This window comes from Pectobacterium polonicum, assembly GCF_005497185.1.
GTDB lineage: Bacteria > Pseudomonadota > Gammaproteobacteria > Enterobacterales > Enterobacteriaceae > Pectobacterium > Pectobacterium polonicum.
Genome location: NZ_RJTN01000023.1, coordinates 1 through 57,671 on the forward strand (window position 1 = coordinate 1; position 57,671 = coordinate 57,671).

Below are 57,671 nucleotides of genomic sequence, written 5' to 3' on the forward strand. Positions count from 1 at the left end.
ATTTTTCCGCCCTCAGAAATGATCATTGTTCGTTAATGACAATGCCTTTTGGGATAGGCTCTAAGCAGAGTCGATGAAAGAAAGGCTATTCACTACAATAATAAAGGCTATGTATTCATGCTATTGGTTCATTACACGACATATTTGTTGCAAGCGCAGCTAATGCCAATAAAAGTGAATAAAGATATCTCGTGATGCTAAAAACCACCTTACGCCAAGGTGGTTTTTAGCATCACGAGATATCGACAAAGTTCACGCTAATAGCTGCCCCCCGCCGTTTTATCTTGCTCCCAGCGCCAAATAGCTACCCGCAGATTCATCTACACGAAATTGTTCGACGGTGCGCGACAGTTCTTGAGCCTGTTCGCTCAGAGAGTGTGCCGCAGCCAATGCTTCTTCAACTAAGGCCGCATTCTGTTCGGTGCTCTGATCCATCTGCGATATCGCAAGATTAACCTGCTCAATGCCCGAGCGCTGTTCTGCACTCGCCACGCTGATTTCGCCCATCATAGAGGTTACACGGTGCACACTTTCAACCACTTCACTCATGGTATCGCCTGCCTGCTTCACGAAATCTGTGCCTTCCCCAACCTTGGCAACAGAATCATCAATCAAGCCTTTAATTTCTCTGGCTGCGGATGCCGAGCGCTGTGCCAGCGTGCGCACCTCACTCGCGACCACGGCGAAACCACGCCCTTGCTCACCGGCACGTGCGGCTTCCACCGCCGCATTCAACGCCAGAATATTCGTCTGGAAAGCAATGCTGTCAATCACACCGATGATATCCACAATTTTACGCGATGAGAGACTGATCGAATCCATCGTCACGACAACCCGGCTGACAACATCACCGCCGCGAACGGCCACATCCGATGCCGATACAGCGAGTTCATTCGCATAACGCGCATTATCCGCGTTCTGTTTCACCGTTGCGGTCAGCTGTTCCATGGCCGCCGCCGTCTGTTCTAAGGCGCTGGCTTGCGATTCGGTACGCGCAGACAAATCGCCGTTACCCGATGCAATCTGCGTCGACGCCGTGGCAATGGAGTTTGTGCTGCTGCGAACCTGATTCACCAGATGCGACAGGTTGTCACGCATTGCGCGGATAGCGTAAAGGATACTGGTTTGATCGCCCGGCTTCGTTTCAACATCCACGCGTAAATTGCCTTCCGCGATTTCGCGTACCACATCCACCGCGTACTGTGGCTCACCGCCAAGCTGGCGCATCAGCGTGCGCAACATATTCCATGCAAACGCGGAAATAATTAGCAGCAGAACCAATCCTAAAGACAGTAAAATCAGCGCATTGCGCCAGAATGTTTGCTGGATATCGTCAATGTAATCACCGTAGCCAATCGTCCAGTCCCAAGGCTCGAATTTGATGACGGCATAGAGTTTCTCAACCTTATTCTGCTGCCCTGGGCGCGTCCCTTCCGCAATCACAGTGCCAATTCGCTTGCCTTGAAGCGAAGCGCGGTAGCGCTCTCCGGCTTCTTTACCGCCGCTGGCATCGACGATACCAACGCGCTTAGGGTTAGGGTGCACATAATTCACATCGTTCGTGTAACCGCGCACGAAGAAATAGCGATCCCCTTGATGGAAACTGGCTATCGCCCGTTTGGCTTCTTTCTCTGCTTCGTCGCGCGACAGTTGACCACTTTTCTCCAGGTCATACGCTTTCTGCGCCGCCGAATGAGCCAGTTCCACCAGCGTAGAGAGTTGGCCAGTGCGCTCGCTCATCATCGTGCTATAAAGCGTATTCAGCGCCACGGCAGATAAAATTAGCATCCCTAACAAGGTCGTACCGCATAGCAGTGCAATTCTGGTTCGTAGTTTCACTCTATTTTCTCTCTAATCTCTAAATTCTTTTCAGAAAATTCCGAAGAAAAAGTTACACTACATTGCCGCCTTGAGCCATACCATTCAGGTAGTAATGATAGATTTTTTAACAATAAATAATGAAAAATAACCCTATTCGCTCAAATAAAAACCACAATCGAGCAATAACGACTAAAAAAAGAAAAAAAATGATCGAAATCGAAATAAATTCGTAAGCGAGGTTACAAAAGTGACAGGGCACCAGATCGTTATCCGAACCCCATGTATCGGTAAATCGCGTTGGTTGATTGATCTCTGTATCGATTGAACAGAGAGAGACAAAATCAGGATATTTGCCCCTTAAATACAAAAGCCTCCGCGAAAGCGGAGGCGTTCCCTCTAGTGACAAGGCGCGCTAAGCGGTAACAGCCCTGTCCTCCATGGCTTTTCGCCAGCCTCCCAACCAGTAAGACCGGGCATTAATTGATTGATAAGGACAAAATTCTTTTGGTCTACCGACAATACCGGCTTGATAACCACGTGAATGAGCCCGTTCAAGGCGATCGCGTTTCTGTCTCTTCATGCCTTATTTCCCTCATTATTTATCTGGTGGAAAGAAAACAATGATTACTTTATAAGCAACCACAGACTATCAATACCGATTCTGCCGCCAAAGGTCAAGGCGCAAAATTCACGCCAGTGTCATATTTGTGATCCAAAATAGGAATTTTCCCCATTAAATAACGAAAAAACATAACCATTTGAAAAAAATAAAAAACCTCTAAAAACGCAATGCAATCACAGCATTACACCTTTAGAGGTCCGATTTTTAGAACCTTGGTTTTCGCGTTGTCGTTGTTTCAAACAACGATCAGAGAATGCCAAACCTCGGTAACGCTTAGTTAAGCGTACTTGCCTGCTGGGCAATCGACTGAGAAACCTGCTGCCAGCCTTGTGCCAACGTCCTTACCAGCGCGTCATAGCCATCTTCCGTTTGTGGCAGCACCACGCTAAAGGGGCGTTTAAGCACTTTTCCCTGATGGGTCAGCATCCATTCTCCACGGACGATAACATTGCCATCATAACGGCCATGAAAGCCTGTGACAGAAACATTCAGCACAGCCTGTTCACTTCCCTGCGGCTGCGTGGTGACGATCCAACCAGGCAATTTATGCCCCAGATTAGCCACCAACGCCTGTTGCAATTGCTGATCTAACGGGCTGGCCCACAGGTTATTACTGGCGATGACATACTGCACATCGTTAGTCTGGTAGACCAAACCCGCATTGACGAGATAATCCGCCACGCTGACATGTTCAACCCATAACGAATGCCCCTGAGTCATAGCCGTCTGCACCGTGCTGGTATCCGCGACTGTCGGCAACTGATAGTACGTTTTCTGCGTATTGCTACTGCTGCAAGCGCTCAATACCAGCACCAGAGCTAGCGTCCAGACTTTCATCATTATTTTGCCCTCTTCGGCTGAGGATCTTGACTACCCGAAGCCTCAAACACCAACGCATTGCTTTTCTCGTTCAGGGTACGCAGCACAGGCTGTAATTCCCGCAAGACCTGATCCAGGCGTTGCATATCCGCCACCATCTTATTATACGCCGGTGAGCCAGGCTGGAAGCCTTTCATACTGCGATTCAGTTCAAGCAGCGTTTTTTGCATATCTTCCGGCAGATCCTGCATCGCTTTGCTAGATGTCAGTTTGTTCAACGTCGCCAACGTTTTTTGCATTTCGCGCAGCGTGGCCTGACTTTCCGCCAGCGTCTTCGTCGCTTCATTGACCATCGGGTTCAGCGGCAGATTATTCACTTTATCCAGCACTGCCATCAGCTTCTGCTGAATTTGAGACAGGCCACCGTCAATCGTCGGTAGGATCGGGTAACCATCAAAAACATAGAGCTGTTTATCAACCTTCTCTTTCGGATAAAAATCAAGATCGATATAAAGTGCGCCAGTGATCAGATTTGCCGACTTCAGTGACGCACGTAACCCCTGTGATGGTGCCTGTTTCAGGTGCTGTTCTATGTCGAATGAGCCTCCAATCCTTTTCGCAAAACGCTCTGGTTCAATGCGTATCAGCACCGGAATGCGGTAGTCGTCATCCAGATCCTGCTGCATATTGCGCGGGAAAAATGGCGCTTCAGCAACCGTTCCTAGTCGAATGCCGCGGAATTCAACTGGTGCCCCCGCCTGCAAACCACGGATCGATTCACTGAAGAACAGCAGATACTCTTTGTATTCAGTGTATAGCGAGTCCTGAATATTGCGTTGACTATCAAAAAGCCGATATTGCGCCATTGCCTTGGCTGCATCACCCAGTTCCCATCCCGACGGTACATCAAAGCTCACGCCACCGCTAAACAGCGTCGTCAGCGAGCCCATTTCGACACGCATTCCCTGTGCCGACATATCAAATGCGACGCCACTGTCTTTCCAGAAACGAACATTGGTCGTCACCAGACCGTCATACGGCGCAGAGATAAACAGCTGATAGCGCATCTTACGTGCTTTCGGATCGAACTCGCTGGTTTCCACTGACCCCACCCGATAGCCACGGAACAGAACCGGATCGCCCGCATTCAACTGGCCGGATTGTTCACTGTCCAGTATCACCCTGATACCTTTCGCATCCGGCGAGGCCAGCGGCGGCGCATCCAGCAGGGTAAACTCGCGTTTATCATCCTTATGGGCACCGGGCTGTAGCTCAATGTAAGCACCGGATAATAACGTCCCCAGACCGGACACCCCTTCCCGACCAATTTGCGGCTTTACCACCCAAAAAGCAGAGTCCTGTTTTAATAATTTATCCATGCCATCATGCAGACGCGCTTTGATCTCCACCCGGTGAAGATCGTCGCTCAACACCACGCTCTCTACCACGCCAACATCTACGCTACGGCTTTTGATAGCAGTTTTGCCTGCTTCAATGCCTTCGGCGTTGCTGGTAATCAGCGTAATTTGCGGTCCCTGGTGGCTGAAATGGTAAAACAGTATCCAGGCACCGATTAGCACCGTGACAATCGGCACAATCCAGACCGGCGACCAGCGTTTAATCGTTTCTACATCCGCAACGGCATGATTATCTTTCGCCAACGGAAGACTCCTTATGAAGAACATCATCGCGACGATCCCACAGCAACCGGGGATCAAACATCATCGCAGCAAACATGGTCAGAATCACCACAGCCGCGAACAGTACCGCCCCTATGGCGGGATAAATACTCATCAGACGACCAATGCGCACCATCGCAGACAGTACAGCAATAACGAACACATCAATCATCGACCAACGTCCAACAAACTCAACCATCTCATAGATGACGTGCATTCGCTCGCTGTCTTCCGTTTTTTTAGTTTTGCCATTGGCCTGCCAGCATAGCCAACCTAACGCCAGCATTTTTAGCGTCGGCACCATCACGCTGGCGATAAAAATCACTAGGGCGACAGGGTAAGATCCCATTCCCCACAGCAGGATAACACCTGACATGATCGTCGATCCCATTCGATCGCCGAAAGCTTCCGTCACCATAATCGGCATCAGATTCGAGGGGATATAGAGCATCACCGAGGTGATCAGCAACGCCAGCGTCCATTGCAGACTATGTTTCTTACGGACATGTCCACGTGAGTGACAACGCGGACATAGTAACTGGTTGGCTGGCAGAATAGCGGTGCAACATGAGCACGAGCGTAGCCCTTGCGATAGCCCGCTTTTCCCCAACATCGGGGGAGCGGGTAATGCGGGTGGCGGTACAATGTCATTCCACAACCAACGGCGATCGAGGCTTTGGAAGGCCAGCAGTTGCAACAGACAGAACAGGACAAAAGGCATAAAGCTGGTGCCGATGCCAATGTCACCATAGGCCATCAGTTTGACAAAGCTGACCAACACGCCGGCCAGAAAAATCTCCGCCATGCCCCAGCTTTTAAGATGAAACAGCATCTTGCCCATGCCCTTTTTCAGTGCCAACGGCAGCGATGCATGCAGGCAAAGCAAAATAAGGGTCGCCATACTGAAAGCAGGGACGAGTTGAACAAAAAGCATAAATAGAGTTGCGACGCTGGCGTAGTTTTCCGCCACCATCACTTTAGGAATCTGCATCAGGGTAATTTCGCTGGTGATTCCCGCCACGCGCATAGAAACGAAGGGGAAGAGGTTTGCCAGCAATAGCATGAACAGCGCGCTCACCGCGTAGCCAACCGGTCGTTTACGTGGTTCCGTCTGACGGCTGGTTAGTGCGGTTTTACAACGTGGGCAGGTCGCTTTCTGGCCGTGTAACAGCTCAGGTAACTCCACCAGCAGATCACACTGCGGACAAAGCATATAGTCATCATGGTGATGATGTTCGTGTTCAAGGCCATGTTCACCGTGTAGGCCATGCTCACGCTGAAGATTACAGTCATGCCGATCGTGATGGGAACACATACGTCCTCTCCTTCAAAACTCGTCAGCTTCTGACTGAAAACATCTTCTATCAATACGGGAGTTAACCTCCCGTATTGATGACACAACACAAACAGCGCAGATTAGCCGTTTTTCTGTGCTTCCAGCACTTCCCAGCGTTCAAAGCTAGTTTCCAGTTCGCTTTCCGCCTTTGCCAGAGCGGTCAACACCTGTTGCGTCTCTTCATGCGGACGGCTAAAGAAACCGCCGTCACTCATCTGCGCCTGTAATGATTCAATTTCCTGTTCCAGTTGCTCAAGACGCAGCGGTAACTGCTCTAATTCGCGCTGCTGGTTATAACTTAATTTCCCGGCACTTCGTTTAGCGGGCGGTGCGGTATTCGGTGTCGTCGCCGATGCGGTTACCGTCGGGGCCGCTGTCGTTCGCAGTGGTGTTGTCGTGGCACGCTGCTGTTGCGCATCGAAATAACCGCCGACAAAACGGGAAATCTTGCCATCGCCTTCAAAGATCCAGCATTCAGTGACCGAATTATCCACGAACTGACGATCGTGGCTGACTAGCAGAACGGTTCCCTGATAGCTTTCGATTAATTCTTCCAGCAGTTCCAGCGTTTCCACGTCCAGATCGTTGGTCGGTTCGTCCAGAATCAACAGGTTGCTAGGCTTGAGAAACAAACGTGCCAGCAGCAGACGGTTACGTTCCCCACCTGACAGCGCTTTTACCGGCGTCATCGCACGTTTCGGATGGAATAAGAAGTCCTGCAAGTAGCCCAGCACGTGACGTGAGCGGCCGTTAACCATCACTTCCTGCTTGCCTTCCGCCAGATTGTCCATCACCGTACGTTCTGGATCGAGTTCAGCACGATGTTGATCGAAATAGGCAACTTCCAGCTTCGTGCCACAGTGCACACGTCCGCTGACAGGCTCTAACCCACCCAGCATCAATTTTAGCAGCGTAGTTTTACCGCAGCCATTCGGCCCTACCAACGCAATCTTGTCACCGCGCTGTACCTGAGCAGAGAAATTACGTGTCAGTATCTTATTGTCAATCTGGTAGCTGACGTCTTCCAACTCGAACACAATCTTGCCAGAGCGGGCAGCCTCTTCAACCTGCATTTTTGCAGAGCCCATGACTTCTCGACGCTGCGCACGATCCTGACGCATTGCCTTCAGCGCCCGCACGCGCCCTTCATTACGTGTACGTCGAGCCTTAATGCCCTGACGTATCCACACTTCTTCCTGCGCCAGTTTGCGATCGAACTCTGCATTTTGCAGATCCTCAACCCGCAGCGCTTCTTCTTTCCCTTCCAGATATTTCTCGTAATTGCCCGGCCAGGAAACCAGTTTGCCACGGTCAAGATCGACAATGCGGGTCGCCATATTGCGAATAAATGAACGGTCATGGGAGATAAAGACGATGCTGCCCTGGAACGTTTTCAGGAAGGTTTCCAGCCAGTCGATCGTCTCGATATCCAGATGGTTAGTCGGTTCATCCAGCAGCAGCACGCGCGGCGAACTCACCAGCGCTCTGCCAAGTGCCGCTTTACGCAGCCAGCCACCGGAAAGCGACGCCAGCGGTGCATCCGCGGACAGGCCTAGCTGTTCCAATACTTCATGAATGCGGCTTTCCAGTTGCCACAATCCCTGATGCTCTAGAACATCTTGCAACTTAGCTAACTGATTCAGGTTCTTTTCACTAGGGTCACTCTCTACCAGACGCAGCATGGCATGGTAATCCTTCAGGTAACCCGCCTGTGCTGCGACCCCTTCAGCAACAAAATCGAACACGCTACCGGCAACATCGCGCGGCGGGTCCTGTTGCAAACGGGCGACAATCAGATCCTGTTCATAGATGATGCGACCATCATCCAGCGGAATGTCTTTAGCCAGAATTTTCAGTAGCGTCGATTTACCCGCGCCGTTACGCCCAACCAGACAAACGCGCTCATTTTCTTCGATATGGAGTTCGGTGTTATCCAACAGCGGCGCATCGCTAAACGACAGCCATGCACCTGAAACACTAATTAAAGACATCGGTTACTTTTCCTCACCGGCATGCGTTAGCAGCCAGCAGTTATGAATCTGACGATTACGAGCAAAATCTTGTGATTGGGTCTGCGCGGTGATTTCTTTGGCGTTCAGCCCCAGCGCGGTCAGGCCAGCAACATCCATCTGGAAGCCACGTTTATTATTCGAGAACATGATGGTGCCGCCACGGCGCAGCAGACGTTTGAGATCTTTCATCAGCGCCAGATGGTCGCGCTGGACATCAAACGACTCTTCCATCCGTTTTGAGTTCGAGAAGGTCGGCGGGTCAATGAAGATCACATCAAATTGTTCATGACCGTTATGCAGCCATGACAAACAGTCTGCCTGAATCAAACGATGCTGACGCCCGGTCAGGCCGTTCACCCGCAGGTTTTTCTCTGCCCATTCCAGATAGGTGCGCGACATGTCAACGGTGGTCGTTGAACGTGCCCCGCCCAATCCGGCGTGAACACTCGCCGTGCCGGTGTAGGCAAACAGGTTGAGGAAATCTTTGCCACGGCTCATCTCACCCAGCATTTTACGGGCGATGCGGTGGTCGAGGAATAAACCGGTATCAAGATAGTCGGTCAGATTTACCCACAGTTTGGCACCAAATTCTTCCATCAGCAGGAAGTCGCCTTTCTGTGCCAGTTTCTCATACTGGTTTTTACCTTTCTGACGTTCGCGCGTTTTCAGTACCAGACGATTCGACGGTAATTCCAGCACGCTCAGCGTCGCGTTAATCACATCAAACAATCGCTGGCGGGCTTTTTGTGCATCAATGGTTTTCGGCGGGGCATACTCTTGTACCACGACCCAACTGCCGTAGCGATCGACGGCTACATTATATTCAGGCAGATCGGCATCATAGAGGCGATAGCATTCAATCCCCTGCTGCTTGGCCCATTTTTCCAGCTTGCGCAGATTCTTACGCAGGCGGTTGGCAAAATCTTCCGCGATTTGCCCCGCAGATTCCCCCTGCGTGTCTGCCAGTTGATAATTCTTCTGTACACAGTCCAGCGGGCCGTTTTTTGCCTTAAATTGACGTTCAGCACGCAGTTGCAGGCAACTGAGCAGCTCCGGCGACGCACTGAACAGCGATAGCTGCCAGCCGCCAAAATCGCTTTTCATCTTACGACCCAGCATATTATGCAAGGCGATCAGCGCCGGTTCGCTTTCCAGACGCTCGCCGTAAGGCGGGTTGCTGACAACCGTACCTTTCGGGCCTTCCGGCAGTGGATTTTTTAGCTGTGCTGCATCCCTCACGTCAAAAGAAATCAGTTCGGCAACGCCTGCACGACGCGCATTGGCTTTAGCGATCTCAATCACTCGGCGGTCGTTATCCGATCCGAAGAAGCGTGACGCGGTCGCCTGCAACCCCTGGCGGGCGCGCACCTGTGCTTCAGCAATCACTTCGCGCCACAGTTCGGCATCGTGCTTTAACCAGGCGTTAAATCCCCAGTGGGTACGGTGCAAACCGGGTGCACGATCGGATGCAATCATTGCCGCTTCGATCAGCAACGTACCGGAACCACACATCGGATCGACCATCGGCGTACCGTTTTGCCAGCCGGAGCGTAAAACAATCGCCGCCGCCAGATTTTCTTTTAACGGCGCGAGTCCGGCCAGATCGCGATATCCACGCTGATGTAAGCCCTCACCGCTTAAGTCCAGCGAAACGCTAGCGGTATCGCGCTGCAAAAAGACGTTAACGCGAATATCCGGCTGCTGTTTAGCCACGTCCGGTCGCTGCCCGGTTTTGCGCGTAAAGCTATCTACAATCGCATCTTTTACTTTTAACGCGCCGTACTGACTGTTGCGGATATCTTCATTAGTTCCCGTAAAATGCACGGCAAAAGTTTTATCGATGCTAAAGATCGCTGACCAGTCAATCGCCTGCACGCCCAGATACAAATCCAGATCGCTGTGTACCTTGAATTCATTCAGCGGCAGCAGAATGCGCGACGCCAGACGGCTCCACAGCAGGCTCTGGTACAGCAGGCGGTTGTCACCCTCAAAATGGACACCGCCCTGCACAACCGCACAAGACTGCGCACCCAATGATTCGAGTTCGCTTTTTAATAACTCTTCCAGTCCCCGCGCCGTGCTGGCAAACAAAGCATTCATGTCGTCACTATCACCAAAAAGAAATACATTAAAGAAAGAAATTGAGGCGCATTATAGCTAATCCGAGACGCTTGTCATAAAGTTGCCGCTTTACTTCTGCAAGGAACAGGTCAGTGATCGGCGTAACGCGGCTTTATATACACCCAGTAAAATCGATGCGAGGGCTACAACTGTCCCACGCGATGGCATCTGTCAGCGGTTTGGCAAACGATCGTGCATTCATGATTACCGAGCCTGATGGTACATTTATTACTGCTCGCCAATATCCGCAGATGGTGTTATTTACCCCCGCCTTGTTACCCGATGGACTGTTTATTGCCGCACCGGATGGTCAAACGGCCACTATTCGTTTTGCCGACTTCACCGAGGCGCCTCAACCAACTGAAGTCTGGGGAACACACTTCACCGCGAGCGTTGCACCCAATGCTATCAATCGTTGGCTAAGCCATTATTTTCAGCGCGACGTGCAGTTGCGTTGGGTGGGCAATGCGCCGTCACGGCGGGTAAAGCATTATCCCGATGTTCCTCTGGCTTTTGCCGATGGTTATCCGTTTCTGTTAATCAATGATGCGTCATTTCAGGCGCTACGCCAGCGCTGCTCGGCCGGTATTAAAATTGAACAATTTCGCCCTAATCTGGTGGTGACGGGCGCAGAGGCATTTGCCGAAGACAGCTGGAAGACCATTCGTATTGGCGAGATTATTTTTGATGTTGTCAAACCCTGTAGTCGCTGCATTTTGACCACCGTCAGCATCGAACGCGGGCGCAAACACCCGTCAGCAGAGCCTTTGGCAACGCTGCAATCTTTCCGTACTGCCGACAACGGCGACGTTGATTTTGGGCAAAATCTGGTCGCCAGAAATACAGGTATCATTCGCGTAGGCGATACATTGGAAGTTCTAGCAACCAAACCGCCGCGTCCTTATGGTGCAGGTCAGGTCGTCGAAAGTCTTGCCGTTCCCGAAAAAAGTAAACAAGCCGTTACCATCCACTATCAGGGAAAATTGTTGCAAGGGAATAATCAGCAAATTTTGCTGGAACAATTGGAGCAACAGGGCATTCGCGTCCCCTATTCTTGTCGGGCTGGACTGTGCGGTTGCTGTAAATTGACGTTAGTCAGCGGAGAGGTTTCTGCACTGAAGCAAAGTGCCATCAGAGCAAACGGTGAGATTCTTAGCTGTAGCTGTATTCCGCAGAGTGACCTTCATTTGCAATAAAAAAGCATCTGCAATAGTCGAAGAAAAGCCAGCACGTATGCAGCTTAAAGTATGACGGGATTTAGACGACCTTGGCGTACTCAAATGCCGACGTGCCGTCACCCAACGCGGTTTCCCACTCAGCTCTGTTCTGAACGACGGCAGGCATTAGCCTGTCGTGCATGATTTTTATGGCGTCACCCAGCCCCATCATTTTCCCATTCAATGGCAGCTGTTCTTGCGCCAGCAGGCAAAGACAAGCTTTATCCCCCGCTTCCGCCACCAGAAAACAGGCTGTTTCATGCGTTTCGGTAAGTTGCACCTGCACAATATCCCCCGCCTGCGGTGAATAGGCCACGGCATCCGGCTGCTGGATGAAATGCCAGCTTTTTGGCATGAGCGGCTTAAGGAATCGGCTTGCCACCAGCGCATTCAAAACTAACTCACCCTGAAGGTCGCGGTGTAGGGCCACTTTCTGGCATTTGTCATTATAGGTAAAAAATAGTGCGGCATCGTCAACGCAAAATGCACATTCATTAAATGCATCCGGCGTTAGCATTTTAGACGGAAAGCGAGAACGGAATAACATGCCGTTAGCCAGATCCAACATCAGGCGATCGTGTTCGGTATCAAAATACCAGCGCCAGTTATCGTCAGGTTTTAACTTCATATTATTTACCCTTCGCCTTCACAGTAGAAATATCAGAAATGGCTGATTGTGTTTTCTTACATCGCAATAATCGTTCAGCGAATAAACGCCGCAGCAAGAAGATCAGACATCGATTGATAGATTATTTACGCAAACGGATAAAATATAGACTAGCTGGGGGGATAAATAAACCCCCAGCTAGAAATGAAAGGACTTTCGGATTAAATATGTGTAACGATATCTTTAATCAGGCGAGGACCGTGGAAAATAAAGCCTGAATATATCTGTACCAGCGACGCGCCAGCCGCCATTTTTTCACGCGCGGCGACCAGAGAGTCAATTCCGCCAACGCCAATAATCGGTAAACGTCCCGCTAATTCCTGTGACAAACGACGGATAATTTCCGTGCTGCTCGTCTGCAATGGGCGCCCACTTAATCCTCCCGTTTGTCCGCAATGATTTAATCCCTGAATCAATTTCCTATCGAGCGTCGTGTTAGTGGCAATCACACCGTCGATGTTATGGCGAACCAGGCTATCGGCAATTTGGATCAATTCCTCTTCAGAAAGATCCGGGGCGATCTTCACCGCCACAGGGACATATTTCTGATGCTTCTCTTTTAATTCTGTCTGCTTATTCTTTATCGCTAGCAAAAGATCGTCCAGCGCTTCGCCATATTGCAGGCTGCGCAATCCCGGCGTATTGGGCGACGAAATGTTGATCGCGATATAGCCCGCGTGAGGATAAACCTTATCCATACAGATCAAATAATCGTCTTTGCCTTGCTCAACCGGCGTATCTTTATTCTTGCCAATATTGATCCCTAATACACCGCCAAAACGTGTTTTCTTTACATTCTCGACAAGGTAATCCACGCCTTTATTATTGAACCCCATCCGGTTGATCAACCCTTCCGCTTCCACTACGCGGAATAATCTTGGTTTATCATTACCGGCTTGTGGACGCGGCGTCACCGTACCCACTTCAATAAAACCAAATCCCATTGCGCCTAAAGCATCGATGCATTCGCCATCTTTATCTAATCCCGCAGCCAAACCCAGTGGGTTTTTAAAAGATAGCCCCATGCAGGTAACAGGTTTAGTCGGAACGGATTGACGGACGAGAAATTCAAAAGGCGTGTTGGTAATACGGCGTAATTGTTGGAAGGTCAGCTCATGTGCACGCTCTGGATCGAGCTGAAACAGGGCTTTTTTGATAACGGGATAGAACATATTGTCTCCTGAGATCCCTATCACAAAGGTATCTTGCTTACGCAGAAAGTAAGCAATAGTGGATTACGGTTTAACTCACGGTCGGTGATGGTAGTGCCATCTCTGCGGAAAGTAAAACGTTTGCGGAAGTAAGAAATTAGCGTGGGGGAAATATCACACGCGGCAGGCTACCGCGTGTGATAGAGGAATGGCCGTGACGGAATTAGTCTTGCAGTGCTTTGCTGATTTTCTCGAACAGATCGCCAGACAGATTTTCCAACGTCTTCAGTTGCTCCAGCGCCTGACGCATTTGCGCCCGACGTTTAGCATCATAGCGTTTCAGGCGGATTAGCGGTTCGATCATCCGGGCCGCAACCTGCGGATTGCGGGTATTGAGATCGGTTAGAATCTCCGTCAGGAAGCGATAACCGCTGCCGTCTTCTGCGTGGAAAGCCGACGGGTTCGATGCCGCAAATGCCCCCACCAACGAACGTAGACGGTTAGGGTTGTTCAGGCTGAATGAACGGTGTTGCAACAATTCACGCACGCGGGTTAGCACATTATCTGCTGGGCTAGAGGCTTGCAGCGCGAACCATTTGTCCATGACCAACCCATCCTGATGCCAGCGGTCATCAAACTGTGTCAGCAGTTCATCACGCACTGGCAGTTGAGCGTCAACTGCCGCCGCCAGCGCCGCCAGCGAGTCGGTCATGTTATCTGCCTGACGGAACTGTGTTTGCACCAGTTTATCCGCCTGAATCGCATCGCTGAATGCCAGATAATGCAGGCAGGTATTGCGCAGCGCACGCTTGCCCATATCTGCATGTTCGATACGATATTGCGGCGCGTGATTCGCGTGGTACACCGCCAACCACTCATCCGCCATCTCCTGCGCCATTGTGTGCGTCATGCTGTCACGCACGGCAGCGATTGCGGTGGGGTCGATGATATCAAACAGTTCGGCAATCTCGTTTTCACTCGGCAATGTCAGAATCTGAGAAGCCAACATTGGGTCCAGTTTGTCATCCAGCAATACGCCACGGAAAGCATCAACAACATGCATTGGCACTGAAAGCGGCTGTTTTTGCTGATAGCGGGAAACGTTCAGACGGATATAGTTAGCCAACAGGCTCTGTGCCGCATCCCAACGCGAGAACGCATTGCTCGCATGACGCATCAGGAACGTCAGTTGTTCGTCACTCCAGGCATAGTTCAGTTTTACCGGTGCAGAAAACTCACGTAATAAAGAAGGAATCGGGCGGCAAGGTACTTGATCGAAAATGAACGTTTGCTCAGATTCAGTCACATTAAGTACTGACGACAGCAGTTGACCGTCTTTCTGAAGCGGAATCACCTTCCCTTGCAGATCGTACAGCTCAATATCCAACGGAATATGTAGCGGCAACTTCTGCTGCTTGTCGGCACCGACTGGCGTCATCTGGCTCACGCTCAGCAGATATTGCTGCGTCTGCGGATCGTAATCATCGCGCACGGTCAATACCGGCGTTCCCGATTGGCTGTACCAGCGGCGGAACTGCGTGAGATCGACGCCAGAAGCTTCTTCCATCGCCAGCACAAAGTCATCACAGGTCGCTGCGCTGCCGTCATGACGCTCAAAATACAGACGAATGCCCGCCTGGAAGCCTTCTTCACCTAATAAGGTGTGCATCATGCGGATCACTTCCGATCCCTTTTCATAGACCGTCAGCGTATAGAAGTTATTCATCTCGATCACCTGATCGGGACGAATCGGATGCGACATCGGGCTGGCATCTTCAGCAAATTGCGCACCGCGCATCACACGCACATTATCGATACGATTAACCGGGCGCGATCCCAAATCGGAACTGAACTCCTGATCGCGAAACACCGTTAGCCCTTCTTTCAGACTAAGCTGGAACCAGTCGCGGCAGGTGACACGGTTACCCGTCCAGTTGTGGAAATATTCATGGCCGATCACCGCTTCAATGTTCAGATAGTCTTTATCCGTCGCGGTTTCCGCTTTGGCCAGCACGTATTTGGAATTAAATACGTTCAGCCCTTTGTTTTCCATCGCCCCCATGTTGAAGAAATCAACGGCGACGATCATATAGATGTCGAGATCGTATTCCAGACCGAAACGGTCCTCATCCCACTTCATCGAATTCTTCAGCGAGGTCATCGCCCAATCTGCGCGATCGAGGTTGCCGCGGTCAACGTACAGCTCCAACGCCACATTACGACCAGAACGCGTCGTGAAGCGATCCTCAAGAACATCAAAATCACCGGCAACCAATGCAAACAAATAAGCCGGTTTCGGGAACGGGTCCTGCCACTCAATCCAATGGCGACCACCTTCCAGCTCCCCTTGCGCCATACGGTTGCCGTTAGAGAGTAAATAAGGATAGCGAGCTTTATCTGCGGTGATGCGCGTCGTGAATTTCGCCAGTACATCCGGGCGGTCGAGATAATAGGTAATGTGGCGGAATCCTTCGGCCTCACACTGCGTACAGAGCGCGTCGCCAGAAAGGTATAACCCTTCCAGAGCGCTATTGGCGGAAGGATTGATGTCCGTCTCAATGCTGAGCGTAAAAGTCGCTGGCAATTGCGTCAGAATCAAACCATCAGCTTGCTGCTGATAATGCGCCCATGGCTGACCATCAACGCTCAGGCTAATCAGCGTCAGCCCTTCCCCATCCAGCTTCAACGGCGCGCCAGCGTCCCCTTGCAACACCACCTGGCTAACGGCTTTTACGCGAGTTTTTTCAGCATGGAGATCGAACTCCAATGCAATGTCGGTAATGGTGTAATCCGGCGCACGGTAGTCATGGCGATATTTTATTTGCGGCTGTTGGTTCATCTAAAGTTTCCACCTCGTCATAAGCATCAAAGATCAAGTCTAAGCCTGTTATCTTAATGTTACCATGACAAAATAATGAGGATAATCATCGTATCGTGGTTCCCCCCTGCACGTCTCGCTATGTTGTCGTAATGTAATAAATAGATAATCAAGGTATACTGACCGGACATTGCTGATTGTCCCGATGGTGGATAGGCATCTTACAAGGATGCTGTAACGCATTATGACTTTGCACACTTCCCCGATTTTGCGCTCATTGCTGGATACCGATGCCTACAAGCTGCACATGCAACAGGCGGTGTATCATCATTATTATCATGTTGATGTTGCGGCTGAATTTCGCTGCCGTGGCGATGAGTTATTAGGCATTTATGCCGACGAGATAGCCCATCAGGTTGATCTGATGCGTTTCCTGTCATTGAGTGACGATGAGTTCACCTATCTTTCTTCTTTGCCATTCTTCCAACAGGATTATCTTAACTGGCTGCGGGACTTCCGTTTTAATCCGCAGCAGGTTTCGATTAAGAATAACGCTGGCAAACTGGATATCCGCATCACCGGGCCATGGCGCGAAGTGATTCTGTGGGAAGTTCCCCTGCTGGCGGCGATCAGTGAAGTCGTGCATCGGCATCGTTCGCCCAACGTCACGGCCGAACACGCGCTTGTCCAACTGTCTGCCTCACTGGAGAGCTTCCGCCAGAGCAGTGCGGATGTGGATCTCAGCCAATTTAAGCTGATGGATTTTGGAACACGTCGCCGCTTCTCACACCACGTTCAGCAGACGATTGTTACGGCGCTGCAAGCCGATTTTCCTTATCTTATCGGCACCAGTAATTACGATCTGGCACGCCGGTTGGGCATCACCCCCGTCGGTACGCAAGCGCACGAGTGGTTTCAAGCGCATCAGCAGATTAGTCCGACGCTGGCCAACAGCCAGCGCGCGGCACTCCAGATGTGGCTACATGAATATCCCACACATTTGGGCATTGCGTTGACCGATTGCATCACCATGGATGCTTTCCTACGCGATTTCGATTTACCGTTCGCCGAAGCCTATCAGGGGCTACGCCATGATTCTGGCGATCCGGTCGATTGGGGCGAGAAAGCTATTGCGCATTATCAACGCTTGAACATCGATCCGATGAGCAAAACGCTGGTCTTCTCCGACAACCTGAATCTGGATAAAGCACTGGCGCTGTATCGTCATTTTTACCAACGCGTGAATCTGGTATTTGGCATGGGTACACGTCTGACGTGTGATATCCCTGACGTGAAACCGCTGAATATCGTCATCAAGCTGGTGGAATGCAACGGCAAGCCAGTGGCAAAACTCTCCGATAGTCCAGGTAAAACCATCTGTCAGGATCAGAACTTCGTGTGTGAGTTACGCAAAGCGTTTGACTTACCCCGCGTGAGAAAGGCCAGTTAAGGCTTTTCCGTATACCCTGAATCATTCGAGTTTCGGGGCAAAACGTTAACGTTTTGAACAACGCCACGCGTTGCCCCTTCAGAACGGGGTCGACGACGGATCGAGTATTGCAGCGCAGCGAACGCACAGGCAACGTGAAGAGTGACGGGTATTGACCAACTTTGCAGCAGATTCACCGACATGGGCGAAAACTTCGCGCCATTCCGGTGATTTCTGCTTGTGTCCTGTTGCATCGCAAGTAACATAGCAAATGGCTCGGATTGGGCCATTTAGCGTTTTAACCACGATCTATTTCTTAAACACGATTAATTAAAGAGAGAATTTTATGAGCGTAGTGCCTGTAGTCGATGTACTGCAAGGCCGTGTCGCCGTTGACAGCGAAGTCACCGTGCGCGGCTGGGTACGTACCCGGAGAGATTCTAAAGCCGGTATCTCCTTTATCGCCGTTTATGACGGCTCCTGCTTTAATCCATTACAGGCTGTCGTTAATAATAATCTCTCGAATTATCAGGATGACGTGCTGCGTTTGACCACCGGCTGCTCCGTTGAAATCACCGGTAACGTCGTTGCTTCTCCAGGTGAAGGCCAAAGCTTCGAGCTGCAAGCGACCAACGTCAACGTTGTCGGCTGGGTTGACGATCCCGATACCTATCCGATGGCGGCAAAGCGTCACAGCATCGAATACCTGCGTGAAGTGGCGCACCTGCGTCCGCGTACCAACCTGATCGGTGCCGTGGCACGCGTTCGTCATACGCTGGCACAGGCGATCCATCGCTTCTTCCATGAGAATGGTTACTTCTGGGTGTCTACCCCGCTGATTACCGCATCCGATACCGAAGGTGCGGGTGAAATGTTCCGCGTTTCCACACTCGATCTGGAAAATCTGCCGCGTACCGAGCAAGGTAAAGTCGATTTCAGCGAAGATTTCTTTGGCAAAGAAGCGTTCCTAACCGTATCCGGCCAGTTGAATGGCGAAACCTACGCCTGTGCACTGTCCAACGTCTATACCTTTGGTCCGACTTTCCGCGCAGAAAATTCTAACACCAGTCGCCATCTGGCCGAGTTTTGGATGATCGAACCGGAAGTTGCTTTCGCTTCTCTGGATGACGTTGCGGGTCTGGCTGAAAACCTGCTGAAATATGTTTTCCAGGCCGTACTGAACGAGCGAGCAGATGATATGGCATTCTTTGCCGAGCGTGTCGATAAAGAAGCGATCACTCGACTGGAGAAATTCGTCAGTTCCGATTTCGCCCAGGTCGATTACACCGATGCGGTCGATATCCTGCTGAACTGCGGGCAGCAATTCGAAAACCCCGTTTACTGGGGCGTAGATCTCTCCTCCGAACACGAGCGTTATCTGGCTGAGCAACACTTCAAAGCACCCGTTGTGGTTAAAAATTACCCTAAAGACATCAAAGCCTTCTACATGCGTATGAATGACGACGGTAAAACCGTTGCCGCGATGGATGTTCTTGCACCAGGCATCGGTGAAATCATCGGTGGCTCTCAGCGTGAAGAACGTTTGGCGCAGTTGGATAGCCGTCTGGAAGAGATGGGGCTGAATAAAGAAGACTACTGGTGGTATCGTGATTTACGTCGTTACGGCACCATTCCGCATTCCGGTTTCGGTTTAGGTTTTGAGCGACTGATTGCCTATGTTACCGGTGTACAAAATGTGCGCGACGTGATCCCTTTCCCACGCACACCACGCAATGCCAGTTTCTAAATAAAAATTTAATATAAGTAAAACAAATATGTAGAAAAGAAGAGTCGGGTTTCCCGGCTCTTTTTTTTTAATTTTTGTTATGTCACAAAAAGTTCCCTGAATTTTACATTTTGACACACAATTTTTCTATTTGTTACTCGATTGCGAAGTTTGTAGCATCTTTAGGGTGGATTAACGCGCGAGTGAATGGAAAACTGCGTTCAGACACAGGAAGACACCAAACTTTCAGGAATAGTTCCCAAAGAATTATTTATGGCAGTGGCAGGTGTCTAAATAACACCAATGAGGGTAATAATGATGAAACGCAACATTCTTGCAGTAGTAATCCCAGCTCTGTTAGTCGCAGGCGCTGCCAACGCAGCAGAAATCTATAATAAAGATGCGAACAAGCTGGATCTGACTGGTCGTGTACACGCAGGTTATACGTTCAATAGCCAGGAAGTCGATAACGCTGATAACACCAATGCTCGTCTGGGTTTTAAAGGCCAGACTCAGATCACTAGCGATCTGACTGGCTATGGTACTTTCGAATACCAGTTTGATGCTAATAAAGCTGAAGACAACAACGCAACTGCTGGGAAAACTCGTAAAGCTTTTGCTGGTCTGAAATTCGCTGATTTCGGTTCTTTCGACTACGGCCGTAACACGGGTGTCGCTTACAACGGTCTGGCTTATACTGACGTACTGCCAGAAAACGGCGGCGACAGCAGCGTTACTGATACTCTGACTGGTCGTATCGGTAATGCAGCAACCTTTAACACAACCAACCTCTTTGGTCTGGTTGATGGTTTAGGTTTTGGTCTGCAATACATTGCTAAAGATGACAAGTCTTCCACAGTTGACGCAACTACTGGGAAAAACATCGAACGTAACCACGGTGATGCATGGGCAACCTCTCTGTCTTATGACACTGATTTCGGCGTAGGTGTTGTTGCTTCTTACGGTTCTCAGGAACGTACTGCCGCTCAGCGCGCCTCGAGTGCTGGTGGTGAGCGTGCTGACGTATGGGCTACTGGCCTGAAATACGACGCGAACAACATTTATATTGCAGCAACTTACGGTGAAGGCCGTAATTTCTTTGCACCAGATGATGGTATCTTGGCTGATAAGAGCAAAATTTTTGAAGTGGTTGCACAGTATAATTTCGACTTCGGTCTGACCCCTACATTGGGTTATGTATCTCGTAAAGATAAGATCGATGGTGCAGAAAACGATTATGGCGTTAAATACGCAAGCGTTGGTGCAACTTATGCATTCAATAAAAACTTCTCTGCTTACACTGAATACGATATCAACCTGATCAAGAAAGACAATGAGTATGGCCTTTCTAACAGCGATAGCGTCAACGTCGGTGTAATCTACCAGTTCTAAGTTGTCGCAGCATAACGTAACGAGTTAATCGTTCGTATTGCATGAAAAGGCAGAGCTTCGGCTCTGTCTTTTTTATTACGTATCGGATAGCTCCCCTTACAGGTCGCCATAAGCAACATTGGAAAACGCGCACGGTGTTTTTTGTTTCTGCTTTGCGCCAATTATTCTCGCCTAACCAGTCTTTTATTTCGTCTCTCTCCTTCTCCCTGTTATTTCCCTTTCTTTTTGACATCAACGGTTGGCAAAGCCTTGTACTGACGGTACTCTGAGAATTCTTATTTCATCTCAGTTATGGAACATTCTGGCAATGTTTGAAAATATCTCTGCCGCACCGGCCGATCCTATTCTCGGGCTGACCGATCTTTTCCGCGCCGATGACCGCGCGAATAAAATCAATCTGGGTATTGGTGTCTATAAAGATGAAACCGGCAAAACTCCGGTTCTGACCAGCGTAAAAAAAGCAGAACACTATCTGCTGGAAAATGAAACCACCAAAAATTATCTGGGCATTGACGGTCTGCCAGCATTCGGTCAGTGCACGCAGGAGCTGTTGTTTGGCAAGCAGAATGCCATCATTGCCGACAAGCGGGCTCGTACGGCGCAAACCCCTGGCGGAACCGGTGCGTTGCGTGTAGCCGCGGATTTCATTGCCAATCAAACGTCTGCGAAGCGCATTTGGATCAGCAATCCAACCTGGCCAAATCACAACAATGTGTTCTCTGCCGTCGGTTTAGAAATTTGCCAATATGACTACTACGATGCAGCAAACCATGCGCTGGATTTTGATGGCCTACTGAACAGCCTGAATGCTGCACAAGCAGGTGACGTGGTGCTGTTCCACGGCTGTTGCCATAACCCAACCGGTATCGATCCTACCGCTGAGCAGTGGGCTAAACTGGCTGAACTGTCGGTAGCAAAAGGTTGGCTGCCGCTGTTTGACTTCGCCTATCAGGGCTTTGCCCGTGGGCTCGAAGAAGATGCGGAAGGTCTGCGCATCTTTGCAGCACTTCACGATGAACTGATCGTATGCAGCTCGTACTCTAAAAACTTCGGTTTGTACAATGAGCGCGTCGGTGCCTGTACGCTGGTTGCAGCAGATGCCGCAACGGCAGACAAAGCATTCAGCCAGGTGAAAGCCGCTATTCGCGCTAACTACTCTAACCCACCGTCACACGGTGCAACCGTTGTTGCTACCATCTTGGGTAACGACGCGCTGAAGGCCATTTGGGAGCAGGAGTTGACGGCGATGCGCGAGCGCATTCAGCGTATGCGTCAACTGTTCGTCAATACGTTGCAGGAAAAAGGCGCGCAGCAGGATTTCTCCTTCATCATCAACCAGAATGGGATGTTCTCATTCAGCGGTTTGACCAAGGAGCAGGTTCTGCGTCTGCGTGACGAATTCGGTGTTTACGCAGTGAACTCTGGCCGTGTCAACGTTGCAGGGATGACGCCAGAAAACATGGCACCGCTCTGCGAAGCGATTGTTGCCGTACTCTGATCGTTGAACGTTTTACGTTCAAAAAAGCCGACACGCTGTGTCGGCTTTTTATTTGTGTTTTTAAATCAATAAAACACTACCAAATTGCGGCATCTTCACGCAGGAAAGGATTGGTTTTACGTTCATGTCCTAATGTCGACATCGGGCCGTGCCCCGGTATAAAGGTCACGTCGTCCCCCAACGGCAGTAGCTTATTCTTGATGGACGCAATCAACGCCTGATGATCGCCTTGAGGGAAATCGGTGCGCCCTACGCCACCATTGAAAATCACATCCCCCACCTGCGCTAAGCGTGATTCGGCATCAAAGAAAACAATATGACCGGGCGTATGACCCGGACAATGGAAAACCGCCAGTGTCGTCTCCCCCACGCTGACCTTATCACCTTCCTGCAACCAGCGTGATGGCGTCAGCGGCGCACATTCTTCCAGACCAAACATCCGACTCTGTGCCGGTAATCCTTCCAACCAGAAAGCGTCTTCAATCTGTGGGCCAATAATTGATACCTGATAGTATTCAGCCAGCTCCGCGGCTGCACCGACGTGATCTAGATGACCATGCGTCAACAAAATCTGCTTAACCAAAATCCCCGTATCCGCGACGGCACGTTTGATCTTTTCAGCGTCGCCACCGGGATCGACAATCGCTGCTTCATTGGTTTTTTCGCACCATAACAATGTGCAGTTCTGGCTAAATGCCGTCACTGGGACTATTTGATATTTCATATCACTCCATGTTGAATAACTCAACGACTCGCTATATTGCTGCGAGTCGTGTCAGAAAAATGTTGTGCTGCTATAGCAGGTTACCAGGTGCGAACCGGCCCGGTATCGATGTGAACGAAATCACTACGCGGGTAGTAGCCAACCCCACCGGCGCGCATTTTAGTCGCCGCTTTGCGGATATTGGCCAGTTGAACACCTTGAATATGGAAATCCATCGCTTGCCCTTTCGTGTGGTAGCTCTGCTTTGCCACACCCCGGCTATGCGCACGTAATTCGTTATTCGTATCTATTGCGCGATAACCAGAAATCAGCTGTACAGGTTTGTTGGTTCCCAACATGACCTGTAAACGATAGAGCTGATCGAAAAGTTGCGGGTCAATCGTTTTGACTTTATTGGCGCGGTAATCGCGGAAAAAATGATTCAGGCGGGAAAGTTCTGATTTATTATACCGTTTGCCATCAAAGAATTCCGTTTTCAGCCGTTCTCCGGTATTCAGGTTATCCAGCGTCAAAATTCGTGGTCGGGGCGTAGATAACGTTGCAAACGCCTGACCGGGAAGCAGTGCGATGCCTAAGGCAGCACCACCCAGTGCAAGCCACTTACGGCGATGATTGTCAATGCGATCCATAGAACGAGTATCCTGGCTAAAAGAACGGTATAAAAGCGGCACAAAACGCACCGCCTTGAACCTTAACTGCCAGAGAAAAGTGAGTCAACCCGCTTTGCTTACCGCTTTGCGGGAGATCGCATCGATCCCCCGCAAAGCGATACAATATCCATACCGCTAATGCCCGTATTTTCAATACTTACTGAAGCAACAGCCCTGCTTTGGATAGCACTTTCGTCCCTGCCCGGGCGGTATCATCATAATTGTAAATATCTGTTCGGAACTGCGGTTTACCATCTTCCGCAACCCACGCCGTCAGGTAATAGAGATTAACCGGAATCCGATGTTTCATTGAAACAAAGGTCGTATTTCCCTGATCCAACGTGGAAGAAATGCGGCTATTATTCCAACCAGCATCCTGTAGCAGCATGTTAGCCAGTTCTGATGCCTTATTGACCCGCACGCACCCAGAACTCAGCGCCCGGATATCACGTTGAAACAGGTTATGGTTAGGCGTGTCGTGCAGATAAATCGCTTCTGAATTCGGCATATTAAACTTATAACGCCCCAGCGAATTGTTTGCCCCAGGTGCCTGACGCAGGCGATAGGGGAAGCGCTCTGCCGACACCCCCTGCCAATCAATCATTGAGGGATCAATCGCTTCTGCATCCTGACTCCAGCCAGACAGCACCGTATAGCCATGGCGCTGCAAATAACCGGGATCGCGCACCACTTTAGGAATAATGTCCTGTCGGGTCAGCGTCGTAGGGACATTCCACGGCGGATTGACCACGACGTTATACAGCGAACTGCTCATTAGCGGCGTCTTACGTTTCGGTTGCCCGACAATGACGCGCGACGATAAACGTTCAGCACCATCTTGATAATAAATTAGCGAGTAATTGGGGATATTCACCATAATACCGGTATGAACATTATCCGGTAACAGGCGCAGACGTTGGATATTCAACGCCAGCAACGTCGCGCGCATGTGCGGAGAAACATTGAGCCAATCACGCGTGCGTTTACCAATCACGCCATCATCCTCCAGCCCTTGCCAGTGCTGGAAGCGCTTAACCGCCTCAACCAGTTCGCCCGTGTATCGATCGTCTGTATTGATAGCGCCATCGACGACAGAGGTTTGCGCGGTTAGTGAGGTGGTGGTTGCGGCGACATTTTCATTAAAAAGCGTGATGCTCTCCGTTGACGACAACATGCCAGTACGTTGCAAGATCTCACGCAGCACGACCAATTCACGGCTCTGCTGCTCCGGGCGCAGAGATTCCGCCAGATTCAGACTCGGCCACGGACGCGTGTCCGTCAGCATCGTCTTCAGCGCCCCATGCATTTTGGCGTACTGTGAGTGCTGCGGTGCCAGTGAAACCACATAAGCCGCACTGGTGCCGGATTTTACGGCCTGTTGCCATTGAGATACGATATTCAGCGCAGGCGATTGCAGACGATAAGGCACGCTGCTGTACAGCCAGTCATTACCATTACGCTCCACGCCAGAAACGAACTGCAAATAGCCCAGCATCGCATCCGATAACACGACATCACGCGCAAATCCAGTTAGTTGAGGGTCCGTCAGCCAGGTCACCCACGTCGTGAATTGCGGCTGTACGCCCGCTATCGCCAATTCGGCAAGTTGCTGTTGAAACTGTTGAACGGCGCGATTATCTGCCCACATCGGCTGCATCTGATGCTGAGAATAAAGTGATGATAAATCAGAGAGATAATGTACCGTCATGCCATGTGGCAGTGCAGCCAAAAGCCCTGTCCGACTATTTTCGACAGAAACCACGCCCGTGCTTTGTGATAACCCAGACACCACCGTCGGAGACGCTGACAACACCGAAAACGAAGGAGACAGGCTTCCGACCCAAATACAACCCACGCGCAACATCAGCCTGACCATTTTTCGCTTATGTAACAACAACATCCATTTATCCCCTGTACTCATTAATCACTATGCTTTCACGACAATCCACGTTGAACATGGAAATAACAAACCGAATTCACTCGCATACGGTCACACTGGCTTTTTCGTTTTTCATTGTATACCTGTAATACTTCAAGCCGCAGGTGCGTTGGCTGCGTTCACTCACCCGAATCACTTACCTGAGTAAGCTCATCGGGATTCCTTCTCTTGCCGCCTTCCTGCAACTCGAATTATTTGGGGTATAGATAACGATAAAGAATGAAATAGGATCGTTTTTATATAGCGCCATGATTACCACAGGCCACTTTACAACATACGCCCGTAAATCCCTCTACGGCCTGCAATCGTTTTATCGTCAGTATATAAAGAGAAAAATATTTTTGCTTCTTCTTCTGGGTATTATCTTAATGTTTGATGAACCTATTCGTCGTCAGCATTCTCTTTAAGCAACGCTTTACGAAAAAAATAAAGCCGCTTAAAAAGCGGCTTTATCATTATAGAGGAAAATAGCAGCAGGATTTATAGCTACAAAACTTGCTCTTGCGTCTCCGGCGCTTCCGTTCCGAACCCGCGCAGCCCAACCACATGGACATGCTCATTGTTCTGGTAAACTTTACGCACCAGCTTATAGGTGGTTCCCTTTTCGGGGCTGATATTTTCCGGTGCCGCGATAACTAATTGCATTTCCAGCCGGTCACAGAGCTCGAATAGCGTCGCGATCGATTTGGCATCCAGACGCGCCGCCTCATCGAGGAAAAGTAGACGGCACGGGATAACATCTTTGCCACGCAGACGCTTAGACTCTTCTTCCCAGCTCTGTACCACCATGACCAGAATCGACATCCCAGTACCAATCGCTTCCCCGGTAGACAGCGCCCCGCTTTCCGCCCGCAGCCAACCATCCGCACCACGGTTAACCTCCACTTCCATTTCGAGGTAGTTTCGGTAATCCAGCAGCTCTTCGCCGATAGTCTGCGGTGTACGTTGCCCCATATCAATTTCAGGATTCAGACGTTGATACAATTTCGCCAACGCTTCCGAGAAGGTCAGACGATTGCTGTTAAACAGATCTTGATGCATTTCCTGCTGCTCGGATAACACATTGAGCAACGTGGTATGCGTTTCGCGTACGTTGACGTTCAAGCGGACGCTCTTTACCTGACCAAACGCGACCGCTTGCAGCCCTTGGTTCAGCATACGAATACGATTCTGCTCACGCTGGATCGTCTTACGAATGATATTCGCCACGCTGCGCGAGCTGATTGCCAGCATCTGTTCACGCGCCGTCAGCTCTTCAGTCAGACGGTTAAGCTCGATCTCCATCTGCTCAATGGCTTCTACCGGGTCGTCGGTACGGATAATATCCTGACGGATACGCTCGCGCAGATGCTGGTAAACGGCGATGTAGAATTGGATCTTGCGCTCAGGTCGCTTCGGATCTTCCGAAAGCCGCAGCACATCGCGCAGATGTTCGTTATCCGCGACCGCCAAACGCAGCGCTCCCAGCGCCTTATCCGACATGGAGCGCAGTTCATCGCCTTCCATGTACGCCAATTCACGACGGTGCAGGCGGCGCTCAACGCCATTGTCTTTCACCAAACGCATGACCGCGCACCAGCCCGCTTTCGCTGTGACAACCTGCTCACGCATCTGGTGGTAATCACGCTCCAGCTTGCGCAATTTCTTCTGCAAACTGTCCATTTCCGCTTCACAGAACGTAATCTGTTTTTCCAACTGGTTACGCCGCGAGCGGTTGGTGCTTAATGCAGCATGTAATTCATCACGGCGCTGACGGGCGCGTGCTTCGGCATCGACATCCGCACGCACGCCGATATCCTGAAGTTCCTGCGTCAGCTCCTTCAGCATGTCCTGTTTGGCGTCATAGGAACTTTTCAGCGACGCCTGAACCTGACTATATTGCGTCAGCTGTGCCTGATGCTGGCGTAGCTGCTCACGCGCTTTTGTCCGTTCTGCTTCAGCCAGTTCAAGACGGTGGCGCAGTTTGTCATTCAGACCGGCATTCTCACCCAGCATTCCAGCCGAATCGGCATAGCTGAAGTGCGCGCGACGCTGCACAACTTCAGTCAGTGCAAACGCCTGCTGTTTCGCCTGCCGCTGCGCGTTCTGCGCCTGAGCATAATCTTCCTGCAACTGCTCATGTTGCTGCGGGTCGTTTTGCAAGACAGAAACCAGCGGTTCCAGCTTAGCTAGCGTCACTCCGTGTTGTTGAATAAAACGGGCAGATTCTTCGGTTTCATCCAGCTCTGCACGGATCTCTTCCACACGATCCTGCAACGTCTCATCGCACAACAGGCTAATACGCGGAATCAGTTTATTCAGTTGCCCGCTGGCTTCTTTCGCCTGCTCATACTGCTGGCGCTGCTGCTGGTTTTCACCATCAAAACTGGCCATCGCACGATCTAATTCGCCGCGACGGGAGCTGAGCGTGCGAATTTCTGCTTCGGGATCTTCATCGAAAACGACGGCCAGATGTGTACCGATAAATCGGCTGAAAGACTGGTGCAAGCGCTGCGTTTTCTGCACGTCAAATGATAGCGTGGCATACTGCTCTGCCAGCGCTTCGCGCTCATCACGCAGACTTTCCAGACGCATTTCCCGCGCGGCGCGGCCAAACAGCGGCACTTCCGGGAAGCGAGAATAGCGCCACTGGCGCTCCGCAACTTTCACGACCACGGCGCGTTCCAGTTCTTCAACGGCAAACACGCTGTCATCAAACGACTGCGGGTCACCCTCGATCAGATACAGATCTTCCGGGCAGTCTTCCAGACCGGCAAGCTGATCGCGGACCAGAGAAAGATCGGGTACCACAATCGCATGGCGCGAGGGACCATAAAGCGCGGAGAAATACGGAGCATCATCCAGCGTGACATCATCATAAATTTCAGACAGCAGCACGCCACCAAAACGTTCCGCCAGCGCGTTCAGGCGCGGGTCTTCTGAACCGCCAGGCTGGCTTAGTCGCTCAACCTGCGCTTCGATTTGACGTTTGCGGGCAGCGATGTCATCACGCTCAACCGTCGTTTCACGTTCACGCTCCAGCAATTGCTGCATGAACTCGGTTACCTGACGGCTTTCTTCAAACGTTTCGCCGCTTTGCTCGCTCAGTTGCGTCAGCATTTCCTGTGCAGCCAGCCAGACTGGCGCACGCACCGTCAGCTTCTGAATGCGCTGCTGGATTTGCTCCAACTCCTGACGCAGCGCCATGCGACGTTCGCCCGCTTCCGCCACCAGCGACGACAGCGTTTCGATGCGGGCATCAAGTTCTTGCTGGAGTGATTCCAGCTCTTCCGGTTGATAATCCTGACCGTTGCGTTTGCTGAAATCCTGCAATAACCGCTCGGCATCCTGCTGTTCGCGCAGGCGCTGTTCCAACTCAGACAAACGCATCCGCAGCGGCTGTACTCGCTCCGCCTGATAACGTTGTGAAGAGCTGTCGCGCAGCAAATCGCGCGCAACCTGCCAGGCCTCGTTGCGATTCACCGCACCGACAATCTTGCTCACCAACTGATAGGCTTGTTCAAACTGGCCGTGCGCCGCATCGGCCACGCTCAGTTTTTGCTCCAACATCAGCAGAATCTCTGTCGCTTCCTGCTCTTTCGCCTGATAACTGTCCAGCCACTCATCCGCGTTGTCTGCCGTTAAATCCGGCAACTGGCACAGCGTGCGGGCGCGTTCCAGCGCTTGTTGCGCCTGCTGATATTGAATAGCGCGCGTTTGCTGTACGTCCAGCGCCTGCTGATAATCAGCAAGTTGGCTTTTTAGCTCATCGACTTCCAATTCAGCAGCATCGGAACGTTCTTCGTTTTCCGCCTGCTGCTCACGCGCTTCTTCTACCACCTCGTTCTGTTCTTCGAGGCGGTAGCTCAACTCTTCCAGATCGGCATTGTAGCGTTCGATTTTTTCCTGTTGGCGCATGGCGGTTTGCACTAGATTCAGGTGATCGCTGGCCGCCTGATAATCCGTTTCCAGATCGCCTTCAGCACCGCTCTGTTCCGCCAGTTCTCGCGCCATTTCCACATGGCGATATTGCTCGCTTGACAGTTGCTTACGGCTGGAGAACAGGTCACGGCGCAGTTCCAACGCCCCATCCAGGTGAATACGACGTTCATTGGCGTGCCGCATGTAGTCAGCGGCTACATAGGACGTCGCTTCGGAAATCAGGTGCTTAAACAGATCGCGGTCGGACTGGGTAACGCGAATCGCTTCCAGCGTCATGCGGTTTTCACGCAGCGCGGCTTCCATATCCTGAAACGCTTTACGCACGCCGCTGTTTTCTGGCAGCAGGTAGTCACGCAGCGAGCGCGTAATCGCGCTGGAGATACCGCCGTACAGCGACGCTTCGATCAGACGATAGAACTTGCTGCGATCGGAGGCGGAACGCAAGCGCCTAGGCACCACGCCCAAATCAAACATCAGCGAGTGATAATCGGTGATCGAGTTAAACTGCTTGAACTGAACGCCTTCCATCTCCTCGACGCGATCTTTCAGCTCTTGCAACGACAGCACGCGCGCCTGACGATCGCCGACTACCTGCGTCAGAATTTGTGTCGGCTGAATAGCAGTCGGCAATCCCTGAATGGTGAAAGGTTTGATATCGACTTTGCGGTCACGCCCCGCAACCTGCTGGAGGCGAACCCCAACCAGTACGCGTTGATGGCGCGAGTTAACGACATCCAGCGTCGAGTAGCAGACGCCCGCACGCAATTTACCGTGCAGACCTTTATCGCGTGAGCCGCTGGTGGCACCGGCTTCAGTCGTATTTCTGAAGTGCAGTAACGTCAGGTCAGGGATCAGCGCCGTAATAAAGGCGGCCATCGTGGTGGATTTCCCTGCGCCGTTACCGCCGGATAGCGTGGTAACCAGTTCATCCAGATCGAAGGTGCGGGCGAAAAAGCCGTTCCAGTTGACCAGCGTTAGTGAGCGAAATTTACCGCGTTCAATCATTCCTGTTCATCCTCAACACTTATTCATCCTCGCCCGTTTCTGGCGCGGTATCATCGGTGCGATCGTTATCGTCGCTGTCATCTTTCAGCGACAAACTACCTTCAACAGGCATCGCTTCACCATCGCGAATCATGCGTAGCTGTGCTTCACGGGCATCATCGCCGCTGCGCACATCCGCCCCAAAGCGGAATACCGACTCGGTAATTCTGAATTTGCTGCTGTCATTACCCATAAAGTAGATCATGCCTAGCCGACGTAAACGGTTAAGCGAGGTTCTGACTTTTTCCTGCAATTTTTGGCGATCCAGATCTGAACCAGTGGAACGCTGGTTAACCAGCTTCAGCAGCTTGCTTTCATCCGCCAGACTCAGCAGTTCTTCATACAGCTCCTGCTGGCTGAAAATGCCTTCGTGCGCCAAACGTTCCGGGCTCAGATAGAGATAACAGAGAATTTTCCCTACCATCATATCCAGCTCAGACAACACCGAGCGCGGAATCAGCGTGGTGGAGCGCGGACGCAGATAGAAAAAACCTTCCGGCGCGCGGATCAACTCCACGTTGTAACGGCTGTAGAACTCTTCCAGCACCTCTTGGAAATCCATTAAAAATACGTGGTTTTCCAGTTCTTCAATACCAATATGGCGCCCGGCGCGCAATTGGCTGTCCAGCGCGGGAAAAAGGTTATTCGACAGCGCGGTTGCCAGCTTTACTGGCATAAATTGTTCAATATTTGTCGATGACATGGGCCTGCACCTTGGCTCCGTAATCATTGATTGCCTGCCACAGTGCTGGCAATCCGGAGAAATCTGTTTCGGCTACGCCCAGACGTACAGCCTGGTCGACCACGATTCGGGCAACATCAAAATGCCGCGAGCGAGGATACTGCGCGAGGTATTCACGCATCACTTCACTTAAATCAAGCGGGATCTGTTGCGCTTTATATTTATGCAGCGCCTGCTCGACCAACGCGATCAGCTGCTCGCGCATTTCACTAAACTCTTCGTATTCCAGTTCCGGCGGCAGTTCACCGGTCACTTCTTCACTACGCAACGTCAGTTCTTCATCACGCATATCCAGCAGGCGATCCGCGTTAGCGAACGTCAGCGCCCAAGGGTTGTCGAAATAGCTCTGCACTGACTGGCGTAACCGCTGGGCAAAAACGCGGTTTTTATCCATATCGATCGCGGTACGAATAAACTTATGTACGTGGCGGTCATACCCAATCCACAGATCTATCGTCTGCTGTCCCCAACTTACAATACGGTCGAGTTTATTTTGCAGGTCGAATACCAGCTTATCGACAAACTCCAGATTATGCGGATTATTCATAATCGCATCCTGAATACTTAACAGACTCGTCTGTAATTTGTCGCCAGCAGCTTCAAGCGTATCCTGCAATTCACGCAGCGTAGATGACGTTTCCGTCAGCAGTTGTTCACAGTTACCGATCGCTGCTCGCCAGTCCTGGTTTAGCAGCGCCGCGATATCGTCTTTAACGCCCTGCTGCTGTTCATCCATCACGCGCTGCGACAAATCAATACTGTCAAAAATTTCAGCAACGGAATATTTCAGCGGCGCAAATACGTTACGGTGCCAGTGGAACTCATCGCCGTCTTCTTCCGCTGCATCGGCCGCACGGCTGAGCTCCTGCGCTACGATAGAAAGCTGCATAGAAAGCCTCAGCGTCGAGAACTCACGCTGACGGATGTAATAATCCGTAATGCCGATCCCCAGCGGGGTCAGACGATAAATCGCATTGCCTTCCGCCTGTTCGCTGGTAAAGCGGTTAAGCAACCGCTGACGGACCAGATCGTTAATCGCGTTATTGGCGCGGACGGTAATGGTTTCGTTCGTCTGATCAAATCCCTGACTCACATGACGGAAGGCATCAATCAGCTCACCTTCACTCATTTCACCATCCATACGTTCGCCATTAAGCGTGGCGATTGCCATCAAAAACGCCAGGCGTTCAGTGGGGAGGGAAATGGAGAAATCGTTTTTTCGTGCCCAGGCGACCAGTTCGGGTACAGTCTGGGAAAAATCACTCATAATGCATCCTTCAAATGGGGTTTATGCGCCATGACATGGATATAACGGCCCAAACTCACAAAAGGCTCTTGTCGGCAATATCGCTGCTCAAGCTCCAGAATGTCGGCAAATTTATCAATCTGGTGCTGCTTATTCTGCAAGTAGTCATGAAACACCCGCACGCCGGTTTTCCCGCTGATGGTCAGCCCCATCTCATCAAGCCAGCCGTACACGTCTTGCGGGTCCAGCGGGTGATTTGGCGATAACGAACGCCGTTTGTTTTTCGGCATGCCAACCTGAACATAATCAAAGTTGCCTAGCACCATGTTACGCATCAATAGCCCGTGATGGTTATAAAACATCAACGACAGCGCGCCACCCGGCGACAGGCAATCATACAATATTTTCAGCGCCTGCTGAGGCTGCTCGACCCACTCCAGCACCGCGTGGAACAATATCAGATCGGCGGGGCTTTCCATATATTGCGCAACATCCTGTGCGGCGCACTGCACAAAACGTATATTATGGGCAACGCCCTGCGCCTCTGCTGCGTTTTTGGCGCGCTGAATCATCTCATCGGAAACATCGCACAACAATACCTGATGTCCTAAAGCTGCAAGGCGGCAGGCCATCTGCCCTTCCCCTCCTCCTGCATCAAGGATACGCAAAGGCCGTGCCGGAAGCTGTGTCAAAAGATGGCTAAGATCCTGCCACAATACCGCCAGCCGAAGTCTCCCCTTCGTCGTGCCATAGATATTGTGGGCAAATTTTTCCGCGATATCGTTAAAATTGCGATCCTGCATCAGTCATTGTTCCGCATCATATAAACGGGGATTGCTCGCGCAACTCGTGTCTGCGCGATGCGATTTTTACAGCCTGCCATTTTGGCACAGGCTGGCTTAGAATAAATGGCCTTACCGCATGATATCTTCCCGGATGCGGTTTTTTCACTCAAAAGGAATGCAATTCTATGCTTTTCACACTCAAAAAGTTCGTCGGTGGCCTTTTGCAACCCCTGCCATTGCTGTTGCTTCTGATGGGTGTTGGCCTGTTGCTGCTCTGGTTTACCCAGCGGCAACGCACAGGGAAAACGATGATAGTAGTCAGTTGGTTAATGCTTATTCTACTCAGCCTGCAACCTGTTGCCGATCGGCTGTTGTTACCATTGGAATCACACTACCCAACCTGGCAACAGACGCCGCAAACAGATAACGTCGAGTATATTGTCGTGCTTGGAGGGGGATATACCTATAATGCAGAGTGGGCACCCAGCTCCAATCTCATTAGCAATAGCCTCCCGCGCGTTACGGAAGGCGTTCGTCTTTACCATGCCAACCCCGGCGCTAAATTGATTTTTACTGGTGGAGCCGCACAGGGGAACCCTGTCAGCAGCGCGAAAACGGCGGCGCTGGTCGCAGAAAGTTTGGGTATTCCCCAGCAGGATATGGTCATTCTGGATACACCGAAGGATACGGAAGAAGAAGCGGCAGCAACCGCTAAGATTGTTGGCGATCGATCTTTCTTACTGGTGACCTCAGCCAACCACCTGCCTCGCGCCATGCGATTTTTCCAAGCCCAAGGGCTAGCACCGATTCCGGCTCCGGCGAACCAGATGGCAATCACGTCTGCGCTTAACCCATGGGAAAAAGTATTCCCTTCCGCTTACTATCTATCGCACAGTGAACGAGCCTGGTATGAAACGCTCGGTCGTCTCTGGCAATTACTAAAGGGAACCACGACAGTACCTCATCACACTGAACAACCACAGGTTCATTCCAGCCAAGGAGACAGCTCGCGGGAAGCTACATCAAATAGCTGACGATCCAATTGGCCCGTGTGAATATAGCGGGCCACAGCTTCCCAAATCACATACAGCCAGCGCCGGTAAACAAAGGATTCAGAAACGGGTGCCTGTTTCAGGTAGTGATAAAGCAATTGCTCTGGCATGCCGGATTCGCAAAGGCGGAAGAGTTCATACTCTCTGGGTGCCCACAGCATCATCCCCGGATTGATCATCGCTAATAGCTGATCGCTACGCGCATCTTTCAACATACTGCGTAGTGAAAGGTTGCCATGCACCAATACGCAGTTGTCGTCAAAATCCTCAAACAACATTTTCAGGCACTGGCGAGAACGATAAAGCACGGTACGATCCTGCTGCGTGAGCTGCGGCGCGCTGACATTGAGCAACGTAGCCCACAGGACTTCCAGACGCTGTTGATACCAACTGAACCAATCGTTGTCCTGCGTGCTGTCCACCGAACCGACACAACCATGGCTGTCAATTCGGTGCCAGGCCAATACGTTTTCAACAATTTGATCCATCAGCAGCATCCAACGCTGGCCGCTTCGTGGTGGCGCTTCCACCGATACGCCGCGTAAGCGCTCAATCAGCAACAGTTCCCGATAAGGTTGCTGCTGCGTCAGAACCAGTCCATAGACGGTTGGCAGTCGGGCATCACCTTCACGCGCCAGCATCGAGAGCTTATAGGCTTCCTGTTGCGCAACACCCTGGCAAACATAACTTTTTGCTAACAAAGGAATGGCGTTGCCTTCTTTGTCATACAAGGCATACAGATCCGCATAGGGCTGTTCGCTTATGCGCTCAAGCCGGCTGAGGCTTTCCCCCAAAACCGTACTGAGTTCTGATTTCAACTGTTCCATAAACGGCTATACCTCAGTTGAGCCAAATAGCTCCACTCACCATGATGCGGCGAGCAGAAGACAAATACTTCAACGCAGATCAAATATACTCGTCATACTTCACGTTGGGGACACAGCAGGAAGAACGCCTAGCCAAAGTTATTGCAGCGGTATTCCCTGCCTGTCAGCAGGGAATACCGCGAATAACTGGCTATACCCGTAATACTTCAAGCCGCAGGTGCGTTGGCTGCGTTCACTCACCCGAATCACTTACCTGAGTAAGCTCATCGGGACTCCCTCTCTTGCCGCCTTCCTGCAACTCGAATTATTTGGGGTATAGTGTATTAACATTTCGCCACTATTCGCGTTCAAAAGCCCCCAGATCTGGCGCTGACCCTTTGTAAGGCAGTTTGACATCGCCACCTTTGTTGATTAACGCACTCCCCGCAGCAAGACGCAGGCTCTTCAGTACGGGCAAGCTGCCGTCCGCCTGACGTGGCGCATCCCATCCGGTCACGGAAACGCTCTCGAAGTCAGCATCTGATACCGCAATTTTCAGATCCCACGAGTTATAGCGCATGTTCGCGCCATCGGAGAACGATAAGTCTTTACCACCGTGAGACACGTTGTTGCGCAGCGTACCCAACCCAATTGCTTTGCCATTTGCATCAATGCCGCGGATATTAAAATTAGGGTTATTTTTATAACCCGTGTTATTGAAGAAATCGTTCGCTACAGGATGGTGATTAGCATAAAAACCCGCTGCCTTATTTAAAAATGCAACCGAGTTACGCACGGTATGTTTCACCGCATTTGCCACATAAACGCCGCCATAGCCACCGATTTTAAAACCATTACCGTTACCCGCAGCCAGTGATTGTGTCGTCCCCGGCAAATAACCATGCGACCAAGCCCAGGAATTTTCAATCAGCACCGGAGAATAGGCATTAATTAAATCAAAACCATCATCCGAATTTGACCATGCCCGGCAACCGCGGAAAATATTACCTGGCTGATTAGCCGGGATGTGCGCACCAAAACCATCCCCGCTTTGACCAGCACCATTAGATGTCAGTGGATCATAGTTATGGTGAGAATCACTGTTTAATACCAGGTTATTTCCCCCACGCTGGATGAACAAACCTGTACCCATAATGTGATGAATATTCAATTGCTCGAATATATTATTACTGCCTCTAATCCACACGCCCCAGGATTCATGGTTAAGGTTATTACGTTGTGGGACACCGGTTATTTCCAACCCTTTAACGGAAACCCAATCGGCAACAACGTTAAACCCCTTGACCCGGCAATCATCCTGCATCTGGCTGAAATCAAAAATCGGCACTTCTCCGCTAGACGCCCAGTACTCAATACGCTTACCTTCCGTACCGCTCTTACTTAGCGTAATCGCATTAACTACATCGGTACGCGTAGCACAGACGTTCAGCCCTTTGGTAAACACGTACTTACCACCACGTATCCACAAGCGGTCACCAGGGTTTAATGTCTTCTGTGCACGATCGATCGTTTTCCAGGGGGAATTCTTACTACCATTATTTGCGTCATTACCGTTGGGGGCCATGTAATAAACCGCCGCGCTGCTTCCTGCCGCTGCTCCCATTAGCATACCGCCAAGAAAAAAATTCGCGATATAACGTTTAGCATTCATATGATTACCATCCTTAGTTGAAATAAAGAAAATGCCACGTAAAAACATGGCAAATTGATAGTAGCATTTAAATATGAAAATAAAAATTTCACTCACGGCGCATAAATTCAAAATGGAAATGAATTATCTGCATAAATAAAAAATTTCTGTTTAATTTTGGATTTTTTAAGAATACTTATCTAAATAAGTGCTAAATAATTAAAGAATAAAGCGGCTGTATTAAGAAAAAAGCGCATGGGGAAACTATTCCGATAAGAATAGCTTCCCCCATAACGCGTTCATCGCAAATTGATGCGACGGGTTTTACTGTCCAACCATGATTTGTCGCACACGGGCTAGATCTTCTGGTGTATCCACACCGACGCTAGGAACGGCTTTGGCGACAGCAACGTGGATCTTCTCGCCGTACCACAGCACACGCAGTTGCTCCAGCAATTCGATTTGCTCTAGCTGGCTTGGTGCCCAGGCGACATAGCGTCGCACAAAGCCAGCTCGGTAAGCATAGATACCGATATGACGCAGGAAATGATCGCCAATGGCTTCTTTAGACTGAGCAAAACGCTCTCTGTCCCAGGGAATTGTCGCACGAGAAAAATACAGCGCGTATCCCTCCGCGTCGGTAACCACTTTTACCGCATTTGGATTGAATGCTTCTTCGCTGGTTTCAATCGGCACTGCCAGCGTTGCCATTCCTGCTTTACTGGCTGCGAGATTTTCTGCCACCTGACGAATAATCACGGAAGGAATGAGTGGCTCATCGCCCTGAACGTTAACGATGATGTCCTCATCGGTAAAGCCGTACTGCTCGATGACTTCAGCCAGACGTTCTGTGCCAGAATTATGATCGGCACGGGTCAGACATACTTCGCCGCCAGCTTGTCGCACGGCAGCCTCAACATCGGGATGATCGGTAGCCACTATAACGCGCTGCGCCCCCGACTCCAGCGCCCGCTCCATCACATGGACGACCATCGGTTTGCCGTTGATGTCCGCGAGCGGTTTCCCAGGCAGTCGACTTGACGCAAAACGCGCAGGGATAATCACAGTAAAAGTCATTGTGCTGTCTCGTCAGCCCCAAGTTTACGCGCTTCGTTTTCCAGTAGCACGGGGATACCATCACGAACTGGATAGGCCAAACCATCGACCTTGCATATCAATTCCAGTTTCTCTTTATTAAAGTACAGCCGACCATTACAAACAGGACAGGCAACAATCTCAAGTAAACGGTGATCCATGCTTCCTCCATCTTTGGCCGATCGATGACCGACATTATTCACATTTTTCCGCCGACATTACGGTTAATAACACGTTCAATTTTATCAAGTAATTGCGTGCCATAAGGCTCAATTAACACCGCATCAACGGGCAAATACCACCAGTTATCTTTAGCGAACGCCCTGCATTTTACGGCGTCTTTTTCCGTCATCAGCAGCGGCTGCGTCGCATCTTGAGTCAACGATTCAAGCTGCTCTGACAGGTACGATTGATGATCGGCAAAAGCGACTTCACGCACAATACTGACGCCCGCATCACGCAACGTAGCAAAAAAACGCGGGGGGTGTCCGATACCCGCCATCGCAACCACATCACGCAATAGGCTAAGCGGGCGGGATTCACCTGACAATAAGTTAACTGCCATCCCCGCCGTTAATGTCATTCCTATCTCATTTGTTCGCGGAGTGCCGCCGTTAACAATGACGGCATCGACAGATGCCAGACGACTTTCTCGTTCCCGCATCGGTCCAGCCGGCAGCCACCAACCGTTGCCAAAACGCCGCATCCCGTCAATCACAACCAGTTCGATATCTCTTGCCAACGCATAGTGCTGTAATCCATCGTCGGTAATCACCACATCTAGCGTATGGCGGGCCAATAATGCCTTCACGGCATCCCGGCGGTGGGGGGCAACCGCAACAGGTGCGCCAGTACGTTGGAAAATCAACACTGGCTCATCACCTGCCTGCACCGTCGTCACCGACTCATCTAGCAGCAGTGGATAGCGCTCAGCTTTTCCACCGTAACCGCGTGACACCACACCAACACGGTAACCTCTGTGTTGCAGCCGTTCGACGAGCCAAATGACTACCGGTGTTTTCCCATTGCCGCCAGCCGTCAAATTTCCCACGACCACGACAGGAACGGGAGATCGCCAGTTTTTCCGCCACCCTAGCCGATAGCTCTGGCGGATCAGAAAAGTGATGAGTCCGTATAGCCACGCAAGCGGCAGCAACAGCCAATAGAGCCGCGACTGCCCAGACCAAATACGCTCAATCATTCGCCAAACTGCATTCTATGCAACTGTGCATAGGCACCGTTCGTCGCTAACAACGCAGCATGGTTACCGCGTTCAATGATTCTTCCATCTTCAACCACCAGAATTTCATCTGCTTTTTCAATCGTGGAAAGACGGTGTGCGATAACCAGCGCGGTACGATCTTTCTGCAACTCATCTAACGCAGCCTGAATCGCGCGTTCAGATTCGGTATCCAACGCCGACGTGGCCTCATCCAATATCAGGATCGGACTATTGCGCAGTAGCGCACGAGCAATCGCGATACGTTGGCGTTGGCCGCCTGAGAGCATCACACCATTTTCACCAATAACCGTGTCCAGACCATTTTCCATCTTGTTGATGAAATCGGTCGCATACGCCATTTTCGCCGCACGCTCAATTTCCTCACGGCTATAGTGCTCATTGCGGGCATAAGCGATATTGTTCGCTATCGTATCGTTAAATAGGTGCACATTCTGAGAAACTAACGCCACCTGATTACGCAAGGAAGACAGGCTATATTCGCGCAAATCATGGCCATCAAGTAAAATTTCACCAGATTGAATATCGTAAAAACGCGTGATCAAACTGGCAATTGTCGATTTACCTGAACCAGAGCGGCCAACCAATGCCACCGTTTTACCAACGGGGACATGCAGATTGATATTTTTCAGCGCCAGATTTTCTCTTCCCGGGTAAGCGAAATTCACCTGGCGGAATTCGAGGTCACCTTTCGCTCGTTCGATTTCCAATTTGCCAGTATCACGCTCCTGCTCCATGTCCAGAATGGCGAACAACGTTTGGCACGCTGCCATCCCGCGCTGGAACTGGGCATTCACGTTAGTGAGTGACTTTAGAGGGCGCATCAGCGCAATCATGGAAGAGAACACCACCGTGATCGTCCCGGCAGTCAATGTCTCCATCACACTAGGGAAACTGGCAGCATACAAGACAAACGCCAACGCCAGCGACGCGATCAACTGAATGATAGGATCGGAAATTGAAGAGGCGGATACCATCTTCATGCCCTGCTGACGCATCCGGTTACTAACCTGATCGAAACGTTTGGTTTCAACTTCCTGACCGCCAAACATTAGCACTTCTTTATGCCCTTTCAGCATTTGCTCCGTGCTGGTGGTGACGTGTCCCATGGTATCTTGCATGTTTTTACTGATATTACGGAACCGTTTGGACACCAGACGCATAGCGATCGACACAATCGGCGCAATCACAATCAGGATGATGGACAACTGCCAACTGTAGTAGAACATCAGGATAAACAGGCCAATGATCGACGCGCCTTCTCTGACGACGGTAATCAACGCGCCAGATGACGAAGCTGCAACCTGCTCAGAATCATAGGTAATACGAGATAACAGCGTCCCTGTCGACTGTTGGTCGAAAAACGCTACCGGCATCCCCATGATGTGAGAAAAAAGGCGACGGCGCATATTCATCACCACTTTGCCGGAAACCCAGGCAACGCAGTAGCTGGAGACAAAGCCTGATAGCCCCCTCACTAACATCAACCCAATAACAACCAGTGGCATCCAGAGCAATACTGAACGTTCCGCCTTACCGAATCCTTCATCCAGCAAGGGTTTTAGCAGAGAGAGCATTAATGTATCGCCAGCTGCATTAATAATGAGCGCGATTGCAGCAGCAGCAAGCCCTGCCTTAAAAGGAGAGATCATCGGCCATAGGCGGCGAAAAGTCTGCCAGGTGGAGAGATCTTTATCATTCAGCATGTAGTGAACCTGAATCGGGAAGAAATAGCCGACCATTTTACTCATTATACCGCCCGACGCCAAACCACTGATGATACCAACGAGGCGATATGTGATCCCTGAACCGCAGAATACGCCATGAATCGCTGAAAAAACGTGCACTTAGTTGACCAAACGATGCAGTATCCAGCCATGAGTAACCATATTGCCGATATCGCTCAACAATTTTTACTGAAGGCAGTCGCCACGGGTTATAACGCGCCGCCGACGCCATCACAACGTCGGCGTTAACGGCACGAATGAAGGGGGGAGACGAAGAGGTTTTGCTGCCATGATGAGGGATTTGTAACAAATTAGCACGCAACGCTCTGCGATCTACTCTCATCAGTGCGTTTTCCGCATCCGACTCCAAATCGCCCGTCAGTAGAACACTGTATTTACCATCATCAACGCGGATAACACAGGAGTCATTATTTTCTGCCCTCTCGACGAGCGCGATCGGCCACAGCACGGTAAACGTGAGATTTTGCCAGCGCCAACGCTCGCCACGCAGGCAAGAACGATGATTCACCGTGTTGATAGCGCTATAGATCGCTGCATCAGGGTAAGCGGCCTGTAACGTTTCCAGACCACCGATGTGGTCCATATGGCTGTGGCTCAGAATGATTTTTTCCACATCAACGCCACGCCATCGCAGGTAGGGTAAAATTTCTCGCGTTGCCATATCTCCCCCTTCCCAGCGGTTTCCCGTATCGTACAACACCGCCTTCCCACGTTGTTCGATTACGACAGCCAAACCATGGCCAACATCCAGCATGTCCACACGCCACTCCGGTTCATCATTTTTTATGCGAAAAACCAATAAAATAAGAATCAGAGCGCCAACGCTCATGGGATAGTGTCGCCACCAGCTAAAGCGCCAAATCACAACGGCGCCCCACCCCGCAACACTCACAATTAGCAGCGACGCATCAAGATAAACCCACCCCGTTTGTAGATACGTCAACGGGGCAAATACCACTTGCAGTGAGATATCCGCCAGTTGCCAAAGCATTTCGCTCAGTGGTGAGAAAGTCATCGTGCTCAATGCCAGTAGAATAAGCGGCGTGGTCACAAAGGTGACTAAAGGCACAGCCCACAGGTTGGCAGGCAGAGAAGTGATGCTAAAACCGTGGAAAATATGCAACTGCAAGGGCATCAATAACAGCGTGATCCCCGTTTGCAGATGAAGCCATCGTAACCAGAACCACCGTCGCTGAGTCTGTAGCCGATAGGAGAGTGGTGCCCATTGAAACCAAAAAATCAGCGAGGCCACCGCAAGGCAAGATAGCCAAAAACTGTCTGACAGCACGCTTAGTGGATCGCTGACCAGAATCAATGTGACGCACCATAGCCAAACCTGCCAGGCTGAGCAGTTAACGCCCCGCATTTTTAGGCAGCCCCATACGCTAAGCGCTAGCGCAGAACGCACCGCCGGAGGGTTTCCCCCTGCCAGCCAGACATATCCCCAAGCAACCATGACGCTCGTCAATAGAGGGAGACGATAGCCAATCCATCGCACAGGGAAACCATACTGCAACGCTCGCACGATTACCCAACCAAACAGGCCAGCAAGCACGATATGAAGGCCGGAAATCGCCATCAGGTGCATCGTTCCAGTATTCTGAAGTAGCGTTTTGAGCTCGGGACTCACCGTTTTCATCTCACCAAACGCCAACGCCAGTAAAATAGAACGCCAAGGTAATCCCTGTACCTGCTGTTCTGCCTTTGCGATCGTACGCTGACGAAGATCACAGCGGCTATCAACCACATGCGCAGCGAGCACACGACCCGATAGCGGTTGCCGTTTAGCCACTGCCCAGCGCTGACTATCAAAACCGCCTTCATTTAAGCGACTATGTATGGGACGAAAATTGGCAGTGATTACCCAGCGTTGTCCACCGCACCAGTTTTTCATCTCAGGTGATAAGATTAATTGGGCATACACTGGGGGAAAGACCCAACGCTGATTCACTTTTTCCAACCTCACCGTGACCCAAGTATCATCATGTTCACTGAAGCGTATGCTGCTTATTGTGACCACGGTACTAACCGAATCCTGTGTGAAGCGTTCAATTTGCAATAGCAGAGTTTGAGCATTCAACGAGGCCCAGCAAAAACTGGTGGCAACAATCGCCACAAAGCCTATCCCCGCGTAGCGATGTCCTACCAATATCAGACAAAGGGACAGACCACCGCCCCACCACAGCGGCGTTTGCACTGGAATCTGCGGTAAAAAAAGTAGCGGTAGAATACCCAGCACGCCAGCCCAAGCCAGACTATTTACCGACATCGTCCTTTGCCGTAACACAGCATTCCCTCTCTCCCTGCGGTTCGTTCTGGGATGTTGCAGCAACTCAGGTTAATGCAACAGAACGGAAAATTCGGGTGGGGAAACGTCTCGCAAAAAAGCGGTTAAGTTGCAAAAAAATAGCAGCCGCCGCGCGAGCTGAGTTCCAGTTTTTCCGGCGTTAAATGCAATTACCATTGACTGAAAATGGGTCAAGCAGAAAGAAGTAAATAATCAGGCGAGTAAAAATCAAAAGAAAAAGGACCGCCGAAGCGATCCTTTCATAGTAGCTATTTACCGTAAAGAACGGGGCATTAGGTTACTTAACTTCGCCCATCGCTTTCAGCTTTTTAGACAGTTCACGACGCTCTTTCGACAGATCGGCGTTCTTGATGATGTAGTCGTCAACGCGGTCTTCATAATCACCGCGCATGTTGGCGATGATATTTTGCACGTCCTCAATGGACATGCCAGGTTTAAGATATTCGCTCAGGTTGTCCAGCAGCAGAACGCGCTTTTGGTTATCACGAATTTTCTTTTCGTTGTCGACGATTTCACGCTGAAGCTTGTTTTTACGACGAAACATGCGCACGAATTCCAGCACATCCTGGAAACACGGCTTAGTGTCCTTATCCATCTTTTGCCCTTACCTCAAGTCATACATAAATTCTTTATGCATTCACCATACAGGTTCTACCCAACGTCTTTCAAGCAGTGCTTACGCCCTTTGCGCTAACGCATCACCAAGCGGACACTCTGTCACCAAACCATAACCTAAATAATTCGAGTTGCATGTAGGCGGCAATCGCACGACAAATCGGTCTAAAACCGATTTGAACAGCGCTAGCGCTGGCCCGAAGGGGGAACCTCATAGAATGAGGTTCATTAATCCCCAGGAGCTTACTAAAGTAAGTGACTGGGGTGAGCAAGGGAAGCCAACACACATGCGGCTTGAAATATGACGGGTATTTAGCGGTAATATACCGCGATGCGCTGATTATGAACCTCTTCAATAGCGACTTCTGTGTCGAAAATGTCTTCCAGCACATCGGACACCATGATGTCTTTCGGTTTTCCCGTATAGATAATCTGCCCTTTGCGCATCGCAATAATGTAGTCCGAATAGGCGGAAGCAAAGTTGATATCGTGGATAACCAGTACGATGGTTTTACCTAACTCATCGGCCGCACGGCGAATCTGCTTCATCATCGCCACGGCGTGTTTCATATCCAGATTATTCAGCGGCTCATCCAGCAACACATATTCCGTATCCTGACATAGCACCATCGCAACATAGGCCCGCTGCCGCTGACCACCGGAAAGCTCATCTAAAAAACGATCTTTCAGCTCAGTCAAATTGAGGAAAGCCAGCGCGGCGCTAATGCGTTCTTGGTCATCCGCGTTCAGGCGCCCTTTGGTGTAGGGATAGCGCCCGAAGCCTACCAATTCTGCTACCGTTAGGCGGCTGGTAAACTGATTTTCCTGCCGTAGAACGGACAAGCATGTTGCCAGCTTATCGCTTGGCGTTGTCATGACATCCAGGCCGTTAACTTTTACCTGCCCTTGATCCGCATCCAGCAGGCGGCTGATGATAGACAATAATGTCGACTTTCCTGCACCATTCGGGCCAATAATCGACGTGACGCCACCACGGGGCACCGTCGCCGTGACATTATCCAATACCGTCACGTTATTATACGTTTTAGTTACATTGCCGATCTCAATCACACGGAAACCTTTTTCAGTAGCAACACAATAAACAGCGATCCACCGATAAACTCGAGCACCACAGATAGTGCTCCTGCCATACCCAACAGATGTTCCAGAATCAACTGCCCTCCGACTAATGCAATAATGCCAAGTAAAAACGCAGTAGGCAGCAAAATGCGATGCTGACTGGAACCGGCTATCAGATAGGCTAAATTCGCCACCATAAATCCTAAAAAGGTTAACGGGCCCACCAGCGCCGTCGAAATAGCAACGAGCACTGACACCAACAACAGCACCACTGTCACATGACGTTTGTAAGCGATGCCCAGATTAATCGCCGTGTTTTTCCCCAGCGCAAGCACATCCAGTTGGAAACGCAAACGCCACACGTACAGGGCAACAATCAGTATGATCACAGCAGACAGCGCAATCAGTTCCGGCGCTGCACGGGTGAAGGTGGCAAACATTCGACCTTGCAGTACCGCAAACTCACTGGGTGTCAGGAGGCGTTGCATCAGGCTGGAGGCGCTGCGAAACAATGTTCCGCAAATGATGCCAACCAGCAAAACCAGATGCAGGTTACTGTGACGCCCGGTGAACAGGCCACGATAGAGTAGTGAGGAAAACAGCACCAGCAGCAACGCTTCGAGGATAAACTTACCACTGACACCGACCGCCGTAATGCCTTGCACCCCAAAGAAGAACAAAACCGCGGTTTGCAGCAGGACAAACAGCGCCTCAAACCCCATGATAGAGGGCGTGAGAATGCGGTTATTGGTCACCGTCTGGAACAGTACCGTTGACACGCCAGCAGCAAACGCCACCAACACCATCGTGGATAAAATCAAACTACGGTGTATAAGGATGTAGCGCAGGTTACCGCCCAGGTTAATGGTCATGAACACCACGATTGCCGCTAATGCCAGCGCACTCAACCACCACAAACGCCGATAATGCACTGTGCTACGCACCACGGGCGCAGCGGCAGTGTGGGCATCAACTTTGAATTCATTAACTGACATGACGTTTCTGACTCAACAACAGGAGAAGGAAGACAACGGCACCAATCACACCCAGAATAACACTCACCGGGATCTCAAACGGATAACGCACCACACGACCAATGATATCGCACAGCAGCACAAGACCGCCGCCAAGCAAACAGACCCAAGGGATGGTTTTTCGTACGTTATCGCCCATTAGCATACTGATGAGGTTCGGCACGATCAGCCCCAGAAACGGCAATGCGCCCACGACAACGACAACGACACCACTAATCACCGCGATGATGGAAAGCCCCAGCAGCATAACCTTTCTATAGTTCAGGCCGACATTGACAGAAAACTCACGCCCCATCCCAGCAACGGTAAAGCGATCTGCGGTCCAACATGCCAATAACGTGAGTCCTCCCACCAGCCAGAGCAGTTCATATCGCCCTTGTAAAATGCCGGAAAAATCTCCCGCTTCCCAACTGCCCAGCGACTGCAACAAGTCATAATGCATTGCGCCGAATGTGGTCACCGCACCGATTACCGACCCCAGCATGATCCCAACCAGCGGTACAACCAGCGCTGATTTGAGGACAATACGCCGCAACAGCATCATAAACAGTAACGTGCCAACCATCGCAAAGACGCTGGCAACGACCATTTTCACCATCAGGGAAGCCGCGGGCGCAATCACCATCACAACCAATAGGCCAAACCCCGCAGACTGGGTGGTACCAGCCAGCGAAGGTTCGACAAAGCGGTTCTGCGTAAGCAATTGCATGATCAGCCCGGCGACGCTCATGGCACTCCCAGCCAAGAGCAGCGCCAGCGTGCGTGGAACACGGCTGATAAAGAAAATGTCACGCATCATTGGGTCGGTCCAGACCGCATCAAGCGTGACTTGTCCTGCCCCAATAAACAGGCTGGTGGTAATCATCCCCAACATGAAGATGATACCCGTTGAAAAATAAAACGCTTTCATTACCGACGTCACGACGCTGCTTTAGGGTTTGGCATCAAGTGCTTTATTAACATCGTCGATCAGACGCAAATAGCTTTGCAGCCCACCCGCGATGTAAATCGAAGAGGAATCAAGGTAAATCACACGGTTATTCTGCCAGGCATTGGTTTTATTCACCAATGGGTTATCCAGAACCTGTTTTGCTGATTGGCCTTCCTTCTGGTTGCCAATGGCGCTGTCACGATCGAAAACAAACAGCCAATCTGGGTTAGCGCTCAACAGCAATTCGGACGTCACAACATTGCCGTGGCGACCCGAATCAGGGAATTCCGTTGCCGGTTTAAATCCCAATTCATCAAACACAAAGCCGAAACGAGATTTCGGGCCATATGCCGACATTTTTCCGCCAGTCACCATCACTAACAATGCCGTACCCGCTTTATCGGCTTTTTCATGCGTTTGAGCAATGCGCTGTTTAAAGTCATCCAGTTTGGCTTTCGCTTCGTCTTGCTTGCTAAAAATTTCTCCCAGTTGTTCGACGCGCTGCGTAAAGCTGGTCATAAATTGACGATCGTCGATATCTAAGGCAATCGTCGGGGCGATCGCATTTAATTTGTCATACGCGTCGCGAGCACGGCCACCGCCAATGATTAAATCGGGTGCGGCACTGCTAATCGCTTCATAGTTAGGTTCAAACAGCGTGCCTGCATTCAGGTACTTGCTATCTTTATATTGGGCTAAGACATCTGGAAATATTTTTGCATCGCCCTGCGGCACGCCTGCAATATCAATGTTCAATGCGGTCAACGTATCCAGAATGGCGGTATCAAATACGATGACTTTTTTCGGATTCACTGGAACCTGCGTCACACCTTTTGTATGTTCGATTGTAACGGTGTTGCTTGCCGTAGGTGCTGAATCAGTCTGATCGCAGCCAGCGACCACTAACGCGGAAGCCAGCAGCGTCATTTTTATCATCGAGGGAAACCGCATTCTTTTCTCCTTTATCGGGATTAAACATTGAGATAATTTCACTAATCATCGAATTTAATTATCATTCGCATTAGAGCGAAAATTGTAACCGAATGGACACACTCATGCCTAGCGATTATCTCTACCCTCCTATTGATGTAAGTCAGGGAAGTGATGCAAATCAGGAAAGCACCGCAGAAAAGTCGATTCAATGGTATCCTTGCCGTTTTCCAGATTGTTTTGCCTGATTTCAGGCTTAGCGCGCACACGTAGCTAACTGCATATATGGCCGAGAAAACACAACCCACTTTTTTCATTCATGACTACGAGACATTTGGCAAACACCCCGCGCGCGATCGCCCGGCGCAGTTTGCGGGTGTCCGTACCGATATGGATTTCAATATTATCGGTGAGCCGTTGGTCATTTATTGCCGTCCGGCCGATGATTACCTGCCGGAACCGGAAGCGGTGATGATTACTGGCATTACCCCGCAGGTCGCGCTGGCCAAAGGCGTCAATGAAGCGGAGTTCGCCCGTCAGATCCACGAGGCATTCAGCGTGCCCGGCACCTGCATCATGGGCTACAACAACATTCGCTTTGATGATGAAGTCAGCCGCAATATTTTCTACCGTAACTTCTACGATCCTTACGCTTACAGCTGGCAAAACGGCAATTCTCGCTGGGATTTACTGGATGCGTTACGCGCCTGCTATGCCTTGCGGCCAGAAGGCATCGTCTGGCCCGAAAATGATGACGGCCTGCCCAGTTTCCGCCTTGAACATCTGACAAAAGCCAACGGCATCTCGCACGAGCAAGCACATGATGCGATGTCCGACGTATATGCCACCATCGCGATGGCGAAACTGTTTAAGCAGGCGCAGCCCAAGCTGTTTGAGTATCTGTTCCCGCTGCGTAATAAAAATAAAATTTCCGCGCTGATCGATATCCCACAAATGAAGCCGCTTGTTCACGTGTCTGGCATGTTTGGCGCGGCAAGGAGCAACACCAGTTGGGTTGTGCCGCTCGCCTGGCACCCGGACAACCGTAATGCGGTCATCATGTGCGATCTGGCTGGCGATATGACACCGCTGCTGGAGCTAGACAGCGAAGCATTGCGTGAACGGTTATATACCCGTCGGGATGCGCTTGAGGCCGATCAGAGCGCGGTTCCACTCAAACTAGTGCACATCAATAAATGTCCGGTATTAGCACCTGCCAATACTTTACGCCCCGAAGACGCGGAAAGATTAGGTATCGATCGTCAACGCTGCCTGGATAATCTGGCGCTGCTGCGCAACAACGCGAGCGTTAGGGAAAAAGTGGTCGAGCTGTTTGCCGAAGCGCCCGCATTTGTCGCGTCTGATGATGTCGATCTACGGCTTTATGATGGCTTCTTTGGCGATGCCGACCGCATGGCGATGAAGATTATTCAGGAGACCGCCCCGCAGAATCTCCCCGCTTTAGATCTCACGTTTGCCGATAATCGACTGGAACCGCTGTTCTTCCGCTACCGTGCCCGCAATTTCCCCGGCACGCTGGACGACCGGGAACAGCAACGTTGGTTGCAGCATCGGCGCGCGGTATTTACGTCGGAGCGCTTGCAGTCTTACCTGTCAGAACTCAGCGATCTGTATCAGCTTCATGAAGACGATAAAGAGAAGATGGCGCAGCTCAAAGCGCTGTACGCGTATGCACAGGAACTGGTGGGCTAAAGCATAAAAAAGCGGAGCACAGTGGCTCCGCTGGAAGTTGCTGACAAAGTCTGTTGAGCGGTAGTAACGGATAGATCGTAAAGACGCTGTAAATACATCCCTGTACGCTCGGATTGCGCCATCCCTGGCGCAAATGCTTTACTCTTCTATTCCGTTACTACCGTTCTCGTTCAGAAAATAGGTTTGTCAACAGTCTGAAACAGAGCGTACTGGCTCCGCTTTTCTCTTTTATATAAGCAGTCAGTTTATTTAAACCGGCTCTTCACTACATTGTGGTACTGGCTGACGGAAGCTGCGCGTCACGAATGCCAGATAGAGCAATCCAATCGTTGCCCACACCAGACCCAGCGTCATCGAGCTGGCCTCCAGATTCACCCACAGCGCCCCCACCGTCAACGCGCCCAGCACCGGCAGCACGAGGAAGTTAATGGTATCTTTCACGGTACGGTTACGGCGTTCACGAATATAGAACTGTGAAATGACCGACAGGTTCACGAACGTAAACGCTACCAGCGCACCAAAGTTAATCAACGCCGTGGCTGTCACCAGATCGAACGACACCGCAGACAGCGCAATCACGCCAACCAGCAACACGTTCAACGATGGCGTACGCCATTTGGGATGGATATAGCCGAAGAAACGCTCAGGAAACACGCCATCACGCCCCATCACATACATCAGACGCGACACGCCAGCGTGTGCGGCCATGCCAGATGCCAGAACCGTGACGCAGGAGAACACCAGAATAACGGACTGGAAGAATTTACCAGCCACGTACAGCATAATTTCCGGCTGAGACGCATCCGGCTCTTTAAAGCGCGAGATATCTGGAAAGTACAGTTGCAGGAAGTAGGCCACGGCAACAAAAATCACGCCGCCGATCAGCGCCGTCAGGAAGATGGCTTTGGGAATCACTCGACCGGCATCCTGCGTTTCTTCCGACAGAGAACTGATGCCGTCAAAACCCAGGAATGAGAAACAGAGAATAGTTGCCCCGGTAATCATTGGCACTACGTGAGCATTCTCAGACCAGAACGGACGCGTACTGGTCAATGTTCCGGCACCTTCGCCCAGATAAACACCGTGGATCACCAGACCCAGGAACACCGCCATGATAGCAACCTGCACCACCACGATAATGGAGTTCAGATTAGCAACCAGACTGATGCCACGAAGGTTGAACAGCGTCATTAACCCGACCAGCGCCGCCACAAAAATCCATGACGGTACGCCGGGGAAGATCGCTTCAAGGTAGATTTTCGCCAGCAGGATGTTGATCATCGGCATGAACAGATAGTCCAGCAGCGACGACCAGCCGACCATAAACCCGACGTGCGGACTGATCGCTTTTTGCGCGTAGGTATAAGCAGAACCCGCAGACGGGAAACGTTTTACCAATTTGCCGTAACTCAGCGCCGTGAACAGAATGGCGACCAGCGCAAACGCATAGGCAGTCGCCACATGACCGTCAGTCAGGCCAGACACGATACCGAAGGTATCAAAAATGGTCATCGGCTGCATATAGGCCAGCCCCATCATGACCACAGGCCACAGCGTGAGCGTTCTTTTTAACTGGGCGCGTTTTGCAGAAGTCGTGCCAGAAGTAGACAGATGAGTATCAAGCGACATGACGCACACCTCCGTTCATCACGGCTACAGCAGCATTGTCGTACGCAAACGTACTGAAAATAAGGGAGTGGATACAGGACTCGCCTGAATCACGATGAGAAGAGGTGGCTGAAACAGCACCAGAGATAACTTGCGACAACGTCGCGCCATAACCAATACCTTTACAGCACAAACCGGCGGGCACCGGTGCGAAACTTACTGATTGCCCCATCTTTCCTTTCCTCACTGTGCTCACAGGCACACACAAAATTATCTATCCGGATCGTTGTCCGGCCTCTTTCGTTGAAGACCCTATACCCAGCAAACCTAAACCACAGAGAGAAGGTACGAAACCACACCAATACCTCTGTAACTGAAGTATGACGAGCATAAATGTAAAAAAATAACCGACGCTATTAGACGTCGGTTATTTTGCAAGGCGCGTATTTTGCACCAGACGATCTCATCTGACAAGGCTCTGAGAACGTTGGAAACCATTTATTTATCCCCAGTCTACTTCAAGCCGCGTATACGCTGGCTTTCGCATTCAAAACAATCACGTTTTGTCCTGCGACTCGCATGAGTTAGGCGTAAATAAGTCAGGTAATACGTTAATATTCGTAATGAAAAACGTTGCTGTTATGTGTGAAGCCTAAACAAAGGGTTGCGTTTAAAAATTACAACTCCTGGAACCGCTTTTTCTTTTCGTTTTGTAATCTTTCCAACTCAAAAATCACCTGCTGAAGATCGCGTTCCTGCGCCGCGTTCAGTGCAGGGAATTTGAAGCTCAGACGCTGCGTGAGTTTCACTTCACCTTTGTTATCGACAACCTTCACCATCGCCTGGCCGACAAATTGCAAATCAACGCAGAAGAAACCGTGATCGGCAAGATCCATTTCCACGCTTTTAATGATATCGCCTTCGGTCAGCAACCCCGTGGTATCACGGTCGGTATACAGGCTCAATCCCCCCAGAGAGAGATCTTTGATGGTGAACGTGAAAACACTCTCATCCGGCAGTTCGCCACGGCACGTCAACGGCGGCCACAGCGGTGTATTGATACGGAAATAGGTTCGACGCTGGATAAGATAAAGGAGTTCAGGAATTGGCGCACTGAAAGCGGGCAACCCGTCGTAAGTCACGGTTTTTGCAATTTCAGCATTAAATTCAACTTTCGCACCGGCAGGTTCGGCGACGAAAGACAACGCTCCGGCATATAGCGCACGGTTGTTTTCACGCGCAATGCCACCTAAATCGAAGACAAACAGATTGCTGTCGGGTACGACATCAAGAATTTTACTGATGAATTGTCCATGAGAATGATGCACCATCAGAGACGTATCATTCTTCTTTAATTCGCGCAGCGTTGCACAGATAGCCAGTTTGTTGCGCTTAACAAACTGCTCTTTCAAAGTTTCATTCACCGCTTTCATCCCCACCATTACTTACATGGATTATGTGTCAATGGCTTATATTGATGCACGCCTCTCCGTTATCTTTCAAGTCCCATAAGTGCTAATACAATGACACTCTGGCGGCCTATTAAAACGATTACGCGGGCGCTTGAAATTACATGATATAAATAGGTGGAAACGGTATCGACAATTTCCTCAACAACTTTAGCGTATTAATAGAAAAGTTTTCAAGAGCGGTCAAATGATGAAATTTATCGGCGCTAGTCCGCGCCGTTATAACATCCGGTCGCTATTCGGCAGGATAGTGATACAACAGCCAGGTTACAGCCAATAGATCGGCACTGCCGCCTGGGCTAAGATTTCTGGCTATCAGCGCCTCATCCATTCTTATCAGCGCCTGACGATCCAGCGGGCCAGCCAGTAATTTCTGCGCATAATTCTGTACAAACGCCAATCCGTTCATTCCACCACGTGAGACCACGTTAGTGTCAGGATTGTGAGCCATCAGCACCAGCAGCGTCCGTAATAGTGCAGTTTCTTCATTCATACCGTCAGCAATCGCCTGCTGCAAGGTGGGTAATGCGTACTGGCATACGGTATTAAAACCGCTGGCGGCTTCTCCCCTCGCGCCGGTCAAACCATAGCGCTGATAGAGGTGTTCACCCGCCGTTGCCACCCCAGAACACGTTTCCAGCTCATTACGCACCAGATCGCTGCACATGATGGAAACACTGTCGCACAGGCTACGCTGCGTGACACGCTCTCCCTGCCCTGCCAACCAACCCGCGGCAGTGCACAGCAGGCCAAACGCAAAAATTCCACCTTTATGGGTATTCACGCCTTTCGTTGCTGACAACATTACCTGTTCGCAGGCAATACCAATAGGCCGAACCTGAGACAAAAGTTGCTCTCGCGGTACGTTGGCATACCGATAGCCGGCGTCGGTAAAACGTCCGAACCAGGGAGCAATCGCCTGAATACTGGTCTGAAACAGCGCCACATCCATATCACGATGGGACCCGTTATTCGCCCGGTCCACCAGACCGGGCTTTGGTGTCAACATGACTTCCATCGTCAACGCACGCGCCACCCACAGCCCAATATCGGGCAACGGGTAGAGTTCCCGATATTCATGCAGTGCAGAATGAGATGCCGTGGCAGACTGCACACCGTCAGGCTGGCGTAAAGTAGGCATTGACCTTTTCCTCTATGTGCTCAAGCAGTTCCGACAACGCATGGCGGCGCGAACGGCTACAGGCATGTGCCATCTGCTCACACAACAGGCAGGTGCGTCCACGATGCGCCAACATTGACCGGCCAATCACGCCTTCTTCCGAGCTGAAGACATCAAAATCCCATAACCGTCCTAGTTCATGGCTATCTTCCAGCGCAATGGTGGCTGCTTTCACCGACAGCGCATCTTTGGTGATCGCCCATAGCCCTTCCGCACCGGTTGCCAGCCAGCATATCTGCTGCTCCAGCACCGTCCAACCGCGCGTCTGGCATAGCGAGGAAAATGCCGTGTTCGCTTCGGCCATCACCTGCCGGTAGCCTTCGCTATCTTTTATCGGCCCCGGCGTAACCAGCGTCAGCGACACCAGCGTCGTACCGTGCCGATCGAGCCATTCTTGCTGGCGAACTGCGCGGCGTTCCTTCGCCGCGAGTAACGTTTCCAGAGAGATAGAAACAGCCTTTGTCATCATCGATTCCCTCATGTGTTTAGCGCTTATTCGCGGGTTTCTTTCACCTGACGAACCACGTCAATCACGCTGCCGTCACGATAGCGAATAACGCCCACGATGCGATCGTGAAACTCGATCGCACGGGGTTCACCGACCAGAGCAATCGCACGTTGATACAGATCTTCAATCGTCATCACAGTCAGCCCCGCCTGTTTCAGGCGTTCAGCAACGTCAGGGCGCGCCGGGTTGACGGCAATGCCGTGATCGGTCACCAGTACGTCAATACTTTCTCCCGGCGTAACGCGCGTCGTCACCTGACGCACCACGGTTGGGATGCGGCTACGAATCAGCGGCGCAACGACGATGGTCAGATTCGCCGCCGTCGCAACGTCACAGTGTCCGCCAGATGCACCGCGCATCACACCATCGGAACCGGTAATCACATTGACATTGAAGTCGGTGTCGATTTCCAGCGCGCTGAGAATCACCATATCCAGTTGATCGCAACAGGCAGCTTTAGAACTTGGATTGGCATAAACGTTAGTGGAAATTTCGACATGATTAGGGTTCTTCGCCAGCGACGCCGCCGCATTGGCATCAAAACACTGGGTATCGATCAGTTTTTCGATCAGCCCTTTTTCATGCAGGTCGACAATACCGCCGGTGATACCGCCGAGCGCGAAGCGCGCTACAATATTCTGCTGACGCATTTTATCTTCAAGGAAACGCGTACAGGCCGTAGAAGCCGCACCGGAACCGGTCTGGATCGAAAAACCGTTGGTGAAATAACCGGCATGTTCAATCACGTCCGCCGCTGAACGGGCAATCAGCAATTCACGCGGGTTGCTGGTAACACGCGCCGCGCCGACGCTGATCTTGGCCGGGTCACCCACTTCATCGACCTGAACGATATAATCCACCTGATCTTGCACGATGCTGGCAGGCATATTTGGGAACGGTACTACCGCTTCGGTCAGCAGCACCACTTTGCGAGCAAACTGCGCGTCAACCATGGCATAGCCCAGCGAGCCGCAGCTGGATTTCCCGGTGGTGCCATTGGCGTTACCGAATTCATCGCTGCACGGTACGCCCAGAAAAGCGACATCGATATTCAGTTCACCGCTTTGCAACAGATGAACGCGGCCACCATGAGAATGAATTTGTACCGGTTCTTTCATTAATCCATGAGAAATGGCATCAGCCAGCTTGCCACGCATCCCCGAGGTGTAAATCCGGCTGACCACGCCCGCTTTGATGTGGTCGATTAGCGACGCGTTGCAGCTCATCAGCGAGCTGGATGCCAGTGTCAGATCGCGAAAGCCCATGCGAGCCAGCGTATCGATCACCCGATTAATAACCTTATCGCCTTCACGGAAGTGGTGATGGAAAGAGATCGTCATCCCATCTTCCAGTCCGCTGTTGCGAATTGCCTCTTCCAGATCGGCACACAGTTTACGTTCATGTTTTTGTGCAACATCATTCAGCCACGGCGTATTTTGATTAGCGTTGACGAAGGCTTGCAGATGACGTTTTTCCGGGTACTGCTGTTGCAGTGCTTCAATAAAATGACTCATTGTCTAATCCTGTAATTCCTGAGAACGGTTATTGCGGTGTCATCACACAATGGCTATTTGCGAACGCCGGAGGCCTGAGCACGTTCCAGCACGCTTCTGGCATGGTTGATAATGGGTCCGTCAATCATTTTTCCATTCAGGGAAATGACGCCCAGACCGGCACGCTCGCCCTCTTCGGCGGCGTTGATCACCAGATGGGAATAGTCCACTTCATCCTGCGTCGGAGCATAAGCGTTATGCAGTAACTCAATCTGGCGCGGGTTAATGAGGGATTTACCGTTGAAGCCCAGCTTGCGGATCAGTTCAACTTCTTTTAGGAAGCCCGCATCGTCATTAACGTTGGGATAGACCACATCGAAGGCGTCGATACCGGCAGCGCGAGCCGCATGCAGTACCGCGCAGCGGGCATAAAACAGCTCTGTGCCGTCACCGCGTTCCGTCTGCATATCCATCACATAGTCGAACGCCGCCAGCGCAATCCCTATCATGCGTTCAGAAGAACGGGCAATGGCGACGGCGTTAATCACGCCCACCGCCGACTCAATCGCCGCCATAATGCGCGTGGAGCCGACTTCACGACCGCAGGCTTTTTCGATACGCACCAGATGATGTTCCAGCTCATCGACATCGTCGGTAGAATCGGTTTTTGGCAGACGGATCACATCGGCACCACCGCGCACAGCCGCTTCAAGATCCAACAGACCAAACGGTGTACTGAGCTGATTGATACGCACCACGGTTTCAATATCACGATACATCGGGTGCTGGAGCGCATGGAAAACCAGCAGTCGCGCGGTGTCTTTCTCACGCAGTGACACCGCATCTTCCAGATCGAACATAATGGAGTCAGGTTTATAGATGAACGCATTGGACAACATGGCGGCGTTTGCGCCGGGGAGGAATAACATACTGCGGCGAAGCTTATTCATTATAATATCTCCCATTCAATCTGCTGTCCGTCTGTGGCGCGCAATACCGCACTTTGCACGCGAGCGCGGATGACACAATCCAATGCGCCTTTGTCATCCACAATGATCGTTCCTTCCTCTACGCCCAGCGCTTTCAGCGTGTCATCCACGACCTGTTTAATTTGATGACCGAACTGCTTAATGACTTCGCTGTTGATGACCACAGTAAGCTTCCCGTCTGACGGTGCCACTTTGACCAGCAAATCGCTGGACTCAAAGGTGCCCGCCAGGGACTCCCTAACAATCTTCATAGATTTATCCTGATTAATTTTAATTATGCGTACTCGGGTTCGTAATAGTGCTGTAAATGCTCAAAGGTTGAGGTTGGCACGATGTCCCGAATACGGCTGTACTGCCGAAGTTTGAGTAATTTCCTGACTTCTGAGGCGGAAATGGCTAATCCTGAGGTTTGCCGTTTACGTTCAATTTCAATTACGCTGAGCGCGGGGGCAGACACCGTCTGGTCTTTCTCCAGCCAGTAATGCATATCCTGATTGTACTGATACGTCACCGGGCAAAAGGGTTCAGTACCGACGAAGCGCTGGGTAATACCGAGTGCCGGCGCGATGTATTTCCTGAAAATGATCAAATCCAGTGCCGCATGAGCGCGGGTAATGAGTTTCTCTTCCTTCAGAAAATAACCGGGGAACGTGGCTTTAGAGATCATGTAATTCGAACCGGTATGTACCGTCAGATTCTGAATATGCTCCACCCCGCGCTGTACCATCTTCAGACGCTCGCTAAACGGGAAAAAGGAAACGTCTTCCCGTACCACGAATATGTGTAGCCAATCGCACGACTGCGCCGCATGTTCCGCCAGGTAACGGTGGCCTAACGTGAAAGGATTCGCGTTCATGACAAT

The 57,671-nt window shown here is 50.9% G+C and carries 45 protein-coding genes (1 of these 45 running past the window's edge); 7 read left to right on the top strand and 38 right to left on the bottom strand.

Features of this window, described 5'->3' with window-relative positions:
* Positions 1-279: 279 nt before the first annotated feature.
* The 7 genes from EDI29_RS18770 to rlmKL all read right to left on the bottom strand — a co-directional run bounded on the left by EDI29_RS18770 (position 280) and on the right by rlmKL (position 10,389).
* Positions 280-1,839, bottom strand: a complete 1,560-nt coding sequence (locus EDI29_RS18770) for a methyl-accepting chemotaxis protein (RefSeq protein WP_137742101.1) — start codon at positions 1,837-1,839, stop codon at positions 280-282.
* A 394-nt stretch (positions 1,840-2,233) separates the two neighbouring features.
* Entirely contained in the window at positions 2,234-2,401 is a 168-nt protein-coding gene (gene rmf / locus EDI29_RS18775) for a ribosome modulation factor (RefSeq protein ID WP_010276992.1), read from the bottom strand.
* A 315-nt stretch (positions 2,402-2,716) separates the two neighbouring features.
* Positions 2,717-3,283: a membrane integrity-associated transporter subunit PqiC gene (gene pqiC / locus EDI29_RS18780; protein ID WP_137742102.1), complete on the bottom strand. Its 567-nt coding sequence runs from the start codon at positions 3,281-3,283 to the stop codon at positions 2,717-2,719.
* Positions 3,283-4,950, bottom strand: coding sequence for an intermembrane transport protein PqiB (gene pqiB, locus EDI29_RS18785; protein WP_374213742.1), 1,668 nt, complete (start codon positions 4,948-4,950; stop codon positions 3,283-3,285). Before pqiB ends, pqiC begins: the two co-directional genes overlap by 1 nt.
* Positions 4,910-6,256 carry a membrane integrity-associated transporter subunit PqiA gene (gene pqiA / locus EDI29_RS18790; protein WP_137742104.1) on the bottom strand — a complete coding sequence of 449 codons (1,347 nt, stop codon included), beginning with the start codon at positions 6,254-6,256 and terminating at the stop codon, positions 4,910-4,912. Before pqiA ends, pqiB begins: the two co-directional genes overlap by 41 nt.
* 101 nt (positions 6,257-6,357) lie before the next feature.
* Entirely contained in the window at positions 6,358-8,268 is a 1,911-nt protein-coding gene (locus EDI29_RS18795; RefSeq protein WP_137742105.1) for an ABC transporter ATP-binding protein, read from the bottom strand.
* Between the two features lie 3 nt (positions 8,269-8,271).
* Complete coding sequence (gene rlmKL, locus EDI29_RS18800; RefSeq protein ID WP_137742106.1) at positions 8,272-10,389, bottom strand: bifunctional 23S rRNA (guanine(2069)-N(7))-methyltransferase RlmK/23S rRNA (guanine(2445)-N(2))-methyltransferase RlmL; 2,118 nt, start codon at positions 10,387-10,389, stop codon at positions 8,272-8,274.
* A gap of 113 nt (positions 10,390-10,502) precedes the next feature.
* On the opposite strand from rlmKL, the gene EDI29_RS18805 reads away from it, so the two are divergent.
* On the top strand, positions 10,503-11,606 hold the full coding sequence (locus EDI29_RS18805; protein WP_137742107.1) for a YcbX family protein: 1,104 nt from the start codon (positions 10,503-10,505) through the stop codon (positions 11,604-11,606).
* A gap of 61 nt (positions 11,607-11,667) precedes the next feature.
* On the opposite strand, the gene EDI29_RS18810 is transcribed toward EDI29_RS18805, so the two are convergent.
* The 3 genes from EDI29_RS18810 to pepN form a co-directional block, all read right to left on the bottom strand.
* Positions 11,668-12,255 (bottom strand): cell division protein ZapC, encoded by a 588-nt coding sequence (locus tag EDI29_RS18810; RefSeq protein ID WP_137742108.1) that lies wholly within the window; start codon positions 12,253-12,255, stop codon positions 11,668-11,670.
* Positions 12,256-12,455: 200 nt separating this feature from the next.
* Positions 12,456-13,466 carry a quinone-dependent dihydroorotate dehydrogenase gene (gene pyrD, locus EDI29_RS18815; RefSeq protein ID WP_137742109.1) on the bottom strand — a complete coding sequence of 337 codons (1,011 nt, stop codon included), beginning with the start codon at positions 13,464-13,466 and terminating at the stop codon, positions 12,456-12,458.
* Positions 13,467-13,668: 202 nt separating this feature from the next.
* A complete protein-coding gene (gene pepN / locus EDI29_RS18820; protein WP_137742110.1) occupies positions 13,669-16,284 on the bottom strand; it encodes an aminopeptidase N in 2,616 nt (871 codons plus the stop codon).
* 223 nt (positions 16,285-16,507) lie between these two features.
* On the opposite strand from pepN, the gene pncB reads away from it, so the two are divergent.
* The 4 genes from pncB (at position 16,508) to EDI29_RS18840 (ending at position 22,308) form a co-directional block, all read left to right on the top strand.
* On the top strand, positions 16,508-17,713 hold the full coding sequence (gene pncB, locus EDI29_RS18825; protein ID WP_137742111.1) for a nicotinate phosphoribosyltransferase: 1,206 nt from the start codon (positions 16,508-16,510) through the stop codon (positions 17,711-17,713).
* Between the two features lie 325 nt (positions 17,714-18,038).
* Complete coding sequence (asnS, locus tag EDI29_RS18830; protein ID WP_137742112.1) at positions 18,039-19,439, top strand: asparagine--tRNA ligase; 1,401 nt, start codon at positions 18,039-18,041, stop codon at positions 19,437-19,439.
* A gap of 294 nt (positions 19,440-19,733) precedes the next feature.
* Entirely contained in the window at positions 19,734-20,810 is a 1,077-nt protein-coding gene (locus EDI29_RS18835; protein ID WP_273855799.1) for a porin, read from the top strand.
* A 307-nt stretch (positions 20,811-21,117) separates the two neighbouring features.
* A complete protein-coding gene (locus tag EDI29_RS18840) occupies positions 21,118-22,308 on the top strand; it encodes an amino acid aminotransferase (protein WP_137742113.1) in 1,191 nt (396 codons plus the stop codon).
* Between the two features lie 76 nt (positions 22,309-22,384).
* Here the strand turns inward: EDI29_RS18840 and EDI29_RS18845 are convergent, their stop codons facing one another.
* The 7 genes from EDI29_RS18845 to cmoM all read right to left on the bottom strand — a co-directional run bounded on the left by EDI29_RS18845 (position 22,385) and on the right by cmoM (position 33,377).
* Positions 22,385-23,032, bottom strand: a complete 648-nt coding sequence (locus tag EDI29_RS18845) for an MBL fold metallo-hydrolase (RefSeq protein WP_137742114.1) — start codon at positions 23,030-23,032, stop codon at positions 22,385-22,387.
* A gap of 80 nt (positions 23,033-23,112) precedes the next feature.
* Positions 23,113-23,661, bottom strand: a complete 549-nt coding sequence (gene mepK / locus EDI29_RS18850; RefSeq protein ID WP_107168247.1) for a peptidoglycan L,D-endopeptidase MepK — start codon at positions 23,659-23,661, stop codon at positions 23,113-23,115.
* 178 nt (positions 23,662-23,839) lie between these two features.
* Positions 23,840-25,582, bottom strand: a complete 1,743-nt coding sequence (gene ldtD / locus EDI29_RS18855; RefSeq protein WP_137742115.1) for a L,D-transpeptidase — start codon at positions 25,580-25,582, stop codon at positions 23,840-23,842.
* A 525-nt stretch (positions 25,583-26,107) separates the two neighbouring features.
* A complete protein-coding gene (gene mukB / locus EDI29_RS18860; protein WP_137742116.1) occupies positions 26,108-30,547 on the bottom strand; it encodes a chromosome partition protein MukB in 4,440 nt (1,479 codons plus the stop codon).
* 19 nt (positions 30,548-30,566) lie between these two features.
* Complete coding sequence (mukE, locus tag EDI29_RS18865; RefSeq protein ID WP_010277044.1) at positions 30,567-31,289, bottom strand: chromosome partition protein MukE; 723 nt, start codon at positions 31,287-31,289, stop codon at positions 30,567-30,569.
* Positions 31,270-32,595 carry a chromosome partition protein MukF gene (gene mukF, locus EDI29_RS18870; RefSeq protein WP_137742117.1) on the bottom strand — a complete coding sequence of 442 codons (1,326 nt, stop codon included), beginning with the start codon at positions 32,593-32,595 and terminating at the stop codon, positions 31,270-31,272. The genes mukE and mukF overlap by 20 nt, the downstream gene beginning before the upstream one ends.
* Positions 32,592-33,377 carry a tRNA uridine 5-oxyacetic acid(34) methyltransferase CmoM gene (gene cmoM / locus EDI29_RS18875; RefSeq protein ID WP_137742118.1) on the bottom strand — a complete coding sequence of 262 codons (786 nt, stop codon included), beginning with the start codon at positions 33,375-33,377 and terminating at the stop codon, positions 32,592-32,594. Before cmoM ends, mukF begins: the two co-directional genes overlap by 4 nt.
* A gap of 167 nt (positions 33,378-33,544) precedes the next feature.
* Here cmoM and elyC point away from each other — a divergent pair, with 167 nt between their 5' ends.
* Positions 33,545-34,393 (top strand): envelope biogenesis factor ElyC, encoded by an 849-nt coding sequence (gene elyC, locus EDI29_RS18880; RefSeq protein WP_137742119.1) that lies wholly within the window; start codon positions 33,545-33,547, stop codon positions 34,391-34,393.
* Here the strand turns inward: elyC and EDI29_RS18885 are convergent.
* From EDI29_RS18885 to EDI29_RS18940, 12 genes are all read right to left on the bottom strand, one after another.
* Positions 34,345-35,238: a YcbJ family phosphotransferase gene (locus tag EDI29_RS18885; RefSeq protein ID WP_137742120.1), complete on the bottom strand. Its 894-nt coding sequence runs from the start codon at positions 35,236-35,238 to the stop codon at positions 34,345-34,347. The two genes, elyC and EDI29_RS18885, sit on opposite strands and share 49 nt — an antisense overlap.
* Before the next feature lie 337 nt (positions 35,239-35,575).
* Positions 35,576-36,889, bottom strand: a complete 1,314-nt coding sequence (gene pelN / locus EDI29_RS18890; protein WP_137742121.1) for a pectate lyase PelN — start codon at positions 36,887-36,889, stop codon at positions 35,576-35,578.
* 303 nt (positions 36,890-37,192) lie between these two features.
* Positions 37,193-37,945 (bottom strand): 3-deoxy-manno-octulosonate cytidylyltransferase, encoded by a 753-nt coding sequence (gene kdsB, locus EDI29_RS18895; protein ID WP_137742122.1) that lies wholly within the window; start codon positions 37,943-37,945, stop codon positions 37,193-37,195.
* Positions 37,942-38,124 carry a Trm112 family protein gene (locus tag EDI29_RS18900; protein ID WP_107168257.1) on the bottom strand — a complete coding sequence of 61 codons (183 nt, stop codon included), beginning with the start codon at positions 38,122-38,124 and terminating at the stop codon, positions 37,942-37,944. The genes kdsB and EDI29_RS18900 overlap by 4 nt, the downstream gene beginning before the upstream one ends.
* A 38-nt stretch (positions 38,125-38,162) precedes the next feature.
* Positions 38,163-39,164: a tetraacyldisaccharide 4'-kinase gene (gene lpxK / locus EDI29_RS18905; RefSeq protein WP_137742123.1), complete on the bottom strand. Its 1,002-nt coding sequence runs from the start codon at positions 39,162-39,164 to the stop codon at positions 38,163-38,165.
* Positions 39,161-40,909, bottom strand: coding sequence for a lipid A ABC transporter ATP-binding protein/permease MsbA (gene msbA, locus EDI29_RS18910; protein ID WP_137742145.1), 1,749 nt, complete (start codon positions 40,907-40,909; stop codon positions 39,161-39,163). Before msbA ends, lpxK begins: the two co-directional genes overlap by 4 nt.
* Positions 40,910-40,946: 37 nt before the next feature.
* Positions 40,947-43,220 carry a ComEC family protein gene (locus EDI29_RS18915; RefSeq protein WP_137742124.1) on the bottom strand — a complete coding sequence of 758 codons (2,274 nt, stop codon included), beginning with the start codon at positions 43,218-43,220 and terminating at the stop codon, positions 40,947-40,949.
* Between the two features lie 316 nt (positions 43,221-43,536).
* Positions 43,537-43,854 carry a PTS system regulator TmaR gene (gene tmaR / locus EDI29_RS18920; protein ID WP_005967626.1) on the bottom strand — a complete coding sequence of 106 codons (318 nt, stop codon included), beginning with the start codon at positions 43,852-43,854 and terminating at the stop codon, positions 43,537-43,539.
* Positions 43,855-44,186: 332 nt separating this feature from the next.
* Complete coding sequence (locus tag EDI29_RS18925; RefSeq protein ID WP_137742125.1) at positions 44,187-44,945, bottom strand: iron ABC transporter ATP-binding protein; 759 nt, start codon at positions 44,943-44,945, stop codon at positions 44,187-44,189.
* Complete coding sequence (locus EDI29_RS18930) at positions 44,942-45,949, bottom strand: iron chelate uptake ABC transporter family permease subunit (protein WP_137742126.1); 1,008 nt, start codon at positions 45,947-45,949, stop codon at positions 44,942-44,944. The genes EDI29_RS18925 and EDI29_RS18930 overlap by 4 nt, the downstream gene beginning before the upstream one ends.
* A complete protein-coding gene (locus EDI29_RS18935) occupies positions 45,939-46,898 on the bottom strand; it encodes an ABC transporter permease (protein WP_137742127.1) in 960 nt (319 codons plus the stop codon). The genes EDI29_RS18930 and EDI29_RS18935 overlap by 11 nt, the downstream gene beginning before the upstream one ends.
* A gap of 21 nt (positions 46,899-46,919) precedes the next feature.
* Positions 46,920-47,870 (bottom strand): siderophore ABC transporter substrate-binding protein, encoded by a 951-nt coding sequence (locus EDI29_RS18940; protein WP_137742128.1) that lies wholly within the window; start codon positions 47,868-47,870, stop codon positions 46,920-46,922.
* Positions 47,871-48,134: 264 nt separating this feature from the next.
* Between EDI29_RS18940 and sbcB the strand changes: the two genes are divergently transcribed.
* Entirely contained in the window at positions 48,135-49,562 is a 1,428-nt protein-coding gene (gene sbcB, locus EDI29_RS18945; RefSeq protein ID WP_137742129.1) for an exodeoxyribonuclease I, read from the top strand.
* A gap of 249 nt (positions 49,563-49,811) precedes the next feature.
* On the opposite strand, the gene EDI29_RS18950 is transcribed toward sbcB, so the two are convergent.
* The 9 genes from EDI29_RS18950 to citC form a co-directional block, all read right to left on the bottom strand.
* Positions 49,812-51,191, bottom strand: a complete 1,380-nt coding sequence (locus EDI29_RS18950; protein ID WP_137742130.1) for an APC family permease — start codon at positions 51,189-51,191, stop codon at positions 49,812-49,814.
* Positions 51,181-51,402, bottom strand: a complete 222-nt coding sequence (locus EDI29_RS18955; RefSeq protein WP_137742131.1) for a hypothetical protein — start codon at positions 51,400-51,402, stop codon at positions 51,181-51,183. Before EDI29_RS18955 ends, EDI29_RS18950 begins: the two co-directional genes overlap by 11 nt.
* Before the next feature lie 445 nt (positions 51,403-51,847).
* Entirely contained in the window at positions 51,848-52,603 is a 756-nt protein-coding gene (locus tag EDI29_RS18960) for a flagellar brake protein (RefSeq protein WP_137742132.1), read from the bottom strand.
* 271 nt (positions 52,604-52,874) lie between these two features.
* Positions 52,875-53,780 carry a triphosphoribosyl-dephospho-CoA synthase CitG gene (citG, locus tag EDI29_RS18965; protein ID WP_137742133.1) on the bottom strand — a complete coding sequence of 302 codons (906 nt, stop codon included), beginning with the start codon at positions 53,778-53,780 and terminating at the stop codon, positions 52,875-52,877.
* A complete protein-coding gene (citX, locus tag EDI29_RS18970) occupies positions 53,758-54,285 on the bottom strand; it encodes a citrate lyase holo-[acyl-carrier protein] synthase (RefSeq protein ID WP_137742146.1) in 528 nt (175 codons plus the stop codon). The genes citG and citX overlap by 23 nt, the downstream gene beginning before the upstream one ends.
* Positions 54,286-54,311: 26 nt before the next feature.
* Positions 54,312-55,841, bottom strand: a complete 1,530-nt coding sequence (gene citF, locus EDI29_RS18975) for a citrate lyase subunit alpha (protein ID WP_137742134.1) — start codon at positions 55,839-55,841, stop codon at positions 54,312-54,314.
* Between the two features lie 53 nt (positions 55,842-55,894).
* Positions 55,895-56,770 carry a citrate (pro-3S)-lyase subunit beta gene (citE, locus tag EDI29_RS18980; protein ID WP_137742135.1) on the bottom strand — a complete coding sequence of 292 codons (876 nt, stop codon included), beginning with the start codon at positions 56,768-56,770 and terminating at the stop codon, positions 55,895-55,897.
* Positions 56,770-57,060: a citrate lyase acyl carrier protein gene (gene citD, locus EDI29_RS18985; RefSeq protein ID WP_137742136.1), complete on the bottom strand. Its 291-nt coding sequence runs from the start codon at positions 57,058-57,060 to the stop codon at positions 56,770-56,772. The genes citE and citD overlap by 1 nt, the downstream gene beginning before the upstream one ends.
* A 23-nt stretch (positions 57,061-57,083) precedes the next feature.
* On the bottom strand, positions 57,084-57,671 hold the 3' portion of the coding sequence (gene citC / locus EDI29_RS18990) for a [citrate (pro-3S)-lyase] ligase (protein ID WP_137742147.1). It continues 477 nt past the right edge of the window; the window shows 588 of its 1,065 coding nt (coding positions 478-1,065); the start codon falls outside the window, past its right edge; it ends in the stop codon at positions 57,084-57,086.

Bases quoted from the DNA above. Each gene is read 5' to 3' on its own strand.
- pncB (WP_137742111.1), top strand. From the start codon at position 16,508: ATGACTTTGCACACTTCCCCGATTTTGCGCTCATTGCTGGATACCGAT.
- elyC (WP_137742119.1), top strand. From the start codon at position 33,545: ATGCTTTTCACACTCAAAAAGTTCGTCGGTGGCCTTTTGCAACCCCTG.
- EDI29_RS18835 (WP_273855799.1), top strand. From the start codon at position 19,734: ATGATGAAACGCAACATTCTTGCAGTAGTAATCCCAGCTCTGTTAGTC.
- pepN (WP_137742110.1), bottom strand. From the start codon at position 16,284: ATGAACCAACAGCCGCAAATAAAATATCGCCATGACTACCGTGCGCCG.
- pelN (WP_137742121.1), bottom strand. From the start codon at position 36,889: ATGAATGCTAAACGTTATATCGCGAATTTTTTTCTTGGCGGTATGCTA.
- sbcB (WP_137742129.1), top strand. From the start codon at position 48,135: ATGGCCGAGAAAACACAACCCACTTTTTTCATTCATGACTACGAGACA.
- EDI29_RS18900 (WP_107168257.1), bottom strand. From the start codon at position 38,124: ATGGATCACCGTTTACTTGAGATTGTTGCCTGTCCTGTTTGTAATGGT.
- pqiC (WP_137742102.1), bottom strand. From the start codon at position 3,283: ATGATGAAAGTCTGGACGCTAGCTCTGGTGCTGGTATTGAGCGCTTGC.
- citD (WP_137742136.1), bottom strand. From the start codon at position 57,060: ATGAAGATTGTTAGGGAGTCCCTGGCGGGCACCTTTGAGTCCAGCGAT.
- citG (WP_137742133.1), bottom strand. From the start codon at position 53,780: ATGCCTACTTTACGCCAGCCTGACGGTGTGCAGTCTGCCACGGCATCT.
- citX (WP_137742146.1), bottom strand. From the start codon at position 54,285: ATGACAAAGGCTGTTTCTATCTCTCTGGAAACGTTACTCGCGGCGAAG.
- EDI29_RS18810 (WP_137742108.1), bottom strand. From the start codon at position 12,255: ATGAAGTTAAAACCTGACGATAACTGGCGCTGGTATTTTGATACCGAA.
- EDI29_RS18930 (WP_137742126.1), bottom strand. From the start codon at position 45,949: ATGTCAGTTAATGAATTCAAAGTTGATGCCCACACTGCCGCTGCGCCC.
- mepK (WP_107168247.1), bottom strand. From the start codon at position 23,661: ATGGATCGCATTGACAATCATCGCCGTAAGTGGCTTGCACTGGGTGGT.
- EDI29_RS18915 (WP_137742124.1), bottom strand. From the start codon at position 43,220: ATGTCGGTAAATAGTCTGGCTTGGGCTGGCGTGCTGGGTATTCTACCG.
- kdsB (WP_137742122.1), bottom strand. From the start codon at position 37,945: ATGACTTTTACTGTGATTATCCCTGCGCGTTTTGCGTCAAGTCGACTG.
- msbA (WP_137742145.1), bottom strand. From the start codon at position 40,909: ATGCTGAATGATAAAGATCTCTCCACCTGGCAGACTTTTCGCCGCCTA.
- cmoM (WP_137742118.1), bottom strand. From the start codon at position 33,377: ATGCAGGATCGCAATTTTAACGATATCGCGGAAAAATTTGCCCACAAT.
- ldtD (WP_137742115.1), bottom strand. From the start codon at position 25,582: ATGTTGTTGTTACATAAGCGAAAAATGGTCAGGCTGATGTTGCGCGTG.
- lpxK (WP_137742123.1), bottom strand. From the start codon at position 39,164: ATGATTGAGCGTATTTGGTCTGGGCAGTCGCGGCTCTATTGGCTGTTG.
- pqiB (WP_374213742.1), bottom strand. From the start codon at position 4,950: ATGATGTTCTTCATAAGGAGTCTTCCGTTGGCGAAAGATAATCATGCC.
- mukE (WP_010277044.1), bottom strand. From the start codon at position 31,289: ATGTCATCGACAAATATTGAACAATTTATGCCAGTAAAGCTGGCAACC.
- EDI29_RS18795 (WP_137742105.1), bottom strand. From the start codon at position 8,268: ATGTCTTTAATTAGTGTTTCAGGTGCATGGCTGTCGTTTAGCGATGCG.
- rlmKL (WP_137742106.1), bottom strand. From the start codon at position 10,389: ATGAATGCTTTGTTTGCCAGCACGGCGCGGGGACTGGAAGAGTTATTA.
- EDI29_RS18950 (WP_137742130.1), bottom strand. From the start codon at position 51,191: ATGTCGCTTGATACTCATCTGTCTACTTCTGGCACGACTTCTGCAAAA.
- mukF (WP_137742117.1), bottom strand. From the start codon at position 32,595: ATGAGTGATTTTTCCCAGACTGTACCCGAACTGGTCGCCTGGGCACGA.
- rmf (WP_010276992.1), bottom strand. From the start codon at position 2,401: ATGAAGAGACAGAAACGCGATCGCCTTGAACGGGCTCATTCACGTGGT.
- EDI29_RS18885 (WP_137742120.1), bottom strand. From the start codon at position 35,238: ATGGAACAGTTGAAATCAGAACTCAGTACGGTTTTGGGGGAAAGCCTC.
- citE (WP_137742135.1), bottom strand. From the start codon at position 56,770: ATGAATAAGCTTCGCCGCAGTATGTTATTCCTCCCCGGCGCAAACGCC.
- EDI29_RS18940 (WP_137742128.1), bottom strand. From the start codon at position 47,870: ATGCGGTTTCCCTCGATGATAAAAATGACGCTGCTGGCTTCCGCGTTA.
- citF (WP_137742134.1), bottom strand. From the start codon at position 55,841: ATGAGTCATTTTATTGAAGCACTGCAACAGCAGTACCCGGAAAAACGT.
- pqiA (WP_137742104.1), bottom strand. From the start codon at position 6,256: ATGTGTTCCCATCACGATCGGCATGACTGTAATCTTCAGCGTGAGCAT.
- pyrD (WP_137742109.1), bottom strand. From the start codon at position 13,466: ATGTTCTATCCCGTTATCAAAAAAGCCCTGTTTCAGCTCGATCCAGAG.
- asnS (WP_137742112.1), top strand. From the start codon at position 18,039: ATGAGCGTAGTGCCTGTAGTCGATGTACTGCAAGGCCGTGTCGCCGTT.
- EDI29_RS18960 (WP_137742132.1), bottom strand. From the start codon at position 52,603: ATGAAAGCGGTGAATGAAACTTTGAAAGAGCAGTTTGTTAAGCGCAAC.
- EDI29_RS18845 (WP_137742114.1), bottom strand. From the start codon at position 23,032: ATGAAATATCAAATAGTCCCAGTGACGGCATTTAGCCAGAACTGCACA.
- tmaR (WP_005967626.1), bottom strand. From the start codon at position 43,854: ATGGATAAGGACACTAAGCCGTGTTTCCAGGATGTGCTGGAATTCGTG.
- mukB (WP_137742116.1), bottom strand. From the start codon at position 30,547: ATGATTGAACGCGGTAAATTTCGCTCACTAACGCTGGTCAACTGGAAC.
- EDI29_RS18840 (WP_137742113.1), top strand. From the start codon at position 21,118: ATGTTTGAAAATATCTCTGCCGCACCGGCCGATCCTATTCTCGGGCTG.
- EDI29_RS18935 (WP_137742127.1), bottom strand. From the start codon at position 46,898: ATGAAAGCGTTTTATTTTTCAACGGGTATCATCTTCATGTTGGGGATG.
- EDI29_RS18955 (WP_137742131.1), bottom strand. From the start codon at position 51,402: ATGGGGCAATCAGTAAGTTTCGCACCGGTGCCCGCCGGTTTGTGCTGT.